Source organism: Amycolatopsis tolypomycina, assembly GCF_900105945.1.
Taxonomy (GTDB): Bacteria; Actinomycetota; Actinomycetes; order Mycobacteriales; family Pseudonocardiaceae; genus Amycolatopsis; species Amycolatopsis tolypomycina.
Window position 1 is genome coordinate 1 of record NZ_FNSO01000002.1, and the last position, 56,685, is coordinate 56,685.

General features: G+C 72.3%; 50 protein-coding genes and 2 pseudogenes (1 of these 52 only partly in view). 25 read left to right on the forward strand and 27 right to left on the reverse strand.

The genetic code is table 11. The annotated features are described in order from the left end of the window. Positions 1-275 precede the first annotated feature (275 nt). Both BLW76_RS01550 and BLW76_RS50745 read left to right on the forward strand, forming a co-directional pair. Positions 276-641 (forward strand): hypothetical protein, encoded by a 366-nt coding sequence (locus BLW76_RS01550; RefSeq protein ID WP_091304069.1) that lies wholly within the window; start codon positions 276-278, stop codon positions 639-641. 139 nt (positions 642-780) lie between these two features. After that, on the forward strand, positions 781-1,080 hold the full coding sequence (locus tag BLW76_RS50745; protein WP_425265998.1) for an HIT domain-containing protein: 300 nt from the start codon (positions 781-783) through the stop codon (positions 1,078-1,080). Between the two features lie 202 nt (positions 1,081-1,282). On the opposite strand, the pseudogene BLW76_RS01560 reads toward BLW76_RS50745, so the two are convergent. Both BLW76_RS01560 and BLW76_RS01565 read right to left on the reverse strand, forming a co-directional pair. Then, a pseudogene (locus BLW76_RS01560) lies at positions 1,283-2,808 on the reverse strand (amidase). A gap of 172 nt (positions 2,809-2,980) precedes the next feature. Then, complete coding sequence (locus BLW76_RS01565; protein ID WP_091304071.1) at positions 2,981-3,355, reverse strand: STAS domain-containing protein; 375 nt, start codon at positions 3,353-3,355, stop codon at positions 2,981-2,983. Positions 3,356-3,606: 251 nt separating this feature from the next. Between BLW76_RS01565 and BLW76_RS01570 the strand changes: the two genes are divergently transcribed. Continuing rightward, positions 3,607-4,500, forward strand: coding sequence for a TIGR03619 family F420-dependent LLM class oxidoreductase (locus BLW76_RS01570; protein ID WP_091304072.1), 894 nt, complete (start codon positions 3,607-3,609; stop codon positions 4,498-4,500). A 57-nt stretch (positions 4,501-4,557) separates the two neighbouring features. Here the strand turns inward: BLW76_RS01570 and BLW76_RS01575 are convergent, their stop codons facing one another. Then, positions 4,558-5,130, reverse strand: coding sequence for a hypothetical protein (locus tag BLW76_RS01575; RefSeq protein WP_091304073.1), 573 nt, complete (start codon positions 5,128-5,130; stop codon positions 4,558-4,560). 239 nt (positions 5,131-5,369) lie between these two features. Between BLW76_RS01575 and BLW76_RS01580 the strand changes: the two genes are divergently transcribed. The 9 genes from BLW76_RS01580 to BLW76_RS01620 all read left to right on the forward strand — a co-directional run bounded on the left by BLW76_RS01580 (position 5,370) and on the right by BLW76_RS01620 (position 16,746). Beyond that, positions 5,370-7,547 carry a choice-of-anchor P family protein gene (locus BLW76_RS01580; RefSeq protein WP_143060524.1) on the forward strand — a complete coding sequence of 726 codons (2,178 nt, stop codon included), beginning with the start codon at positions 5,370-5,372 and terminating at the stop codon, positions 7,545-7,547. Between the two features lie 167 nt (positions 7,548-7,714). Further along, positions 7,715-9,007, forward strand: coding sequence for a hypothetical protein (locus BLW76_RS01585; protein WP_091304075.1), 1,293 nt, complete (start codon positions 7,715-7,717; stop codon positions 9,005-9,007). Positions 9,008-9,017: 10 nt separating this feature from the next. Then, positions 9,018-9,644 (forward strand): vWA domain-containing protein, encoded by a 627-nt coding sequence (locus BLW76_RS01590; protein WP_091304076.1) that lies wholly within the window; start codon positions 9,018-9,020, stop codon positions 9,642-9,644. After that, the gene (locus tag BLW76_RS01595) at positions 9,641-10,621 is read left to right on the forward strand and encodes a phosphotransferase (RefSeq protein WP_091304077.1); all 981 of its coding nucleotides are present in this window, start codon (positions 9,641-9,643) and stop codon (positions 10,619-10,621) included. The genes BLW76_RS01590 and BLW76_RS01595 overlap by 4 nt, the downstream gene beginning before the upstream one ends. Next, entirely contained in the window at positions 10,618-11,259 is a 642-nt protein-coding gene (locus BLW76_RS01600) for a hypothetical protein (protein WP_091304078.1), read from the forward strand. Before BLW76_RS01595 ends, BLW76_RS01600 begins: the two co-directional genes overlap by 4 nt. Before the next feature lie 187 nt (positions 11,260-11,446). Continuing rightward, a complete protein-coding gene (locus tag BLW76_RS01605; RefSeq protein WP_091304079.1) occupies positions 11,447-12,106 on the forward strand; it encodes a lytic polysaccharide monooxygenase auxiliary activity family 9 protein in 660 nt (219 codons plus the stop codon). Positions 12,107-12,282: 176 nt separating this feature from the next. Next, positions 12,283-13,737, forward strand: coding sequence for an RICIN domain-containing protein (locus tag BLW76_RS01610; protein ID WP_091304080.1), 1,455 nt, complete (start codon positions 12,283-12,285; stop codon positions 13,735-13,737). A 154-nt stretch (positions 13,738-13,891) separates the two neighbouring features. Then, entirely contained in the window at positions 13,892-14,938 is a 1,047-nt protein-coding gene (locus BLW76_RS01615; protein WP_091304081.1) for a glucose 1-dehydrogenase, read from the forward strand. A gap of 5 nt (positions 14,939-14,943) precedes the next feature. After that, on the forward strand, positions 14,944-16,746 hold the full coding sequence (locus BLW76_RS01620; RefSeq protein ID WP_091304709.1) for a glycoside hydrolase family 15 protein: 1,803 nt from the start codon (positions 14,944-14,946) through the stop codon (positions 16,744-16,746). Here BLW76_RS01620 and BLW76_RS01625 read toward each other — a convergent pair. Next, positions 16,743-17,318, reverse strand: coding sequence for a TetR/AcrR family transcriptional regulator (locus tag BLW76_RS01625; RefSeq protein WP_091304082.1), 576 nt, complete (start codon positions 17,316-17,318; stop codon positions 16,743-16,745). The genes BLW76_RS01620 and BLW76_RS01625 overlap by 4 nt on opposite strands. An 84-nt stretch (positions 17,319-17,402) precedes the next feature. On the opposite strand from BLW76_RS01625, the gene BLW76_RS01630 reads away from it, so the two are divergent. Beyond that, positions 17,403-18,854, forward strand: coding sequence for an aldehyde dehydrogenase (locus BLW76_RS01630; RefSeq protein WP_244170011.1), 1,452 nt, complete (start codon positions 17,403-17,405; stop codon positions 18,852-18,854). 12 nt (positions 18,855-18,866) lie between these two features. Here the strand turns inward: BLW76_RS01630 and BLW76_RS01635 are convergent, their stop codons facing one another. Together BLW76_RS01635 and BLW76_RS01640 are read right to left on the reverse strand one after the other, a co-directional pair. Further along, positions 18,867-19,358: a carboxymuconolactone decarboxylase family protein gene (locus tag BLW76_RS01635; protein ID WP_091304084.1), complete on the reverse strand. Its 492-nt coding sequence runs from the start codon at positions 19,356-19,358 to the stop codon at positions 18,867-18,869. A gap of 68 nt (positions 19,359-19,426) precedes the next feature. Beyond that, complete coding sequence (locus tag BLW76_RS01640) at positions 19,427-20,032, reverse strand: hypothetical protein (RefSeq protein ID WP_244170012.1); 606 nt, start codon at positions 20,030-20,032, stop codon at positions 19,427-19,429. Positions 20,033-20,090: 58 nt separating this feature from the next. Between BLW76_RS01640 and BLW76_RS01645 the strand changes: the two genes are divergently transcribed. Continuing rightward, positions 20,091-20,693 carry a GNAT family N-acetyltransferase gene (locus BLW76_RS01645; protein ID WP_167384430.1) on the forward strand — a complete coding sequence of 201 codons (603 nt, stop codon included), beginning with the start codon at positions 20,091-20,093 and terminating at the stop codon, positions 20,691-20,693. Between the two features lie 164 nt (positions 20,694-20,857). Here the strand turns inward: BLW76_RS01645 and BLW76_RS01650 are convergent, their stop codons facing one another. Together BLW76_RS01650 and BLW76_RS01660 are read right to left on the reverse strand one after the other, a co-directional pair. Further along, entirely contained in the window at positions 20,858-21,550 is a 693-nt protein-coding gene (locus BLW76_RS01650) for a hypothetical protein (RefSeq protein ID WP_091304086.1), read from the reverse strand. Positions 21,551-21,737: 187 nt separating this feature from the next. Further along, positions 21,738-23,042 (reverse strand): right-handed parallel beta-helix repeat-containing protein, encoded by a 1,305-nt coding sequence (locus BLW76_RS01660; RefSeq protein ID WP_208613185.1) that lies wholly within the window; start codon positions 23,040-23,042, stop codon positions 21,738-21,740. A 108-nt stretch (positions 23,043-23,150) separates the two neighbouring features. Here BLW76_RS01660 and BLW76_RS01665 point away from each other — a divergent pair, with 108 nt between their 5' ends. Then, complete coding sequence (locus BLW76_RS01665) at positions 23,151-24,230, forward strand: Dyp-type peroxidase (protein ID WP_244170013.1); 1,080 nt, start codon at positions 23,151-23,153, stop codon at positions 24,228-24,230. Positions 24,231-24,390: 160 nt separating this feature from the next. On the opposite strand, the gene BLW76_RS01670 is transcribed toward BLW76_RS01665, so the two are convergent. After that, entirely contained in the window at positions 24,391-29,250 is a 4,860-nt protein-coding gene (locus BLW76_RS01670; protein WP_143060526.1) for an SdrD B-like domain-containing protein, read from the reverse strand. Positions 29,251-29,618: 368 nt separating this feature from the next. On the opposite strand from BLW76_RS01670, the gene BLW76_RS01675 reads away from it, so the two are divergent. Next, complete coding sequence (locus tag BLW76_RS01675; RefSeq protein WP_091304090.1) at positions 29,619-29,831, forward strand: DUF5988 family protein; 213 nt, start codon at positions 29,619-29,621, stop codon at positions 29,829-29,831. Positions 29,832-30,151: 320 nt separating this feature from the next. Here BLW76_RS01675 and BLW76_RS01680 read toward each other — a convergent pair whose 3' ends face one another. The 5 genes from BLW76_RS01680 to BLW76_RS01700 all read right to left on the reverse strand — a co-directional run bounded on the left by BLW76_RS01680 (position 30,152) and on the right by BLW76_RS01700 (position 35,668). After that, complete coding sequence (locus BLW76_RS01680; protein ID WP_208613186.1) at positions 30,152-30,820, reverse strand: response regulator; 669 nt, start codon at positions 30,818-30,820, stop codon at positions 30,152-30,154. A 108-nt stretch (positions 30,821-30,928) separates the two neighbouring features. Beyond that, on the reverse strand, positions 30,929-31,591 hold the full coding sequence (locus tag BLW76_RS01685; protein ID WP_091304091.1) for a polysaccharide deacetylase family protein: 663 nt from the start codon (positions 31,589-31,591) through the stop codon (positions 30,929-30,931). Positions 31,592-31,593: 2 nt separating this feature from the next. Next, positions 31,594-32,259 (reverse strand): glycoside hydrolase family 11 protein, encoded by a 666-nt coding sequence (locus BLW76_RS01690; protein WP_091304092.1) that lies wholly within the window; start codon positions 32,257-32,259, stop codon positions 31,594-31,596. Positions 32,260-32,399: 140 nt separating this feature from the next. Then, positions 32,400-34,940 carry an ABC transporter permease gene (locus BLW76_RS01695; protein WP_091304093.1) on the reverse strand — a complete coding sequence of 847 codons (2,541 nt, stop codon included), beginning with the start codon at positions 34,938-34,940 and terminating at the stop codon, positions 32,400-32,402. Next, on the reverse strand, positions 34,934-35,668 hold the full coding sequence (locus BLW76_RS01700) for an ABC transporter ATP-binding protein (protein ID WP_091304094.1): 735 nt from the start codon (positions 35,666-35,668) through the stop codon (positions 34,934-34,936). The genes BLW76_RS01695 and BLW76_RS01700 overlap by 7 nt, the downstream gene beginning before the upstream one ends. A gap of 124 nt (positions 35,669-35,792) precedes the next feature. Here BLW76_RS01700 and BLW76_RS01705 point away from each other — a divergent pair, with 124 nt between their 5' ends. The 3 genes from BLW76_RS01705 (at position 35,793) to BLW76_RS01715 (ending at position 37,899) form a co-directional block, all read left to right on the forward strand. Continuing rightward, positions 35,793-36,992 (forward strand): sensor histidine kinase, encoded by a 1,200-nt coding sequence (locus tag BLW76_RS01705; protein ID WP_091304713.1) that lies wholly within the window; start codon positions 35,793-35,795, stop codon positions 36,990-36,992. Further along, the gene (locus tag BLW76_RS01710; protein ID WP_091304095.1) at positions 36,980-37,636 is read left to right on the forward strand and encodes a response regulator; all 657 of its coding nucleotides are present in this window, start codon (positions 36,980-36,982) and stop codon (positions 37,634-37,636) included. The genes BLW76_RS01705 and BLW76_RS01710 overlap by 13 nt, the downstream gene beginning before the upstream one ends. Before the next feature lie 71 nt (positions 37,637-37,707). Beyond that, on the forward strand, positions 37,708-37,899 hold the full coding sequence (locus BLW76_RS01715; RefSeq protein ID WP_091304096.1) for a hypothetical protein: 192 nt from the start codon (positions 37,708-37,710) through the stop codon (positions 37,897-37,899). On the opposite strand, the gene BLW76_RS01720 is transcribed toward BLW76_RS01715, so the two are convergent. After that, positions 37,875-38,909 carry an MFS transporter gene (locus BLW76_RS01720; protein ID WP_091304714.1) on the reverse strand — a complete coding sequence of 345 codons (1,035 nt, stop codon included), beginning with the start codon at positions 38,907-38,909 and terminating at the stop codon, positions 37,875-37,877. The two genes, BLW76_RS01715 and BLW76_RS01720, sit on opposite strands and share 25 nt — an antisense overlap. A gap of 193 nt (positions 38,910-39,102) precedes the next feature. Here BLW76_RS01720 and BLW76_RS01725 point away from each other — a divergent pair, with 193 nt between their 5' ends. Further along, positions 39,103-39,594: a hypothetical protein gene (locus BLW76_RS01725; protein WP_091304097.1), complete on the forward strand. Its 492-nt coding sequence runs from the start codon at positions 39,103-39,105 to the stop codon at positions 39,592-39,594. 68 nt (positions 39,595-39,662) lie between these two features. On the opposite strand, the gene BLW76_RS01730 is transcribed toward BLW76_RS01725, so the two are convergent. The 9 genes and pseudogenes from BLW76_RS01730 to BLW76_RS50650 form a co-directional block, all read right to left on the reverse strand. Beyond that, complete coding sequence (locus tag BLW76_RS01730) at positions 39,663-40,229, reverse strand: TetR/AcrR family transcriptional regulator (RefSeq protein WP_091304098.1); 567 nt, start codon at positions 40,227-40,229, stop codon at positions 39,663-39,665. 59 nt (positions 40,230-40,288) lie between these two features. Continuing rightward, on the reverse strand, positions 40,289-41,605 hold the full coding sequence (locus BLW76_RS01735) for an ABC transporter substrate-binding protein (protein WP_091304099.1): 1,317 nt from the start codon (positions 41,603-41,605) through the stop codon (positions 40,289-40,291). Then, positions 41,592-42,668: a branched-chain amino acid ABC transporter permease gene (locus BLW76_RS01740; RefSeq protein WP_091304100.1), complete on the reverse strand. Its 1,077-nt coding sequence runs from the start codon at positions 42,666-42,668 to the stop codon at positions 41,592-41,594. Before BLW76_RS01740 ends, BLW76_RS01735 begins: the two co-directional genes overlap by 14 nt. Next, a complete protein-coding gene (locus BLW76_RS01745) occupies positions 42,665-43,516 on the reverse strand; it encodes a branched-chain amino acid ABC transporter permease (protein ID WP_091304101.1) in 852 nt (283 codons plus the stop codon). Before BLW76_RS01745 ends, BLW76_RS01740 begins: the two co-directional genes overlap by 4 nt. A gap of 47 nt (positions 43,517-43,563) precedes the next feature. Continuing rightward, positions 43,564-44,271 (reverse strand): ABC transporter ATP-binding protein, encoded by a 708-nt coding sequence (locus tag BLW76_RS01750; RefSeq protein WP_091304102.1) that lies wholly within the window; start codon positions 44,269-44,271, stop codon positions 43,564-43,566. Further along, positions 44,264-45,055 (reverse strand): ABC transporter ATP-binding protein, encoded by a 792-nt coding sequence (locus tag BLW76_RS01755; protein ID WP_091304103.1) that lies wholly within the window; start codon positions 45,053-45,055, stop codon positions 44,264-44,266. Before BLW76_RS01755 ends, BLW76_RS01750 begins: the two co-directional genes overlap by 8 nt. Before the next feature lie 215 nt (positions 45,056-45,270). After that, a complete protein-coding gene (locus tag BLW76_RS01760; RefSeq protein ID WP_091304104.1) occupies positions 45,271-46,257 on the reverse strand; it encodes an ABC transporter substrate-binding protein in 987 nt (328 codons plus the stop codon). 323 nt (positions 46,258-46,580) lie between these two features. After that, entirely contained in the window at positions 46,581-47,540 is a 960-nt protein-coding gene (locus BLW76_RS01765) for a serine hydrolase domain-containing protein (RefSeq protein WP_341866461.1), read from the reverse strand. 71 nt (positions 47,541-47,611) lie between these two features. Then, positions 47,612-47,956 (reverse strand): annotated as a pseudogene (locus BLW76_RS50650) (serine hydrolase domain-containing protein); the annotation flags it as partial. A gap of 120 nt (positions 47,957-48,076) precedes the next feature. Here BLW76_RS50650 and BLW76_RS01770 point away from each other — a divergent pair. Further along, positions 48,077-48,796 (forward strand): TetR/AcrR family transcriptional regulator, encoded by a 720-nt coding sequence (locus BLW76_RS01770; RefSeq protein ID WP_091304105.1) that lies wholly within the window; start codon positions 48,077-48,079, stop codon positions 48,794-48,796. 164 nt (positions 48,797-48,960) lie between these two features. On the opposite strand, the gene BLW76_RS01775 is transcribed toward BLW76_RS01770, so the two are convergent. From BLW76_RS01775 to BLW76_RS01785, 3 genes are all read right to left on the reverse strand, one after another. After that, entirely contained in the window at positions 48,961-50,217 is a 1,257-nt protein-coding gene (locus BLW76_RS01775; protein WP_091304106.1) for an MFS transporter, read from the reverse strand. 130 nt (positions 50,218-50,347) lie between these two features. Beyond that, a complete protein-coding gene (locus tag BLW76_RS49100; protein WP_208613187.1) occupies positions 50,348-50,524 on the reverse strand; it encodes a hypothetical protein in 177 nt (58 codons plus the stop codon). A gap of 199 nt (positions 50,525-50,723) precedes the next feature. Then, the gene (locus BLW76_RS01785) at positions 50,724-51,341 is read right to left on the reverse strand and encodes a thioesterase II family protein (RefSeq protein WP_091304107.1); all 618 of its coding nucleotides are present in this window, start codon (positions 51,339-51,341) and stop codon (positions 50,724-50,726) included. A gap of 84 nt (positions 51,342-51,425) precedes the next feature. Here BLW76_RS01785 and BLW76_RS01790 point away from each other — a divergent pair, with 84 nt between their 5' ends. The 4 genes from BLW76_RS01790 to BLW76_RS01805 form a co-directional block, all read left to right on the forward strand. Then, on the forward strand, positions 51,426-54,500 hold the full coding sequence (locus BLW76_RS01790; RefSeq protein WP_091304108.1) for an AfsR/SARP family transcriptional regulator: 3,075 nt from the start codon (positions 51,426-51,428) through the stop codon (positions 54,498-54,500). 136 nt (positions 54,501-54,636) lie between these two features. Then, the gene (locus BLW76_RS01795) at positions 54,637-55,083 is read left to right on the forward strand and encodes a hypothetical protein (RefSeq protein WP_143060527.1); all 447 of its coding nucleotides are present in this window, start codon (positions 54,637-54,639) and stop codon (positions 55,081-55,083) included. A gap of 250 nt (positions 55,084-55,333) precedes the next feature. Then, entirely contained in the window at positions 55,334-56,104 is a 771-nt protein-coding gene (locus BLW76_RS01800; protein ID WP_091304110.1) for a GntR family transcriptional regulator, read from the forward strand. A 62-nt stretch (positions 56,105-56,166) separates the two neighbouring features. Next, on the forward strand, positions 56,167-56,685 hold the 5' portion of the coding sequence (locus BLW76_RS01805) for a hypothetical protein (RefSeq protein WP_091304111.1). The gene runs 252 nt beyond the window's last position; 519 of the gene's 771 nt are visible here — the first part of the coding sequence; it begins with the start codon at positions 56,167-56,169; the stop codon falls past the right edge of the window.

A 56,685-nucleotide genomic window follows, 5' to 3' on the forward strand; every position in this document is an offset into this window, starting at 1 on the left:
ACCGACGGCAGCGCGGGCGCGGGAGCAGTGGCGGCGCGACGCGTACGCGCACTGGTGGGCGGGCATCGATCACCCCATCGGGGCGATCACGTACTTCCTGCTGACGGCACTCGCCATCTACATGATCCTCGCCCAGACGCACGTCGGGGTGAGCATCGCGCGCATCGCGGCCGCGCTGCCCCGCCTGGTGCAGCTCGACGCCAACTGGATCAACCCGGACGGCCACTACGGCTGGGATCCGGTCCCGGCAGATCTTCCGCAGTGTGTGGCTCTCCATGGCCCTGTACGGGATCATGGTCTCCGGGCTGGCCGTCGTCCTCGGCCTCGGCGGCGGCGGGTGGATCCCGGCCGCGTTCTGGTTCATCCTGCTGTGGATCTACGTCGGCCTGCCGTGGCTCGGCATCCGCAGGATCGAAACCGCCGCCCGGGAGCGCCACATCGCGATCGCCGAGGCCGAGGCGGAAGGCGCCTCGACGAGAGAACTGGACGAGCTCGAAGCGCGCGTGCAGCGCTACCGCAAGGCACGGATCCGGCCGATGCGGCTGGGGAGCTTCGCGCGCATCCCGGTGCTGTTCTCCGTCGCGCTGCCGGTGTTGCTGAATCTGTTCCAGCCGTACGTGGAGAAGTGGCTCGGCAATTGAATTGCCGTGGTCCTGGTGCGCTGGGACCATGGCACGTATGGCACAGAACGCGGCAGCGCGGGAGTGCGTTTTCTGTGCCATCGTGGCGCGCCGGGCCGAGGCCAGCGTGGTGCACGAGGACGAGACCGTCGTCGTCTTCATGGACTTGCACCCCGTGACGCCCCGGCCACCTCCTCGTCGTGCCCCGCGGGCACGCCGTCGGCCTCGAGGACCTCGACGACGCCACGGCAGGCACGTCTGGTCGGTCGGGCACGACATGGCGCGGGCGTTGCGCCGTTCACGCCTGCGCTGCGCGGGAATCAACGTCCTCGTCTGCGACGGCGAGGTCGCGTTCCAGACCGTCTTCCACTTCCACCTGCACGTCATCCCCGCCACGCCGGGGACGGCTGGACCCTCAAGGCCGAGCCGCCGGCCGCGAGCGGTCGCTTCTCGACCGTGACGCGGGAGCGATCAGGGACGCCATCGCGTCGTGATCGCGGGCCTGGGGCACTCGCTCCGGCGTCTCGACCGCGTAGTAGAACCAGGCCGTTCCGTAGTCGTTGGTGGTCTTGACGTACGTGTACGGATCGCGGTCCTCGAGCGGCCCGCCGGGGCCAGCCCGGGGAGCAGCCGGAGGGCGTGTTCCCCGGCGATCGGGACGTTCACGAACCAGTCGCGGCACACGCGGATCCAGAACTCGCAGGACCGGCGGAGAGCGCGAAAGACGTCGTCATCGCGCCACCCGGTGCCTGAAAGCCGCCGATCTCCTGCTCCAGCAGTTCGGCCAGCCGCAGCGGGGTGCGGTCCTCGTACATCGGGCCGATGAGCTGCACCCCGACCGGCAGGCCCTCGGAGAGCGGCCCGCCGGGATCGCCGTGGACGGCAAGCCGGGCATCGTCGCCAGACCCGCCCACACGAGCTGGTCGAAGTACGGGTGCGAGGCGCCGTCGATGTCGATGCGCCGCTCCATCGGGTTCGGGGTGTGGTCGTGGGGGAACGCCGGGGTCGGCGTGATCGGGCACACCACCGCGTCGAACTCGGTGAACAGCCGGCGCCAGCCTTGGCGGTGGCGTTCGCGGCCGTGGTCTGCCGCCAGCCAGTCGCGGTGGCTGAACTGCAGGGCGCGCAGCCGGACCGCGTCCAGGCTTCGATCTTCCGCGCTCAGTTCCGCCGCCTGGGTGCGCAGCTGCTCGTCCGAATCGATGGGGAACCGGGCCACCGAACCCGAAATCAGCAGCTGCATGTACAGCGTCGCCGCTTCGGTCAGGTCGGGCAGCAGCGGGCTGTGCCGCGCGACGCGGGCGCCGCCGTCGGCGAGTGCGGTGGCCACTCGGTGCACTCCCGCCCGCACCGCCGACGACGTCGGGATGAGCGGGTGCTCCTCGACGACCAGGACGCGGAAATCGCCGAGCCGCTCGCGGCGGGCGGGTGGCAGTTGCAACCGGTGCGCCACGCCGTACGTCAACGGGTCCGGCCCGGCCATGACGTCGAGCAGGAGCGTCAGGTCGCGGGCGCTGCGGGCCATCGGGCCGACGACGGCCAGGTCCGGCTCGACCGGCCACGCCGGGTCGGCCGGCGGGACCATGCCGCGGCCGGCCGCCAGCCCCAGCGTCGGCTTGTGCGCGTGGACGCCGCAGAAATGCGCGGGAGTGCGCAACGAACCGGCGATGTCGGAGGCGATGGACAGCGCGCCGAACCCGGCTGCCAGTGCCGCCGCCGATCCGCCGGACGACCCGCCCGGCGTGCGACCGTGCGCCCACGGGTTCTCGGTGGTGCCGTAGATCTCGTTGAACGTCTGGATGTCCTGCAGCCCCAGCGGCACGTTGGTCTTGCCGAGCACCACCGCGCCCGCGGCCTTGAGCCGCGTCACCTGGACCGCGTCCCCGGCCGGCACGTGGTCCCGGTGCGGCGGCATGCCCCACGTCGTGGGGAGCCCGGCCATGTCGTAGGACTCCTTGACCGTCACCGGAACCCCGAGCAGCGGCCGGTCCGCACCCCGCGCGCGGGCCTCGTCGGCGCGGCGCGCGGCGGCCCGCGCCCGGTCGAAGTCCGGTACGCAGATGGCGTTGATCGACGGGTCGTCACGCTCGATGCGGGCGATCGCCTCGTCGGTCAGTTCCGCCGATGTCACCGCGCCGGCCCGCATCGCGGAAAGCAGCTCTCCTGCGGTTTTGAAACTCCATTCCATGAATCCGACGCTATCCGCACGCCGATGGGGGCACAAAATTTCTTTTCGGGCAAATCAATCCCGCGCGGGGCACACGAATTCGCGGATGTCCAGCACCGGTTTCGATCCAGGGCCACCAACGGGCCCCGGAGGCAGCCGCCGGGCCGCCACTGTCCGAAAAGGACGGCGCCGGTCAGGCCGGTTCGAGCGCTTCGGCGAACCGCAGCGGCAGCAGGCGGATGACGCGCAGCGCGCGGCCGGTGGCGTCGACGCGGACGGTGCAGGCGATCCCCCGCTCGGTGGCGAGCAGGTAGCCGTGTTCGACGGCCGCGAAGCCCGTGGCGCTGAGGAAGCGCACGCCGCACAGGTCGATCACGAGGTGGGTGAGCGTGCTGGTCGCTCTGGCGGTGATCAGCTCGCGCAATCGCGGGGCCGTGGCGAGGTCGAGGTCGCCGGCGACCTCGACGACCGCGGTGCCCGGTGCGGGCCGGTGGGTGGTGAGCCGGAGGGCGTCGGGCAGTTCGACGGGCGAGAGGCTCGTGGACAGCGTGTGCCGGCTGGTGGTCATGGTGGCCTGCTTCCCTGGGCCACACCCTAGGTACAGCGCTGAAGTGAGATCGCGGCGAGGGCCGCGCGACAACGGATGCCCCGAGCGCGGGGGTATCTCGTGCCGGCCGTTGTCTCGACCGCTTCACCCAGCATAGGACATCCGCGCCCGAGGTGCGGGCTGATCCCACGACATGCTTGAACAAGCAACTAGATGGGGGTAGTAGTGGCATCAGGACCAGTAGGGTCCGTTCACACTTCAGGGGAGAAGCAATGTCACTTGGTTTCAGCCTTCCGGTGTTCGGCAAGGCGGCGGCCACCCCGGGCGGGATCGCGCGGTACGCGCGCGAGGCGGAGCGGGCGGGCGCGGGCGGCCTCTGGGTCGGTGACCGGCTGTTGTCGCCGGTCGCCCCGGTGGTGTCCTACCCGGGTTACGACACGATGCCCGAGGAGTTCCACACCGCGTACGACCCGTTCACCGCGCTGGCGATCGCCGCGGCCGTCACCGAGACCGCGGTCCTCGGCTCCAGCACCATCAACGCGACGCAGTACCAGCCCGCGAACTTCGCCCGGCTGCTGACCAGCATCGACGTCGCGAGCAACGGCAGGCTGCTGCCCGGCCTCGGCATCGGCTGGTCGCCCGACGAGTACGCGGCGGTCGGCGTGCCGATGTCCGAGCGCGGCAAGCGGCTCGATGACCTGCTCGACCTCCTCGAGTCGTGGTGGACGAAGGACACCGTGGCGCACGAAGGCGTCGGCTACGCGATCGCCGAGTCGCACGTCGCCCTGAAGCCGGTGCGCAAGCCTCCGATCCACCTGGCCGGCTTCGGCGAGAAGTCGCTGCGCCGGGTCGCCGAGCGGGCGGACGGCTGGCTCCCGGTCTGGTCGGTGCCCGAGCAGTTCCCCGCGGACGTCATCACCTCGACGCTGGCGAAGCTCCGCGCCGACGCCGAGCAGGCCGGCCGCGACCCGCAGGCGCTCGGCGTCGCCCTGCGGGTGAACGCCGCCCCGGGCACGGACGCGGAGACCATCGCCGCGTCGGTCACGAAGATCGTGGAACTCGTCGCCCCGGACCACACGTTCGTCGACCTCACCTACCTGACGAGCAGCGTGGACGAGCACCTCGACCTCACCGGACGGCTGCTGGAGCTGACCGCCAAGGGCTGACGCGCGGCGCGGGAGCCCTTCCCGGACCACGGAGGGCTCCCGGTTCGCCGGAGAACGCTAGGAAAGCTCGACCAGGTCCAGCAACGTCCGCGCGTAACCGGTGATCGCGGCCTCCGCCTGGTCCGTTCCTTCGCCCGGCGCGGACGTGCGGTCCAGCACCAGGACTACATTGGACTTCCGGGCGACGAGCACGACCAGGCTGCCGTGCGCGCTGATCCTCGCCTCGTCGCCGACCCCGCTCACCGGCGTGTCCGCGCCGAGCCGGTACCCGGCGGACGGCCCGTCGTACCGGGTGACGCGGGACGCCGCCTCCTGCTCGGCTTTCCCGGTGCCGCTTTGGTTTCCCGTTCGCCGGTACAGCGAATACCGCGCCTCGACCTCGGGCGGTCCGGCCCAGGCGCAGTCGGCGCCCTGGACGTCGCCGGGGCCGGTGAGGCGCGCCGGGCTTCCCGGGGGCAGGCCGGGCAGCCGCGGGCAGGTGCCCGGCAGCGTCGCCGCCTCGTGCCGGCCCGGCCACCACGCTTCGAGCCAGGGCCGGGAGACCACCGCGAGCGCGGTCACGAGGACCACGGCGGCCAGCGCCGCGCCCCGCACGAACCACCGCCGCCGGCTCGGCCCGGCTGCTGTCATCGGCCCCTCCCGATGTCCTCGTCACCGGCAGCCTAGCCGAACGGGGCAGCGACGCTGGTCCATCCGGGTTGAACGGACGAAACGGAGTTGACCGCCGGCACACTCGCGCGTTGCCTGGTGTGGCCGGACGAGGGGCCCGGCAGGGGGCGCATGGGGGATCGAGCACGCATTCTGTCGTGCGCTAACTGAATAGCAGCCACTAGGGGGTAGTGGAATTGTTCCATCGGAAACGCTTTTCCGTGGCCATCGTCATGGCCGCATTACTGGCATTGTCCGGACTCACGGTGCAACCGGCCGCGGCCGCCGACTTCGGCACCAAAGCGATCGGGGACGCGGTGGTCGCCACCATCGTGAACCGCGAAAACCACAACTGCCTCGACAGCGACTACAACGGCAACGTCTACCTCAACCCGTGCGGCGCGCGGAACTACTTCCAGCACTGGCAGGCGGTGGGCCACACGCTGGTGAACGTGCAGACCGGCCGCTGCCTCGACAGCAACAACGCCGGTGACGTCTACACCCTGATCTGCAACAACGGCGAGTACCAGCAGTGGGGCGGCGGCGGCGAGCACGTCGTCGGCAACCGGAAGACGCTGCTGGCCGTGACCGCCCTCGACGAGCACGGGGTGCACGCCTACGCCCCGATCGGACTGGAATCGCAGCTCTGGGACACGCACCTGACCGAAGGCCTCTGCGACCCCGACCCGCTGACGATGGTGGTCGACGAGATCCTCGAAGACGACTGGACGAAGATCCAGGACACGCAGCAGAGCACCGAAGGCATCGCCGGGCCGTGGGACTGGAAGGTGACGACGGGCGTCGGCACGCACATCACGGCGACGACGTCCGCCTCGGTCGGCGCGGAATTCGCCGTCGGGCAGTTCAAGGCGACGGCGTCGGGCACCGTCACCGAAGGCGTCACGCACGACATGACCTACACCGTCGAACGGCCCTTCCACGCCATCATTCCGCAGGGCCAGGTCATGTACGCCAACTACGGCGCGCACCGGCACAACATCCTGTTCCACTGGCACCGCAGCGCGAAGGACTGCACGGACCTGGAAAGCGGCCAGTACAAACTCACCGTGCCGTTCGCGCAGGGTTTCTACTGGCGTTGTGAAACGCGCCTGGATCCCGACTGCAGGCGGAAGATCGAAGCGGCGAACAGCGGGACGCCCAACGCGGCACGGCTCGCGGAGTCGTTCTACCCGTATTACGCCCTGCTCGAACTGGGCCCGCCGACCGAGCCCCCGCCGCCGGTCCGGAAAGCGACCAGCGTCGCCTACACCGGCCCGACGACCGCGGCCTACCACGACTCCGTCGTCGCGTCGGCGAAGGTCACCAGCGAAGGCAGGCCGGTGGGCGCCGGCCTGGTCACCTTCACCCTCGGCCGCGGCAGCTGCGTCGCCGGGGTGGGCCCGTCCGGCACCGCGTCCTGCTCGATCGACATCACGGACACGCCGGGCGCGGCGACGATGCGCGTCAGCTACGGGGGCACGGCCGACTTCTTCCCCAGCAGCACGAGCGCGGCCTTCACCATCACCAAGGCACCGACGAAGCTGGCTTACACGGGCACCAAGCACATCGCCAACGGCGAGCCCGCCCGCCTGGCCGCCGTGCTGACCGAGAACGGGCGCCTCACCGGTCCGCTCGCGGGCCGCACGGTGCACCTCACCATGGGCCAGGGCGCGACGCAGCAAGCCTGCGACGCGACGACGGACGCCGCCGGGGCCGCGCAGTGCGAGATCGCGTCGCCGGACCAGCCGCTGAACGACACCGCGACCGTGCCGGTCGGGGCGAGTTTCGCGGGCGACGAGTTCTACCTGCCGTCCAGCGACGCGGCGCAGGCCCGGCTGCAGTACTACACCGGGCGGGCCGTCGGGCTCGAGGCCGCGGTGAACCTGCCGCTCCTGCCGCTGAAACTGGGTCCGGCGCCGGACACCGGGCCGGTCCGCACGGCCACGGCGTCGCGGACCAGCACGCCGTGCACCGCGTCGCTCGGCGTCCTGGTGCTCAACGCCCGCGCGCTGTGCCCGCAGGTCACGACCAGCCTGAAGCCGGGCACGATCACGTCCACCGTGCACGTCGACGACGTCCACGTCGGACTGCCGGGCCTGCCGGTGATCGACATCGCCGGGCTGACCGCGACGTCCACCAGCACCTGCACCGGGACGAGCGGCTCGGCGACGATGACGCTGAAGATCGCCGGCGTCCAGGTGACGGTACCGACCCAGCCGAACAGCACGATCCCCCTCGCCGGCGGCGGCCGGATCGTCGTCAACGAGCAGAAACCGGTGCCGGGCAGCGACTTCGGGCTGGCCGAAACCGCCGTGCACATCGTGCAGCCGGGGTTGACGGGCAACCTGGTCGACATCACCGTCGGCACCGCGGTGAGCGCGTCGCACCACTGCACGTAGCCGGATCGCCCCTCGGACCTGTCCGGTCCGAGGGGCGCCACCCGGCCCGTCCCTGGTGGGCGTAGGACGACGCTTCGGTGAGCACCAGGCCGGGACCCGTGGGGGTGTAACGCGGGCTGACCCGTTCGACGACTCCCCGCGGTGACGGGTCCTCGAAGGGTTGTGGCTTGCTGACCGAAGACGCACACCGGCGGATGACCGAGACGCTGCGCCGGGTGGAAGGCGAACCCGCGCCGGACTCGTTCCCCGTGCAGGTGCGGTGGGACCCGGCCGCACGCCGGCTGCGTTGGGTGTGCCGGCGGCACTTCGCGGGGGAGCTGAGGTCGGCGCTCGCCGTGCGGCCCCTGTTCGCCGCCGGATCCCGCATCGGGGCCGCGCCCGGCGACGAACGCTCCGCCTTGCTCGGGCGGTACGCCCGGTGGTGCGGGCGCGGAGCCCGGCTGAAGTCGCACCTCGACCTTTTCGACGAGGCCGTACCCGCGGTGCTGGCGGCAGTCTTCGTGGTTTCAGCCGTCGTGGCGCCCCTGTGTCTGTGGGGTCCGGGGAATCTCGGCCGGGTCCTGCTCGCCGGCGAGCTGGTGATGGTCTTCGCCACCGTGATCATCTCGTCCGCCGGCGTCGAGGAAACCCGTGCCGACCGCGCCGCGACCCTCTTCACCCTGGCGCTCATCGCCGGTGGCGAGGCAGCCACCCTGACCCTCGGCGGGTCGTGGACCATTTCGGTGGGAGACACCTCCGTCGAGTGGTCGCGGCCCCTCGGCCTGCTGCTCCTGCTCGGCTCGTGTCTCCTGCCGATCTTCTTCTTCGCCCTCTTGGCCTTCGCCGGCTCGTGCGCCTCGAGTCTGTTCGGCAGGTACGCCGGCCGCGAGGGGCCGGCCGAGCTGGCTCTCTTTTCCCTCGCACTCGCGCTGGCGCAGCTGGTCGACCGCGCACCCGGCGAACGGCGGCTGCCGTCGGCCGCGCAGCTGCGGTCCGTGGCCACCTGCATCGAGGGCTTGGGCCGGGACGTCGACCTCCCGGACGCCCGGCACCGGCGCGTGTTCCGCGGCCGGATCCGGTCGGCGGCGGAGGCCGTGCGAGAGAAGGCTCTTTGGGTGGCGCTGCCGAAGGCCGACACGCAGGCCGCGTTGCGCAGCTTCGTCGTCGAGCTGATGACGACCGTCCTCGACGGCACCTACGACGAGCTACCGGATTCACCCGCCACGAAGTGGCACAGGGTGCGGGCGGTCGTCGTCTTCCTGCGCGCGCTGGTGATCGGGGCGCTCCCGATCGGCGTGCTCTGGCTCATCCACCGCTTCGGCGTGCAGCTCCCCAGTCCGGTGGGCGCCACGGCTACGCTCTTCGCTGTGCTGTGGGCGTTCGTCACGCTGCTCATGGTCGTGGACCCCGCCCTGCGTGAACGCGCCGACCTCGTCCGGAGCGTCACCGGATTGCTCTCCGGATCCAAGCCGGAGAAGTGAGGAGTGCGGAATGCACCGGATCATGCCGATGTACCTGGTGGTGAACACTTCGCGATCGATGGCCGGGCGTCTGGTCGAGGTCCGGAACGTGCTCACCGCGCTGGCCGACGAACTCCTGGAATCGCCGGTCCTGGGCGACCGGGTGCGGGTCAGCCTGGTGACCTTCGCCGAACACGCCCGATGCGTCCTCCCGCTTTCCGACCTGACCGAGCTGGCCGAGTTCCCTGCCCTGTCGCCCGGACGGGAAACCCGTTTCGGGCCCGCCTTCCAGTTGCTCGCCCGGCTGACCAGCGCCGACTCGGCCACCCACCTGGCCGCCGGGATGTTGTTCGATCGGCCGCTGGTGCTGCTGGTGACCGACGGGGTCCCCGCGGACCGCGGCTGGCGAGAAGCGTTCGACCACTTCTACCGGCAAGCCCATCCCCGCATCATCCTCATCACCGTGGGGGTGGAGCAGTCCCAGGCGCGGGAGATCCTCGATTCCGTGCGGATCTCCGGCATCCGGATGCTCGGCGATTCGCCGGACCAGCCACTGGCCAAGCAGATCCTGGCCGACCTGATGGCCTACACCGACGAACTCGTGACCTCCCGGGCGATCGGCAACAGGAACACAGGCGGTCGGCAGGACTTCGCGTGAACGACGAAGCCTGGCCGCCCGTACCGCCCCGCATCGCGGAAGCCGAAGTCGGCATCGGCGATCAACTGGCCCGCGGTGGCGCGTCGACCGTCTTCTCGATCGCCGGCCCGCGGAAGACGCTGCTGTACAAGAAGTACAGCCGGCCGCGCGACGCCGGGGAGCTGGACGAGCTGGTCGGCACCCACGCCGGCTGGGACGCGAAGACCCTCGAGCGGGTCCGGCACACGCTGGCCTGGCCGGTCGCGACGGTGGGCGAGGACGGCCAGGCCGTCGGGGCGCTGGTCGTGCGCGCCGCGGCCGACTTCCAGTTCACCCTGCCCTCGGGCCGGACACGGGTCCGCGACTTCAACTTCCTGCTGTACGAAAAGCGGTCCGAAAAGCTCGGCGTGCCGCGGGCCACCGATCGCGACAAGGTCGATCTCCTCCGCGCTCTGCTGGACGTGCTGTCGTGGCTGGACGACCACGGCTTCGTGCACGAGGACCTCGCCTCGCACAACCTCCTGTGGAAACTCGGCCCGGCCGAGGTGTTCGTGCTCGACTGCGACTCGCTGCGGCCGCTCGGCGGCGACAGCTCCTCGCCGCTCTACACCACGGTCGACTGGACGGACCCCCGCGTGCTCGCCGGCGAGGTCTCGCGGCCGGACCGGGCGTCGACGTCGTACGTCCTCGGTCTCCTGGTACCTCGCGTGCTGATCTCGCCCCACTGGTACCCGAACGATCCCCTGCCGCCCGAGCGGCTTCCCGCCGCGCTCACCGAGCTGGTCGTCCGGGCGTCCGGGCCCGCGGCGTCCCGGCCGTCGCTGACCGAGTGGGCGCGCGGCCTGGACAAGGCGTCGGCCCAGACCACCGGCACCGTGGTGGAACCGGCGCCGGTCGGCGACCCGGCCGCGGTGCGGACGGCGGACCGGTGGATCTTCGCCGGCGGGCTGCTGCTCGGCGCCCTCCTGGCGATCTTCGTCCTGGCGAGGTTCGTATGAGCACGTCGAAACTGGCCGGGATCTCGGAATGGGCGGCGCAGGCGGCGCAGATCACCACGGGTGTGGCCGGCCTGTCCTACGCCTTCGGCTGGATCTTGATGGCCCGCTTCTACGGTGCACTCGGTGTCGATCCCGAAGACGCCGGGATCACGTTCTCCTGGCTGGTCGCCCGGGCGTTCCTGGTCGGCCTGGTAGCGCTGGCCGCGTTCCTCGCGGTCCGGTGGCTGCAGAACCGGGCGGCGTCGGCGCAGCCGACCTGGGTCACCCTCTCCATCGGCACCGGCGTGCGGTCACTGGCGGAGGTGCACCTGTCGCTGCCCGGCCGCCACCTGCTCCGCGGCCTGGCCGGCGCGCTGACCGGATTCGTGGTGGTTTTCCTGCTGATCCTGCCTTTCCGGCTGGGCGACCGGTTTGCCGGCGACGCGCTGGCCGGCCGTCCGGTGGACTTCGGCCTGCTCGGCACGTCGGTGATCAGGGCGCCGGAAGTCCGGCTGTCGCCGGCCGACCCGGCGAAACCGGCGCCGGCGGCCGGCTGTGTGCTGCGGCTGGGCGGAAACGCGGGCACCTCGCTCTTCGTCGCGGGCGGCCGCGTGATCCGCGTGTCCGACCAGAACGTGACGGTTTCTTCGTCCTGCTGAACAGGCGGCCCGGTTCCGAAAGTTTCGGCGCGAATCCCGTTCTTTTCGAAACCGGCGGGAAATAACCACAATGCCTTTCCGGTGTTTGGTTGAAGTATGTCCGGATCGGGGTTAAGCTGCTGCCACCCTGGGAGCGCTCCCACATGAACCCACCCACGCTCGTTCTTCCGAGAATGGAGGATCATCCATGCGCAGGCGCAGTTTCTCCGGGTCCGGTACCGCACGACGCAGCCTGATCGCCCTCGTCATCGCCGGGCTGTCCTGCCTGTTCGTCGGGGTGCCTGCCGCCTCGGCGCACGGCACCATCGTCGGTCCCGCGACCCGCGCCTACCAGTGCTGGAAGGACTGGGGCAGCCAGCACACCAACCCGGCCATGCAGCAGCAGGATCCCATGTGCTGGCAGGCTTTCCAGGCCAACGCCGACACCATGTGGAACTGGATGAGCGCGCTGCGGGACGGGCTGAAGGGCAACTTCCAGGGGTCGACGCCCGACGGGCAGCTCTGCAGCAACGGCCTGGCGCGCAACAACTCCCTGAACACCCCCGGCCAGTGGCGGACCACCAGCATCGGCGCGAACTTCTCGATGCACCTGTACGACCAGGCGAGCCACGGTGCCGACTACTTCCGCGTCTACGTCAGCAAGAACGGGTTCAACCCCGCCACCCAGCGCCTCGGCTGGGGCAACCTGGACTTCATCACCCAGACCGGCCGCTACGCCCCGGCGAAGGACATCACGTTCAACGTCCAGACCTCCGGCTACCGCGGCCACCACGTCATCTTCACCATCTGGCAGGCTTCGCACCTCGACCAGACGTACATGTGGTGCAGTGACGTGAACTTCGGCTGACGCATTCACGGCCGGGTCGCATTGAACAGGACGTCGCTGTTCAATGCGGCCGGCCGTGTTCTTTCCTGACCGATCGCGATCGTTTTGCTTCGAAAGCCTGGCCGCTCCCCGGGGCCGGGTGTTACCCAGTGTCTCGACCATTCCGGCTGCGCAAGGGATCCGGGAGGACCGAGCCGATGAGACCCACCCATTCCGTGCTCCGCAGGGCGCTGTCCCGGGCGGCCAGGCTGCTGGCGCTGACGGCGCTCGCCGGCGGGCTGCTGACCGCCGGCCCGCAGCAGGCCCAGGCGTCCACGGCCGGCTTCAAGGGCGTCAACTGGGCCGACGCGCGCGACAACTTCGTCAACGGCGTGCTGTACGTGTCCGGGCTCGGCGCCTCCGACACCTACGCCTCCGCCGCCACCACGGCGAACCAGGTGGTCGGGCAGCTGTACTCGATCACCGGGGCCGACACCGTCCGGATGCCGGTCAACGAGCCGACGGTCGCCCAGTACTGGGGCACCTACACCGGGGCGATCGACACCGCGCTCACCAAGGGCAAGGTGATCCTCGCCTACTGGGCCTACACCGGCGGCAAGCCACCGGACACCGCGAAGTTCCAGCAGATGTGGGACACGATCGTCGCCAAGTACGGCAGCAACCCGAACGCCTACTTCGAGGTCATCAACGAGCCGCACGGCTTCGGCACCGCCGACCTGAACAACTTCTACAACGGCTGGCTGGCCCGGTACCCGGGCGTGCCGCGCGGCCGGGTGATCCTCGACGGCGCCGGCCTGGCCCAGAACGTGCCCGCGGTCGGCGGCGACCGGCGGCTCGACGGGACCCTGCTGGCGGCCCACGACTACTCGTTCTTCGCCGGCTACGAAAGCGAAAACGAGTGGGCCGACCACCTCGGTGGCTACATCGGCGCGTACGCCGACCGGACGGTCGTCACCGAGTGGGGCGGCCCGATGTCGCCCGGCAGCAAGAACGGCGTGCAGTACGACACCATCGACTACAACATCCCGAGCGGCTCGTTCTTCGCCGACTACGTCCGGGGCGTCAGCGCGAAGATGCGCAGCCTCGGCGTGGGCAGCGTCTACTGGCCGGGCCTGCGCGACGGCGACTGGTACAGCATGACGACCAAGACCGGCACGGGCGCGGGCATCAAGCTGTCGCTGTCGAACCCCAGCGGGCTGGCCCGGCTGCGGTACGCGTGGGGCTCCGGCAGCGGCGGCGGCACGTACGTCCGGATCGTCAACGCCGCCACCGGCCTGTACCTCGACGGACTGGGCCGGACGGCCAGTGGCGCCACGGCCGGCCAGGCGAGCGGCGACCCGGGCCGGTACGACCAGCAGTGGGTCGTCGAGAACTCCGGCAACCGCGTGCGCATCAAGAACCGCGCCACCGGCCTCTACCTCGACGGTGGGGGCCGCACCACCAACGGCGCCGCGGTGACGCAGTACGCGAGCAGCACCAGTGGCAACCAGCAGTGGTTGGTCGTGACCGACGCGAACAACGTCCGCATCCGCAACGGCGGCACCGGCCTGTACCTCGACGGCATGGGCCGCACGAGCAGCGGCGCCGACCTCGGCCAGTACGGCACCAGTGCCAGCGCCAACCAGCGGTGGCGCATCGTCGCGGCAGGCTGAACCGCGCCGGGCGGGGCTCCGGTCCGGGGCCCCGCCCGCGCTTTCTGCGCCACAACGTCGCATTTGCCCGCTCATTGCCCCGCGCACGCATGTTTTGCGGAGCGCACGGGCGTCAACCCGTGATCGAGCACGCCGTCGCGGGAAGGAGCGGAGCATGCGAGCACTGACCGTGGTGCCGGAACAGCGGGGGTCCCTGCGGGTCGGCACCGTGCCCGACCCGCACCCGGCGCACGGCGAGCTGCTCGTGCGGGGCCTCGCGCTGGGCGTGTGCGGCACGGACAAGGAGATCGCCCGCGGCGAGTACGGCTGGGCACCACCGGGCCGGGACCGGCTGGTGCTGGGCCACGAGTCACTCGGTCAGGTGATCGAGCCGGCCGGCGACTTCGCGGCGGGCGACCTCGTCGCCGGGATCGTCCGGCGGCCCGACCCGGTGCCGTGCGGCGCGTGCGCGGCCGGCGAGTTCGACATGTGCCGCAACGGCCGCTACACCGAGCGCGGCATCAAGGAGATCGACGGCTACGGCAGCGAGCTGTGGACCGTCGAAGCGGACTACGCGGTGCGCCTCGACCCGCGCCTGCGGGACGTCGGCATGCTGATGGAGCCCACGACGGTGGTCGCGAAGGCGTGGGAGCAGATCCAGCGCGTCGGCGAACGCGCGTGGTTCGAACCGAAGCGGGTGCTGGTGACCGGCGCGGGCCCGATCGGGCTGCTCGGGGCGCTGCTGGGCGTCCAGCGCGGCCTCGACGTCCACGTCCTCGACCGCGTCGCCGACGGGCCCAAGCCCCGGCTCGCCGAGGCGCTCGGGGCGACCTACCACGCCGAGCCGGTCGAGAAGGTGCTGCCGTCACTCGAACCCGACATCGTCCTGGAGGCCACCGGCGTCGGTTCGCTGGTGTTCGACGCGATGGCGGGGACCGGCGCGTACGGGATCGTCTGCCTCACCGGCGTCTCCCCCACCGGACGGCACCTCACCGTGGACGCGGGGAGCATCAACCGCGAGCTCGTCCTCGAAAACGACGTCGTCATCGGCTCGGTGAACGCCAACCACCGCCACTACCGCGCGGCCGCCGACGCACTCGGCCGCGCGGACCTGGACTGGCTGGGCGGGCTCGTCACCCGGCGGGTGCCCCTGAGCCGGGCCGCGGACGCCTTCGAGGCGGGCGACGCCGACGTCAAGGTCGTCCTCGACCTCGAGCGGTGATCACGGTGGCCCCGATCGAGGACTACGCCATCCTGGGCGACCTGCACACGGCCGCGCTGCTCTCGCGCGACGGCGCGATCGACTGGCTCTGCCTCCCGCGCTTCGACTCCCCGGCCTGCTTCGCCGCCCTCCTGCACGACGAGCACGCCGGCACCTGGCGGCTCGCCCCGGCGAGCGGCGGGCCCGCGGCCCGGCGGGCGTACCGCGGCGACTCGCTGATCATGACGACCGAGTGGGACACCCCCGACGGCACCGTCCGCGTCCTGGACTTCATGCCGCCCCGCGGGGAAGCCGCCGACGTCGTCCGGATCGTCGAAGGCGTTTCGGGCCGGGTGCCGATGCGCATGCTGCTGCGGCTGCGGTTCGGCTACGGTGCCGTCACGCCGTGGGTCCGCAGTGAGAACGGCGAGTTCGTCGCGGTCGCCGGGCCCGACGCGATCCGGGTCCGCACGCCGGTGCCGCTGCACGGCGAAGACATGGCGACGCACGCGGAGTTCACCGTCGCGGCCGGGGAACGCGTCCCGTTCGTCCTCACCCACAGCGCGTCCCACCACCCGCGCCCGCGGTCCGCCGACGCCGAAACCGCGCTGGCCGAGACCGAACGCTTCTGGGCGGACTGGATCGGCCGCTGCCGGTACGACGGCCAGTGGCCGGACGCGGTCCGCCGCGCGCTGATCACCCTCAAGGCCCTCACCTACGCCCCGACCGGCGGCATCCTCGCCGCCGCGACGACGTCGCTGCCCGAACGGCTCGGCGGGTCGCGCAACTGGGACTACCGCTACTGCTGGCTGCGCGACGCCACCTTCACCCTGCAGGCCCTGATCGGCACGGGCTACCACGAAGAAGCCCGCGCGTGGCGCGAATGGCTCGTCCGCGCGGTCGCGGGCGACCCCGCCGACCTGCAGATCATGTACGGCCTCGACGGCACCCGCCTGCTGCCGGAGTCGACGCTGGACTGGCTGTCCGGCTACGAGGATTCGGCGCCGGTCCGGATCGGCAACGCGGCGGCCGGCCAGTTCCAGCTCGACGTCTGGGGCGAGGTCCTCGACGGCCTCCACCTGGTCCGCGAAGCCGGGCTGCCGACGTTCCACCCGGCATGGGACCTGCAGCGCGCGCTGCTCGAGTTCCTCGAGGGCAACTGGGACCGGCCGGACAACAGCCTGTGGGAGGTCCGCGGGCCGCGGCGGCACTTCGTCCACTCCAAGGTGCTGGCCTGGGCCGGCGTCGACCGCGCGGTGCACACGGTGCAGGCCCACGGCCTCGACGGCCCGGCCGGCGACTGGCGGGCGCTGCGGGACAAGATCCACCAGGACGTCTGCGCGCACGGGTACGACGCCGATCGCACCACGTTCACCCAGTTCTACGGCTCACGCGGGTTGGACGCGGCGCTGCTGCTCATCCCGCGCGTCGGCTTCCTGCCGGCCGCGGACCCCCGGGTCCGCGGGACGGTCGACGCGGTCCGCGCGGAGCTGGCCCACGACGGGTTCGTCCGGCGCTACGACGCCGACGCCGACGGCGGTGTCGACGGCTTGCCCGGCGGCGAGGGCAGCTTCCTGGCGTGCAGCTTCTGGCTCGCGGACGCGCTCCACGCGACCGGCCGCCGGCGCGAGGCCCGGTCGCTGTTCGAGCGGCTTCTCGGCCTGCGCAACGACGTGGGGCTGCTGTCGGAGGAGTACGACACCGAGCTGGGGCGGCAGGTGGGGAACACGCCGCAGGCGTTCAGCATGGTCGGGCTGGTCAACACGGCCCGGCAGCTCTCGGGTGCCGAGACCGGCACGAACGCGCCGGGGGCGGACCAGCGCTCCTAGCCGCGAGCCGGTCCCTGCAGCCGAGCGTGCTCGCCCTTGCCGAAGGCGCGGAGGAACGTGTCGATGATGACGTCCGCGGCTAGGCGGTCGTTCAGGACCGACAGGTCCTTTGTGGACAGACCCAGCAATGACCCCAGAACGCTGGTGGGCCAGCTGGGCGGCAGTCCCGCCCGCAGGAAGCCCTCGAGGATGGCCCGCATGACGAACCGGTCGACCTCCTCGATCGCGCGCTGCCGCCGCGCCCAGATCTCCGGGTCCGAGCGCATCCGGCTCACTTCGGTCGGCCAGGTGCGGTTGACCCGGACGATCCCCCGGACGTACGCGTCCAGGGCCTCCAGAACCGGCGCCTCGTGGAACCGGGCCGCCTCGATCGCCGCTTCGATCGCGTCCAGACGGGCCTGGTAGACCGCGGACAGCAGCTCCTCCCGGCTGGTGAACCGGCGGTAGACGGTCCGGCGGTCGACGCCGGCCTCCGCCGCGATCGCCGCGATGCTCGTGGCCGGGTCTTCGGCGAGCATACGGGCGCCCGTGGTCAGCAGCAGCTCGAGATTGCGCGCGGCGTCAGCTCTCACTCTCCCACCCTAGCAGTAATCTGCCACATCCATGAGGCAGTTAAGTGCTACACTGATGTGGCAGATAAGCCTAGGGAGGCAGTAGTGACCCACGAGGAACTCTTCATCGGCGGCGCGTGGACCGCCCCGAGCAGCACCGAACTGCTGGAAATCCGGTCCCCGCACGACAACTCGGTGATCGGCCGCGCCGCGCAGGCGCTGCCCGCCGACGTCGACCGCGCCGTCGCGGCCGCCCGGCGGGCCTTCGACGAAGGCCCGTGGCCGCACACCCCGCCCGCGGACCGGATCGCCGTCGTCCGCGAGCTGGCCACCCTGCGCGAGAAGCGCGCCGACGAGATCGCGGCCCTCATCTCCGCGGAAAACGGCTCGGCACTGTGGTTCACCAAGGCGGGACAGCCCGGCCTGACCCGGCAGGCCAACGCCTACCTGAAGGCGGCCGAGGAGTTCGACTGGGAGACGACCCTCGAACCGTCGGACCCGGCCGCGCCGTTCCGGTCGGTCGTGCGCCGGGAGGCAATCGGCGTCGTCGCCGCGATCATCCCGTGGAACTCGCCGTTCTCCTCGGCGCTGGCCAAGATCATCCCGGCGCTGCTCGCCGGCAACACCGTCGTCCTCAAGGTCTCGCCCGAGAACACGCTGAGCATGAACCTGCTCGCGGAACTGCTCGCCGAGGCCGGCCTGCCCGAGGGCGTCGTCAGCGTCCTGCCCGCCGACCGCGAGACCAGCGAGTACCTGGTCAAGCACCCGGACGTCGACAAGATCGCCTTCACCGGGTCGACCCGCGCCGGGCGCCGCATCGCGTCCCTGGCCGGGGCGCAGCTCAAGCGGGTCAGCCTCGAACTGGGCGGCAAGTCGGCCATGATCATCCTGCCCGACGCCGACCTCGACGCGGCGATCCAGGGCGTGAAGTTCGGTTCCCTGCTCAACAACGCCGAATCGTGCATCGCGCAGACGCGGATCCTCGCGCCGCGCAGCCGTTACGCCGAGGTCGTCGCCGGGTTGCGGGAGCTGGTCGAGTCCCTCGGCGTCGGCGACCCGGCCGACGACCGGACGTTCATCGGCCCGATGATCCGCCGCGACCAGCAGCAGCGCGTCCTCGACTACATCCGCCTCGGCGTCGAGGAAGGCGCCCGGCTCGTCACCGGCGGCCCGGAAGTCCCACCGGGACTGGAAAAGGGCAACTACGTGACTCCGACGCTGTTCGCCGACGTCGACAACGCGATGCGCATCGCGCAGGAGGAGATCTTCGGCCCGGTCCTCGTCGTCATCGCCTACGACGACGAAGACGACGCGGTCCGCATCGCCAACGATTCCGAGTACGGCCTGTCGGGCGGGGTGTGGTCGGCGGACCCGGCGCACGCGCTGGCCGTCGCGCGCCGGGTCCGGACCGGCACGGTGACGGTCAACGGCGCGCCGATCGGCTTCGACGGCCCGTTCGGCGGGTTCAAGGCCAGTGGCCTCGGCCGCGAGTACGGCGCCGTCGGGATCGGCACGTACACCGAGTACAAGACCATCACCGTTCCGGCCGCGCGATGACGCTCGACCCGCTCAGCCGCGTTCGGCGAAGGCTTCGAACATCCCGGGCTCGTAGGAGCCGCCCTTCTGGTGCGCGATCACGGCGAGCCGGTTGGCCGCGTTGATCAGGGCGACCAGCGCGACGAGGGCGGCGACCTGCTCGTCGTCGTAGTGCTCGCGAACCCGGGCCCAGGTCTCGTCGGACACGCCTTCGGCGGCGTCGGCGAGCCGGGTGCCCTCCTCGGCCAGTGCGAGCGCGGCGCGTTCGGCCTCGGAGAACACGGTCGACTCCCGCCAGGCGGCGACGAGCGCGAGCCGCACGGCCGACTCCCCGGCCGCCGCGGCTTCCTTGGCGTGCATGTCGAGGCACCAGCCGCACCCGTTGATCTGGCTGACCCGCAGGTTGACCAGCTCCTGAGTGCGCTTCGGCAGCGGCGACCGGTCGATGACCTGCCCGAGGCTCGCGAACCGCTTGGCCAGCCGGGAGCCGGTCTCGGTGGTGAACAGGTCGATGCGGGTGTCCATGGCTTCGTCCTCACGTGTCGTCGGGGTGGAACGACCTCAAGACACCGGTGGGGCGGAGGTTGTGACAGTCAGGGCTCCGGGTCGGCCACCTGGAGTTCGACGCGGTGCCGCAGGTAGTCGTCGGAGTGGGTGCGCGCGAGGTGCACGGCCTCGGCGACCAGCGGCCGCAGTCCGGCGGGGTACGCGGCCGGGTCGAGCGTCAGCTGGGGAAGAACGCACCGGCGGACGTCGAGGTCGTCGTTGCCGACGAACTCGCGCAGCGCGGCGCGGTTCCAGCGGTCCTGGAGGTCGTCGAGCGGCTCGAGCGTGGCCCAGTACCGGGCACGGGCCGCCCCGGCGCGTTCCGGGTTCGTGCCGGTCGTGAGGATTTCCAGGAGTGCTTCCTGCGTCCGGCGCGCGCCGAAGGCCGCCCGGAGCGGCTCGACGAACTGGCGGTCGAGGCTCGGGTCCGGGTCGTGGACCGCCGCGCGCACGAGGGCGCCGAAGAACGGCTCCGGGAGATCGGGGTACTCGTGGTCCAGGTAGCCCAGCGCTGCGCGCAGGACGATGCGCTGTTCCTCCTCGCCCTCGGGCGCCTCGGCCGTCCGGGCTGGCAGGTGGGCGCGGCACAGCTCGAGCAGCTCGGCCAGGCAGCGCGCGAACCCGTCGCTCGCGGCTCGGTCCGGCAGGGGCATCAGGTTCATCGTGTCCTGCCCTTCGCTCCCGGCGGTTCCGGCGTTACCATCACTGCCGATGAGCTGGGCGGGGTGGAAGGTGCGGTTGCGGGAGGTCCGCCCGGCGGATCGCCGCACCCTGAGCGGGTTCGACCGCGGCGCGGCCCCGCAAGCCGGCGGCTACCGCCACTGGGCCACGCACCGGGACACGACGGGCGACGACTTCCACTACGCGATCGAGACCCTGCACAACCGGACGCTGGTCGGATCGATCTGGGTCCAGGCCGACCCGGTTTCCGGCCGCTTCAGCTACGGCATCGGGATCGGGCCGCAGTACCGCCGCTGCGGGTACGCCGCCGACGCCGTCACCGTGCTGCTGGCCTTCATGTTCGACCAGCACTACCGCAAGTGCGAGGTCAGCATCAACGGCAGCAACTTCGCGTCCCTGGCGCTGCACGGTGAGCTGGGCTTCCGCGAGGAGGGCCGCCCGCGCGACACCGAACTGCTCCGGGGCGAGGTCCGGTACCCGGTGCTGATGAGCCTCACGGCGGCCGGGTTCGCCGAGCACCAGCCGGCGTTCCTCGCGGCCCGCGGCCCGGCCCGGCCGTGGCGGGGGCGGCACTGGCGGACGCCGAAGCGGGGCCGCCACTGGCGCCCCGAGCACTTGCGGCCCGCTCGCTGATCGTTTCGGCGCCGGCTTCTCGGTGAACGGGCGCGCCGGCTCACCTGCGGCCCGCCCACTCATCGCTCCGGCCCCGGCTGCTTTCGGCTTAACGGGCGCCCCGGCTCACCTGGCTCACGCCGCCACCGGCCCTGGCTGCTTTCCGCTGAGCGGTTGCCCCTGGCTCACCGCGCGAATGCCGCCACCGGCCCCGGCGATGGCGATGTCGCCGGCGTGAAGCTCACGATCACCGGGTCCGGCCGGTCGCCCACCCGGGCTTCGACCCGCCGCAGCAACCCCTCCGCGTCCAGCCAGTACCGCACCCGCGCCGCCTTCGTCGTGTTCGCCGCGTGGGCCGGCTGGGGGCCGTCGATCACGTCGACCGCGACCTCGCCGACCGTGTCCGCGCGGACCCAGCGAGCCGAGCTCTGGCGCAGCAGCTGCACGTTGTCCGGGCGGTCCGCGCCCAGCCCGAGCACCAGCCGCAGCGCCGTGTCGAGCTCGGGCCCTGGCTGGAGCGGGCGGTACTGCCAGCGGTCCGGGGGCGGCGGGTCCGTCGCGGCCTGGCCCGGCCCGCCCCGGAACGCCACCGCGGCCGGCGTCCACTGCAGCAGCCCGGCCGACGACTCGTCGCCCCGGCCTTCGGTGCTCATCTCGGCGTACCCCAGGCCCTGGACGAAGTCCACACGGCCGCGCAGGGAGATCACGCCGCCGCCGGTCGGGACCGTCGCCGTGAAGTGCTCGGCCCGGAGGCGGTAGTTGGCGAACCGGGCGAGCGCGAGCCGTTCGGCCTCCGCAGCCGACAGCGGCCGCGGCTGCGAATCCGCCCCACACGCGGCGACCAGCAGCACCGCCGCCAAGGCCGCCAGACGCTTCACGCCTTCACCCCCGCATGCCCGGCCGCCAACGCGATCCCCGGCACCCGGCAGCTGCCCAAAGCAACCCCGCGCGTGGGCCGCCCGAACACCGCCAAGCCCTTCACCCCCGCATGCCCGGCCGCCAACGCGATCCCCGGCACCCGGCCAGGCAAGCCACGCGCGGGCCACCCAAGCACCGCCGCGCCCATCACGGCTTCACCCCCGCACTCTCCGCCAGCAACGCAATCCCCGGCACCCGATAGCCGTCCAGATCGACCCGGCCAGGCAGGCCGCGCGCGGGCCGCGGTGGTGCCGTTGCCGCGTCCGGCTGGCCCGGCTGCTCCGGTGGTGGCGCCACGTCCGGGAACGGCACCCCGCGCGGCGCCGGTGGCAGGGCCAGGCGCACCCCCGCTGCCGGGCCCGGGCTCGCCGGGCAGGCCATCGAGCCGGCGAGCCCGGCCGGGGACGTGCTCGTCAAGACGTTGTCCTGCAAGCAGTTTCCGCTCCCCGGGGCCCGCTCCGAAGCCGCGTACGCGATGTCGACGCCGTTGCCCGACAGCACATTGCCGACCAGCCGGTTGTCCGACGGTGCCAGATCCTCGGCCGAGGCGAGGGCGATGCCCGCGCCCGGGTTGCCGGTGACCAGGTTGCGGGCCAGCAGGTTCCGGGTGCCGCCGGCGATGCCGATGCCTACGCCGAACCCGCCGTCGGCCTGGGCGGGGGTGGCCGGCTGGGCGTTGGCCGCCACCAGGTTGCCCACGATCGCCGCGTCGCGCTGGGGGACGAATGCCTCCTGGTAGTCGGAGTTCGTCGACAGGCCCACCCGGTTGCCGACGAACCGGTTGCCCACCACGGCCATCCCGCCCGACGCGTTCGTGCCCTCGTAGCCCACGGCGTTGCGCTCGGCGACGTTCCCGCGCACCACGATGTCGCACGGATGGCACTGGCCGACGTAGAACCCGGAATCCGCGCTGCCGGAGGCGTAGCTGTGCTCGATCACCCCGTGCTGGGAGTCGAACGCGTAGACGCCGTAGAGCCCGTTGTTGCTCGCCGTCACGTACGAGACGCGGAAGCCCTGCACCGGCGGGAAGCGCGCCGGGTCGAGGCGGGTGTAGCCGTCGCTGCCCCGGGCCAGGCCGCCGCTCTCGTCGGCCATGCCGGTGACGAGGACGCCGTTCAGGACGTGGTCGCGGACGGTCAGGTTCTCCACCGCCACCCCGGGCGCGGTGACCACGATCCCGTTGGCCCGGCGCACTTCGCCGTCGAACACGACCCGGTTGCGGTCCGTGCCGCGCAGCACGAGGTCGGGCACGGTGATCCGGACCGACTCGCGGTACACGCCAGGGGAAACGAGCACGAGGTCGCCCGGCCGCGCGGCGTCGACGGCCTGCTGGACGGTCGGCGCGTCCTGCGGCACCCGGATGGTCGCGGCCCCGGCGACGTCCGGCCGCAGCGGCGACGAGCAGCCGGCGACGGCCAGGACGGAAACCAGGAGGAGGAAAAGCGCACGCACGGCGAAACCATAGGAGTGTTCCGGCCCGCGCAACCCGAGCGACGCGAAATGCCACCTGGTGGAGTGACAAGTTCCGATTCCGCGACGGCGAAGCGGCACAATCCGCGCGTGGCCACTCCTCCCCCGCTGTCCCGCCGCTCGGTGCTGCTCGGCGCCGGGGCCGGCCTGGTCTCCGCCTGTTCCGCGCCGGCTGCGGCTTCGGATCCGGACGTGGTCGCCGCCTTCGGGGCGCAGCAGGCCGGGATCGCGCGGCCGGCACCGCCCCAGCGGCACGTGGCCCTGTCCGTCTGGGACCTGCCACGTGGAGCCGACCGGAGCCGGCTCGGCGCGCTGCTGGCCGCGCTCGGACGGCGGGCGACGGCGCTGGCCGCGGGCGGCGACCCGGCGCTCGCCGACCTCCCGCCGTCGCGGCTGACCGTCACGGTGGGACTCGGGCCACGGATCGTCGCGGCCCTCGGCCCGGATCTGCCCGGGGCGCAGGACCTCCCGGTGTTCCCCGGCGACGAAGCCCACGACCGCGGCGGCGACCTCCTGCTCCAGGTCTGCGCGGACGAGCCGCTCGTCGCCGCGCTGGCGACGACCGAACTGACCGCCGGTGCGGAGATGTCCCTGCGCTGGCGCCGGAGCGGCTTCCGCGGACCGTCCGCTTCGGACGGATCGACGCGCAACGTGCTGGGGTTCGCCGACGGCATCGTGGTGCCGAAGACCGACGCCGAACTGGCCGCCGACGTGTGGCTCGACGGCCCGCCCGCGGTCCGCGGCGGCACGATCGCGGTGGTGCGCGCGATCCGGCTGGACACCGCGGCCTTCCACGCGTTGCCGGTGGCCGCGCAGGAGCGGGTGATCGGCCGCCGCAAGGCGACGGCGGAACCGCTCTCCGGCCCGGAACTCGACCTGGGCGCGAAAACCCCGGACGGCGAGTACCGCATCCCCGCCGACGCGCACGTGCGGCGCGCTCACCCCCTCATGGTCGGGGCGGGCGTGATGCTGCGCCGCGGGTACAGCTCCGAAGAGGGGCTGCTGTTCATTTCGTTCCAGCGCGAACTGCGGACGTTCGTGGCCACCCAGCACCGGATGAGCGAAGGCGACGCTCTCCTGCGCTACGCGACGGCCACGGCGTCGGCGACCTTCCTGGTGCTGCCCGGGTTCGGCGCCGACGCCCCGCTGGGGCACGCGCTGCTCGCCTGAGAACGCAACGCACCCAATGTGGCGTTCGGTGCATCCAACGCACCCAATGTGGCGTTCGGTGCATCCAACGCACCCAATGCGGCGTTCGGTGCATCCAACGCACCCAATGCGGCGTTCGGTGCATCCAACGCACCGAACGCCACATTGGGGCGCTTGGGACTCAGCCCCTCGTTCCGCGGGCCCGGCGGGCCGCCAGCAGGGCCGCGATGCCCGCGACCACCGCGAGACCGCCCAGTGCCGCCAGCCAGTCACCCGGGAACCCGGTGCTCGACAGCGGCCGGGCCTTCGCCGGGGTCGTCGAGGCGAGCACCCCGGCGTCCAGGCTCAGGTCTTCCCGCTTCGCCGGGCCCAGCTTCACCACCGGCGTGCACCCGCTCGCCGGATCCGCGTCGGAGTCCTTCGTGTCGTCGGGTCCGGCGTCCGGCTTGGTCAGCTTGCGGCCACCCGTGCCGAAGCAGACCTGGTACGAGCCGTCCGGCAGGTCGTCGAACAGGTACTTCCCGTTCGCGTCCGTCTTCTTGGTCGCGATCTGCTTCCCGTTGCCGTCCTTGAGGACCACGGGCACGTCCGGCACGCCCGGCTCACCCGGGTCCTGCAGGCCGTTGCCGTTCTTGTCGGTCCACACGAAGTCGCCGACGCGGTTGCGCGGCTCGACGAGACCCGCGTCGAGGGTCAGGTTCTCCCGCTTGCCCACGCCGAGCTGGACCACCGGGGTGCAGCCGGACGCCGGATCGGCGTCGGAGTCCTTGCCGTCGTCGCCCGCGTCCGGCTTGACCCACTGCCAGCCCGCGTACTGCGGCGGCACCCGGGTCCGGTCGAAGCAGACCCGGTACGAGCCGTCGGGCAGGTTGTCGAACAGGTACTTGCCGTCCGGGCCCGTCTTGGTCGAAGCCACCTGCTTCCCGTTGCCGTCCTTCAGGACCACCGGCACGTCCGGCACGCCCGGCTCACCCGGGTCCTGCAGGCCGTTGCGGTTCGTGTCGGCCCAGACGAGGTCGCCGAGGCGGTTCGGCGGTGCGACCAGACCCGCGTCCAGGGTCAGGTCCTCCCGCGCGCCCGTGCCCAGCTTGACGACCGGCGTGCACCCGGTCGCCGGTTCGGCGTCCGAGTCCTTGCCGTCGTCGCCGGCGTTCGGCTTGGTCAGCCCGTAGTCGGCCACCGGGGCCGGGAGCTGCTTGATGCCGAAGCACACCTGGTACGACCCGTCCGGCAGATTGTCGAACAGGTACTTCCCGTCCGGGCCCGTCTTCGTGGTCGCCACCTGCTTGCCGTCGCCGTCCTTGAGGACCACTTGCACGTCCGGCACGCCGGGCTCGCCCGGGTCCTGCAGGCCGTCGCTGTTCTTGTCCAGCCACACGAAGTCGCCGACGCGGTTGCGCGGCTCGACCAGACCCGCGTCGAGGGCCAGGTTCTCCCGCCCACCCGGGCCCAGCTTCACCACGGGCGTGCACCCGCTCGCCGGATCCGCGTCGGAGTCCTTCGCGTCGTCGCCCGCGTCCGGCTTGGTCCACTGCCAGTCGGCGTAGTCCGCCGGCAGCTTCGCCCGGTCGAAGCAGACCTGGTACGACCCGTCCGGCAGATTGTCGAACAGGTACTTCCCGTCCGGACCCGTGCTCGTGGCGGCGAGCTGCTTGCCGTCGCCGTCCTTCAGGACCACCGGCACGTCCGGCACGCCCGGCTCACCCGGGTCCTGCAGGCCGTTGCCGTTCTTGTCGGCCCAGACGAAGTCGCCGAGCCGGTTCGGCGGCGTGACCAGACCGGCGTCCAGGGTCAGGTTCTCCCGCTTGCCCACGCCGAGCTGCACCACCGGGGTGCACCCGGACGCCGGGTCCGCGTCGGAATCCTTCGTGTCGTCGCCCGCGTTCGCCTTGGTCAGCTTGTAGTCGGCGACCGGGGCCGGGAGGTGCGCGATGTCGAAGCACACCTGGTACGAGCCGTCCGGCAGGCTGTCGAACAGGTACTTCCCGTCCGGGCCCGTCTTCGTGGTCGCCACCTGCTTGCCGTCGCCGTCCTTCAGGACCACCGGCACGTCCGGCACGCCCGGCTCACCCGGGTCCTGCAGGCCGTCGCCGTTCTTGTCCAGCCACACGAAGTCGCCGACACGGTTGCGCGGCTCGACCAGACCCGCGTCCAGGGTCAGGTCCTCCCGGCGGTCGACGCCCAGCGTGGTGACCGGCGTGCACCCGCTTTCGGTGTCGGCGTCGGAGTCCTTGGTGTCGTCGCCCGCGTTCTGCTTCGTCCACAGCCAGTCGGCGTAGTCCTTCGGCAGCTTCGACCGGTCGAAGCACACCTGGTACGACCCGTCGGGCAGCTTGTCGAAGAGGTACTTCCCGTCCGGGCCCGTCTTCGTGGTCGCCAGCTGCTTCCCGGTGCCGTCCTTCAGGACCACCGGCACGTCCGGCACCCCGGGCTCACCCGGGTCCTGCAGGCCGTTGCCGTTCTTGTCGGCCCAGACGAAGTCCCCGAGCCGGTTCGGCGGCCGGATACCGGCGTCGAGCGTGAGGTCCTCGCGCTTGGCCGGGCCGAGCGTCGTCACCGGGGTGCACCCGGTCGCCGGATCGGCGTCGGAGTCCTTGGTGTCGTCACCCGCGTTCTGCTTGGTCCACAGCCAGTCGGCGTACTCCTTCGGCAGCTTCTTCACGTCGAAGCACACCTGGTACGCGCCGTCCGGCAGGCTGTCGAACAGGTACTTCCCGTCCGGGCCCGTCTTCGTGGTCGCGACCTGCTTCCCGGTGCCGTCCTTGAGGGTCACGGGCACGTCCGGCACGCCCGGCTCGCCCGCGTCCTGCAGGCCGTTGCCGTTCGTGTCCGCCCACACGAGGTCCCCGAGCCGGTTGCGCGCGGCGACCAGGCCGGCGTCGACGGTGTGGTCCACCGAACCCGCCGGGCCCATGGTCACCTTGACGGTGCCGGTGGCCGGGTCGGCGTCGGAGTCGATGGCCGGGTTCCCGCCCGCCTTGGCGACCGTCCACTTGATACTCGACACCGGGGGTGCGCCCGGCAGCCCCGCGGTGTCGATGCCCGAGTAGTCGAACTTCACCGTGTAACAGGTGTCGGCCTTGAGACCGTCCGCGGCGCCGAAGTAGTACTCGCCGTTCGCGCCGGTCGTCTTGGTGGCGAGCGCGGCTCCCTTGCCGTCGCAGGGAAGCAGCGTCACCTTCGCTCCGGCCACCGCGGGTTCGGCCGGGCCCTGGACGCCGTCGCCGTCGGTGTCGAACCACACCCGGTTGCCCAGCTGGACCGGCGCGTTGTCGCAGAGCGCCTCCAGGTCGGCCAGGCCGTTGGCCTTGCCCCAGCCTTCGGTCGACTTGTCGCTGATGAGGTAGCTGTTCGGGAAGCCGTCGGCCATCATCGTGCCCTTGGCCCGGTCGAACCAGCCGATGCCGCCGGTGTTGATCGCCGTCGGGTCCATCACCGTCGCGGGCATCCGCGCGGCCGGGTACACCACCGCGAGGGCGCCCTGCGCGGTCTCGTTGTGCGGCTTGCCGTGCTCGGTGTCGGCGAAGTGCTCACCGGGGTAGTACTCGACGACGTCGGTCGGCTCGCCGCCGCCGTTGGCCGCCTCGCTGTTGTTGTTCGGGCAGCCGGACGTGCCTTCCCAGACGTAGCCGCCGGCCTGCTTGCAGACCCGGTTGAGGTCGCCGCCGCTGACGGTGTCGAGCAGGGCGGTGCCCCCCGCGTTCGGCATGTTGAACCCGCCCTGGTCGCCGAAGCGGTCCCGGAAACCGAGCACCAGGTCCCCGCCGGCTTCGGCGCGGATGTCGGTCAGCAGCGGTTCCGCGTGGGTGATCAGGTTCCCGCCCTGGGGCGCGGGCGCCTGGTAGGTGGCCTGCCACGGGTTCCAGAAGTGGGTGTTGCTGTAGTTCCACAGCGCGTCACCGCGCTTGAAGTCCAGCTTCTGGTCGACGATCACCGGGCCGAACGTGCCCGCGGCGGCGTCGAACGTGCGGATGACGACCCGCATGTCGGCCACCTTCTGCGTCGATTCGCCGGAGCACACCCCACCGACGAAGACGACGCCGTCGTGCACGCCGAGACCGCTCGGCCGCCAGTCACCGGCCGCGGGACAGTTCGGGTTCGGGATCGCGTAGCTCGCCTTCGGCGCGGCCGCGGTCGCCGCGGTCGCGTTGTAGAGGTAGAGCTTGCGATCGGCGAGGTTCACCACGAACAGCGTGCTGCCGTCCTCGCTGATGCGCAGCGCGCCGAGGCTTTCCTTGCCCACCACGTCGGCGAACTTCTGGTCGAAGTCCGTTTGCATGGCGTGCGCGGTGCCGCCGGTGGCGGGCACCTTGGTGAACAGGCTGGTGGCCTTGGTCGCCGGGTTCGTCACGTAGATCGCGCCGGGGCCATCGGGCCCGTACGCCGCGGCCCGCTTGGCGTACGCGCTGGAGAAGATGCGCTTGTCCGCCTTGCGGTAGGCGATGCCGTAGACGGTCCCGGTGTCACCCTGGGTGGCCAGTGCGGTGGGCGGGGTCCCGGTCCCCCGCGCGGTGAACGGGAAGCTCACCAGCGAACGGGCCTTCGGGTCGATGCCCGGCGCGATGCCGTTGCGCTGGCAGGCGGTGACCAGCGTGGGGTTGTCCTGGCAGTAGTCCGCCGGGTTCCACAGCCCCATCGTCAGGTCGGCCTTCTTGCCGCCGGAGACGTCGACGAAGGAGGTGAGGCTGCTCAGCCCGCCACCCGCCGGCGCCGGCTTCAGGTACGGCATCGACGCGGGGACGCTCGCCTCGACGCGGTACTTCCCGCCGGCGAGGCCCGTGGTGGCCAGCTTGACGGTGCCGTCCGCGCCGGTGGTCCCACTGGCCGTGGCGCCCGCGGAATCGGTCGCCTTCACCGGGATCCCGGCGACGCCGGTCTCCAGCGCGGGCTCGTAGTTGCCGTTGCCGTTGAGGTCGCGGATCACCCGGACGGTCAGAGTGCCGTCGGAGGCGTCCGCGACAGCCGGTGCGGCCGGCGCCGCGAGCGGGAACACTGTCGAGGCGAGCAGGAGCACCGCCCCGAAAGCTGTCAGTCTCTTCAAGTCTCACTCCACAAGCCGGGCCTCTGCGGCCACTGTCCAATGCAGACGGTTGTGGCGAGTTTAGGAGCTGGACGGAGTGAGTCACCCGGTGAAGACGGGTGAATGTAAAACCGGTTTCAGTGATCTTAAACCACACGATCGGGTGAGATACCGCCCGTCGACCGGGTGAGGAGCAACGGACAAAGCCACCGAACGGGAGGCGGCCGACACGCCCGGCTCGCGACGACGCGCACCTCGGCCGGAATCGCTGTCAACCCCTATTCGACGGCAATTCCGAATAGGAGCTCACAATCTTGACACGTCAATCGTTCGTCAGGCACCTTCGAGAGACGAAGACCACATTCCACCGAACCCACGGAGCAGAAATCATGACGCACATCAAGGTGACGCTTTCCGGTGGTCCGGCCGAACTGGTCGAACGGCACCGCGAATGGACGGTCGGCAACATCGGCGAAGTCGCGAAGGTGAGCTTCGGCGCGGGTTACGAGCACTTCTCCCACGACGGCGAGTACACCACCACGGGCAGCGGCGACCTGGTGCCGGTGTTCGCCTGGTGCGGGCGCACGCGCGTCGCGGAGTGATCCACCCGGAACTCCACCGCCGGGTGGTCCCGCTCCACCCGGCTCCCGCACTAGCTTTCTTTCCGTCGGAAACACCCGGAAAGGAAAGCCATGAACGAAGTGCTCGGTTTCATGTTCCTCCGCTTCGCCGTCATCGGCGGCGGAATCCTGCTGCTCGTCCTGCTGCTGGGCGTGGTCGCGATCGTGCTGAAGAAACTGGGCCGCTAGTACCGCAGGCTCGCCGGAACACCCGTCGCGGAACGGTCGAACGCAGGGATCCCCGTCCGGGGACCCGCGCCGCGCGCCGCAGCGGTCGTTGCGCGCTCGTTGCCGTCCCGGCGCTAAGCCGTGAAGCCGCGCCCCAGCCCGTGCTCCACGGCGTAACGCAGCGCTTCGATGCGGTTGCGCACGCCGATCTTGGCGAAGGCGTTGTTGATGTGCGTCTTCACCGTCGTCTCGCCGATGACCAGCTCGGCCGCGATCTGCCCGTTGCTCAGCCCGGCGGCGATCAGGCCGAGCACCTCGGCCTCGCGTGCGGTCAGCCTGTCCGGGAGGGGGTCCTTCTTCGCGCTGCGGCCGGACAGCGCGGAAGCCACCTGGCCGGACACGCCGGCCCCGAACGTCAGCTGCCCGGCGACCACGGCCCGCAGCGCGGCCCCGATCTCGCCGCGGCCGGCGTCCTTCGTCAGGTAGCCGCGGGCGCCGGCGGCCAGTGCACCGGCGATCGAGCCGTCGTCCGCGTACGTCGTCAGGACCAGCACGGCGACGTCCGGGTGGTCGCGGACGACCCGGGCGGTCGCTTCGACGCCGTTCATGACGGGCATGGTGAGGTCCATCAGCACCGCGTCGACCCGGTCGAGCCGGCCGAGGAGCTCGAGCGCTTCGGCGCCGTCGGCCGCCGAGCCGGCCACCTCGACGTCGTCGAGCAGGCCCATGAGCGCGACCAGGCCTTCGCGCACCGCCTGCTGGTCGTCCACCACGACGACCCTGATCACCCGCGGTTCCCCCATGATCCCCTCCCGGTGCCGGCTGGCAGGCTACCACCGGACCACCGGTTCGTGGGTCCACTGTGGAGGATGGTGGCGCGGCGGGGTGCATCCGCCGCGCCACCGCACACCTCAGGCCGGGGCGACCGCCCGCCCCGTCTGCGGTGAGATCATCCCGGCGCAGAGCCCGCGGCTCGCGAGCGTCTGCGCGATCCGGGGGATGGCGGCACGGGTGTTGGCCGGCCAGTCGTGCATCAGGATGACCTGGCCGTTCGTGAGCCGGGCGTTGGCCGCGACGATCGCGTCGACGCTCGCGTTGTTCCAGTCGCCCGAATCGACGTCCCAGATGACCTGGCGCAGGCCGTAGCGGGACGCCACCGACTGGACCGTCGCGTTCGTTTCCCCGTACGGCGGGCGGAACAGCCGGGGCGTGCCGCCGCCCCCGGCCGCGATCGCCTGCTGGGTCCGGGAAATCTCCGAATCCACCTGGCCCTGGCTCAGCTGGGTCAGGTGCGGGTGGGTGTAGCTGTGGTTGCCCACCCACATCCCCGCGCTCGTCTGGGCGCGGACCTGCGCCGCATTCGCGGCCGCGTTCTGGCCGACGTTGAACATCGTGGCCCGCAGCCCGTTCTGCCGCAGCGCGGTCAGCAGGGCCGGGGTGCTGGAGTTCGACGGCCCGTCGTCGAAGGTCAGGCCGACGTACCCGCTGCACGCGGCCGCCTGGGCCGGGGTGACGGCGACCGTGCTCGCCACGGCGAGGGCCGCCGTCACCAGGAGGGTGCTCCACGCGCGCATGGTCAGCCCACCGTGATGTTGGAGTTGCCGCTGCTCTGGTAGCCCTCGGTCGCGAGGATCATGTAGTAGTTGAAGCTGCCGAGCCGCATGCCGGCGCGGCCCCACGCGTCGAAGTGGTTGCCGGTGGTGATGCTGCCGCCGGTCCGCCGCTGCTGGCGCACGCTCCAGTACTGGTTGAACGTCTTGTTGCCTTCGACGGACGGCGCGTTGTAGCGGGTCGTCTGGTAGATGTCGTACGTGCCGCCGTCGCTGGTCACGGTGCCCTTGTACGTCCCGGTCGGCCGCCAGCTGCCCCAGTTGTCGACGATGTAGTACTCGACGAGCGGGTTGGACGTCCAGCCGTAGAGGGCCAGGTAGCTGTTGCCGGAGGGGTTGAAGCTGCCCGAGTAATTTACAGTCCGGCGACTGCCGTTGCTCCAGCCTTTGCCGGCGACGAAGTTGTTGACGTTGCTCCAGTTGGTCCGGTAGTTGCCACCGGAGGAGAGCGTCATGGAGACCGAGCCGCCACCGGCGGTCCAGAACGAGTAGTAGTACCCGTTGTCGGTGCCCGTCCGGTTGGACGTGATGACCGTGTCGGCCCAGGCGGTTCCGGGCAGGAATGCGGCGATCAGCGCAAGGACGGCGCCGCCGGCGAACACCCTGCTGCGGCCGCGTTTCTTGGTGAACATGCTTCCTCCTCGTCGAGGCTGGCAGGCGAGCCAGGATGGCAAAAGCATGCGAGCCGCGCCGCTGGTGGGGCAATCACTTTCGGAAAGTTTCGATGGTCGCGCGAGTGCGGGGTGAGCCGCCCGGCCCACCCCGCTTTTCCTTACTCGCGCAAGCCGATCGCGTCGATCGGCCGGGCCCGCAGCGCCACCGACGTCGCCACCCCGATCGCCACCATGCCGAGCAGGACCGCGCCGGCGATGATTCCCCAGTAGACGGTCGGCGACCCGGCCGGCACCGGGTTGCCGCGCAGCCCGAAGTTCAGCAGTGCCAACGGAACCAGGGCCACCAGCGTCCCCATGACGACCGCGATCCCCACCGTGGCCAGTGCTTCGAGCCGCATCATGCGGGTCACCTGGCGACGGCTCGTGCCGACCAGCCGCAGCAGCGCGAACTCGCGGCCGCGCTGCGCGGTCGTCAGCACCAGCGTGTTGGCCACCGAAATCGCGAGGTAGCCGACGATGACGCCGGCCGCGACCAGGTTCAGGTAGAACTGCGCCTGCCGTTCGCCGCCTTCCGGGGCGAGGGTGGCGGCCGCCGGGGCCACCACCAACCCGGGGTACGGCACCGCGCTCAGCGCCGCGGCCACCGCGCCGGCGTCGGCGCCGGGCTGCCGCCGGACCAGCACCGAGTCGTCCAGGCGGCCGCCGATGTGCTCGCGGGCCAGCTCGACCGGCAGCACGAAGTCGCCGAAGGCCAGGTCGTGCGTGTAGGTGGCGACCAGCCGCAGCTTCGCCGGGACGCCGTCGCCGAACCAGAACTCGACGTCGTCGCCGAGCTTCTTGTCCAGCCAGTCCGCTTCCGAGCGGCTCAGCGCCACCGTGTCGCCGGTGAGGTCGGTGAGCCGCCCGGCGTCGACGCCCAGCTCGAGCGTGGCTCCGGCCCGGTCGCCCGCCAGGCCCTGCGCGGGCGTCCGCTGGACCTCGACGCTGTCGCCCACCGGCGTCGCGGTGATCACGGACGTGCGGACCACCGGGGTCGCCGCCGCCACTCCGGGCACCCGGCCGGCCGCCGCGGCCACCTCGGGTGAAATCCCGCCCGGGGCGCTCAGGACGTAGTCGGCGGTCGTCGACCGCGCGGTCTCCTGCCGGACGGCCGCGGCCATGGCGTTCGGCCCGTAGAAGGTGGCGAGCGCGAACGCCACCCCCAGCATCAGCGGGGTCACCGCGGCCGCGACGCGCCGGGCGTTGGCGTGGGCGTTCGCCCCCGCGAGGTAGCCGCTGATCCGCCACACCCGCGCCAGCACCGGGACGAGGAACCGCACGGCCAGGCCGGTGACCTGCGGGCCGACGACGGCCAGCCCGATGACGACGACGAGGGTCGACATCGTCGAGATCGCGGCGGCGATGTCGCCGCGCAGGAACAGCGGGACGAGCGCGCCGCCGACACCGGCCAGCACGAGACCCCAGCCGGTGAGCAGCCGGCCGCGGCCGAGCTCACGGCGTTCGACCGCGGCCTCGCCCAGCGCCTCGACCGGCCGGATCGACGACGGCCGCCGCGCCGCCGCCCAGGCCGCCAGCCGGGCCGCGCCCAGGCCGAGCAGCACCGCCGCCGCCGGCGGGAGCGGGCTGATCGCCAGCCCGAAGTCGGCCGGGATCACGCCGATCGCGGCGAAGGCGTCCCGCAGCCCACCGGCGACCGCCAGGCCGAGCACGCTGCCCAGTACCCCGGCGACGAGCGCGATCAGCGTCGTCTCGGTGCCGATGAGCTTGCGGATCTGCCGCGGGGTCGCCGCGACCGCACGCAGCAGCGCGAACTCCCGGCGCCGCTGGTTGATGGTCAGGGCGAGGGTGCTCGCCACCACGAACACCGCGACGAGCAGCGCGAACCCGCCGAACGAGCCGGCGATCGCCAGCAGCAGGACCCGCGTCTGGCCGACGTCGAGGAACTCGATGCTGCTGCGCTCGACGCCGGTGGCCACCTCGGCGCCGCCGACGACACCGCGCACCCGCTCGGCGAGGGTCTCGGGCGCGACACCGGGGTCGGCGAGGACGCCGATCGCGTGCGCCTGACCTGGCCTTCCGGCCAGCTCCGCGGCCCGTTCCGGGGTGAAGAACAGCGCCGCCTGGCGTGCGGTGCCGTCGACGACGCCGCTCACCGTGAACGGCACCGGCCCGGACCGGGTCGTGATCCGCACCTGCCCGCCGATGCCGACGTCGGCCTGGCGCGCCAGGTCGGCGTCCAGCACGACCTCGCCGCCGGTCGCGGGTGCCTCCCCACCACGCAGGGCGAACGGCGCCAGCACGGCCGCGTCCCAGTTGTGCCCCAGCGACTCCCGCCCGGCGAGCACCCGCCCGTCGCGGGTGACGACCTGCGCCGGGAAGCTCAGTTCCGCGACCGCCGCCCGCACGCCGGGCACGGTGGCGATCCGCCCGGCCAGCGCCGCCGGGACCGTCGGCTGCTCGCCGACCTGCTCGGCGGAGAGGGCGTCGGCGCCGGGCGGCCGCACGCTCCGCTCCCCGCCGACGACGACGGCCGCGGCGGCGTAGCGCTGGGTGGGGACGCCGGCGCGCAGGCCGGACTCCATGAGGACACCGCACGCGGCCACCAGCGCGGTGCCGCACAGGATCGCGATGAACGCGCCGGCGAACCCGCCGAGCCTGCTGCGGATCGTCTGCCAAGCCAGTGTCAGCACGCTCACCACTCCCCGAGGTGCGTCATCCGCTCCGCCACGCGCTCGGGCGTGGGGTGCGGGAGGTGCCCGGCCAGCTTGCCGTCGGCCAGGAAGAGGACGCCGTGCGCGGCCGACGCCGCGACCGGGTCGTGCGTCACCATCAGCACGGTCTGGCCCATCTGCTCGACGATCGCGCGGAGCAGGTCCAGCACCTGCCGCCCGGTGCGGGTGTCGAGGGCGCCGGTCGGCTCGTCGGCCAGCACCACCTCGGGCCGGGTGACGAGCGCCCGCGCGATCGCGACGCGCTGCTGCTGCCCGCCGGACAGCTCCGCGGGGCGGTGTTCCAGCCGCTTCGCGATGCCCACGCCCTCGACGATCTCCCGCAGCCACTGGGGGTCCGGCTTCCGCCCGGCCAGCCGCAGCGGCAGCGTGATGTTCTGCAGCACGTTCAGCGACGGCAGCAGGTTGTAGGCCTGGAAGACGAACCCGATCCGGGTGCGCCGCAGCTCCGTCAGCTCGCGTTCCTTCAGCTTGCCGATCTCGGTGCCGCCGAGCAGCACCCGCCCCGACGTCGGCCGGTCGAGGCCGGCCGCGCAGTGCAGGAAGGTGCTCTTGCCCGACCCGGACGGGCCCATCACGGCGGTGAACGTCCCCCGCGCCACCCCCGCCGACACCCCGTCGAGGGCGGTGACGGCACCGTCACCGGCGCCGTACACCTTGCGCACCCCGGCCAGTTCCACCGCGTACGTTGTCGTCATTGCGATCCCCTTCGTTCTCTCCCAAGGAAAACTAGGTCCGCGAAGCCGGGACATCGATCCCGTGGGGAGGTGGATCCGGGGTAGCGCCAGCACTACCCCGGTGGTGGGGTGGGACACTGGCGGCGTGACGACCCGCTTGCGCGAGTGCTGGTCGGCGGTGCGTTACCTGGTGATCGGCGCCGGCACGTCGCTGCTTTCGATGCTCGCCCTCACCGGGCTGTTCGCCGTGCTGCTGCTGTGCCCGTTCGGCGTCGGGATCCCGTCGCTGGCGCCCGCGATCCGGCTGGCGCGGCGGCCGGTCGGGGTCGACCGCCGCCAGGCCGCGCGGCACCTCGGCGAGCCGATCCCCGAGCCCTACCGCGACGGCTCCCCGCTGAAGGACCCGGCGACCCGCCGCGACCTCGCGTGGCTGGCGCTCCACGCCGCGACCGGGACGATCCTGGGTGCGCTGGCGTTCGGCCTGCCGCTGGGCGCGCTCCAGCAGGTCGTCTTCGCCTTCGTCTGGCCGACGGTCCCCGGCGGGATCGAAGGCTCCTTCGGCCTGGTGGTGAACTCGTGGCCGATGGCCGCGTTGAGCGTGCTCACCGGGGTCGCGATGGCCGCCCTGTCGCTTCTGCTGCCGCGCGTCGCCCGGTGGAAGGCGCGGCTCGCGCGGCGGCTGCTCTCCCCCGCCCCGGGTGTCGTGCTGGCGGACCGCGTCGCCGAGCTGACCGCGACCCGGGCGGCGGCGCTGGAGGCGCACGGGGCCGAGCTGCGCCGCATCGAGCGTGACCTGCACGACGGCACGCAGGCGCGGATCGCGGCGGTCGTGCTCCAGCTGGGCATCGCCGGCCAGCTGTACGACCGCGACCCCGCCACCGCGCGCGACCTGCTGGTCAAGGCCCAGGACACGGCGACCGACGCGCTGGCCGAGCTGCGCACGGTCGTCCGCAGCATCCACCCGCCGCTGCTGAGCGAGCGTGGCCTGGCCGGGGCGGTGCGCGCGCTCGCCGAGCGCAGCCCGGTGCCGGCCGCGGTCGACGTCGAGCACGAGACCCACCGCCCGGCCGCGGTCGAGGCCGCCGCGTACTTCGTCGTCGCCGAGGCGCTGGCCAACGTCACCAAGCACGCCGACGCGTCCCGAGTGGACATCAAGCTCGGGGGCACGGCTTCGGTGCTGGCCCTGGAAATCCGCGACGACGGCCGCGGCGGCGCGACCGAGTCCGCCGGCAGCGGGCTGGCCGGCATCCGCCGCCGCGCCGAGGCTTTCGACGGAACCCTGACCCTGACCAGCCCACCCGGTGGGCCGACCGTGCTGCGAGTGGAGCTGCCATGCGGGTCGTGATCGCCGAGGACGACGCGTTGCTGCGCGAAGGACTCTCCCTGTTGCTGAAGACGGCGGGCATCGAGGTGGCCGCCGCCGTGGACAACGCCGAGGACTTCCTGGCGTTCGTCGAGCACGAGCGGCCGGACGCGGTGGTGATGGACGTCCGCATGCCGCCGACCCACCGCGACGAGGGCCTGCGCGCGGCCGTCCGCGCCCGCGAGATCCACCCGGCGCTGCCGGTGCTGGTGCTGTCGGCGCACGTGGAGACGAGCTACGCGGTCGAGCTGCTCGCCGACGGCGTCGGCGGCGTGGGGTACCTGCTCAAGGAGCGCGTCGGCAAGGTCGAGCGGTTCCTGGACGCCCTGCAGCGCGTCGCCAAGGGCGGCACGGCGATGGACCCCGAGGTGATCGGGCAGCTGATGGCCCGCCGCCGCGCCGCGGACCCCCTGGCGGCGCTGACCGCCCGGGAGCGCGAGGTGCTGGGCCTGATGGCGGAGGGCTACAACAACAGCACGATCGCGGAGCTCCTGGTCGTCAGCGACGGCGCGGTGCTCAAGCACATCCGGAACATCTTCGCGAAGCTCGGCCTGCCGTCCGACGAGGGCGCGGGGCACCGCCGGGTGCTGGCGGTGCTGGCCTACCTCGGCCGGGACGCGGGGTAGCGCTGGCGCTACCCCGGATCCGGGTGCGCACGGCATCGATCCGGGCGCGGGGCGTTCGTAGTGTTGCCGGCATGACGAACAACGACATCGCTTCCCCCCGTGCCGCGGCTGTTCTCTGGCCGGTCCTCATCATCAGCGCCGCGGTCAACGTGGCCGGCAACTTCACGGGTCTGGCCAACCCGATCCGCATCGCCGTCGGCGTGATCGCGACGGTTTCCCTCGTGCTGCTGGTCGTCCACTACGTCCGGCGCCGGAGGGCGTGAACGGCCAGCGCCGCCGCCACGAGTGCCGCGGCGACCCGGAACGGGTCGGCCAACCCCGCGAGCACCGGGCCCGCCGTCGCGCCGACGTTGAGCGCCGCGGTCGCGTAGGAGCCCGCCATGGTCGGGGCGCCGGTGGCTTCCCGGAGGATCCGCGTGATCACCGTGCCGCCGACTGCGAAGGACAACGCGCCCTGCGTGAAAGCGAGGACCACGAGCGCGTCCGTGGTGAGGGCCAGCGCGACCCAGCCGGCGAGCAGCAGCGCACCGCCGAGGGAGATGACCCGGCCGGGCCACCGGTCGGCGAGCCGCCCCGCCACCGTCACGCCGGCGAAGCACCCGATCCCGAAGGCGGCGAGCACCACCGGCACCGGTGCGACGCCGTCGGCGATCGGGGCCAGGAAGGTGAAGACGCCGAAGGTGGCGGCGTTGACGAGCGCGCCGAGCACGAGGACAGCGGGCAGGCGGCGGAGTTCCCGGAGTTCGCTTCGCAGATCGGCCGTGCCGCCCGCCGGGGTGTCGGCGACGCGGGACACGCCTGCCAACGCGGGCAGGCACAGCGCGGCGACGACCCAGAGGGCGGAGCGCCAGCCGAACGCGGCGTCGAGCAGCGCGCCGCCGGGAATCCCCGCGACGCAGGCGAGGGTGGTGCCCCCGAGCAGCACGGCGAGGGCGCGCCCGGTCTTCTCCGGCGGCACGAGCCCGGCGGCCGCGGTCAGGGCGACGGCGAGGAAGCCGGCGTTGGCGAGCGCGGCGGCCACCCGCGTCCCGAGCAGGACGCCGAAGGAGGTCGTCAGGCCCCCGGCGACGTGCGCGGCGACGAAGAGGGCGAGGAAGGCGCGCAGTGCGGTCCGGCGTCGCCAGCGCCGGGCGAGGGCGGCCATGAGCGGCGCCCCGGCGACCATCCCGGCGGCGAAGGCGGAGGTGAGGTACCCGGCCTGCGCGACGGAGACGTCGAGCGCGGCGGCGACGCCGGGAACGAGCCCGGCGAGCATGAATTCGGACGTGCCCATGGCGAACACGCCGAGGGCGAGGAAGTACAGGGACACGGTGAAACTCCAGGGATCACGAAGGCAAGGGACGCTTTCGTGGTCACCCGGGAGCCCGGGAAGGCGGGGAGTTACCGGGCTGCCGGAGTGACCGGCAGCCCTGCCCTGGACGCTTCGGGGCTCGACATGGGTCCGACCTTACCGGTTAGGGTGAGCCGTGGCGGAACTCGAGGACCTGGCGGAGACGGTCGCGGTGCTGGACCTGTACCTGAAGCCGATCGCCGAGCGCCCGGTCGACCTCTCCGATCCGGGCTGGCAGGACAAGATGCGCGCCGCCGAGCCACTGGACGAAGCCGGCATCCGCGCCGAAGCCGAGGAAGCGCTGCGAGCGCTGCTCGGGCACTACGAGCACGGCGACACCGGGACGCGAGCCGCCGTCCGCGCGGTGTTCGACCGCTGCCCGTCGTTCTCCTGGGCCGCCCACTTGCGGGGAGCGAGCTTCCGCACCCGGCTCCTCCACCTGTCGGCCCGCGACCACGGCCGGGACACCCGCGACGAAATCATGGCACTGGGGGACATCCGCGCCGAGGCGACGGCGGCCGGGGTGGACATCCGGCCGTTGCTGCGCGAAGTCGCCGAGCTCTCCAGCACGGTGAACAAGTACGGCATGGGCTCGATGCGCGACCTCCTGCTCCGCGCGGCGGACTGATCACCCCGCCCGGAAGCCCCCGAGCAGATCGACGCGATCCGCGTTCCCCGCGCCGCATAGTTCGTCCACTAAGGACGGAGGCTGCGCAGCATCAGGTCCGCGAAGTGCTTCCCCACCTGCTCCCCCGACAGCTCGCCGTCGGCGTGGTACCACATGCCGAGCCGGTGGATCGCGCCGAAGTGGTAGTTGATCACCAGGTCGGCGGGGACGTCGGCGCGGAAGACCCCCGAAAGCTGGCCCTCGGCGACCAGGTCGCGCACCCGCTCGTGGTAGGTCCGCCGCTCCGCGCGCACCTGGACCTGCTTCGACTTCTCCAGCAGCGGGAACGACTGGAAGAACACCGTCGCCGCGTCGAGGTCGGCGATGCTCGTGACCACGACGTCGGCGATGATCGCGTGCAGGCGCTCCGGCAGCGGCAGGTCCGACTCGGCGATCGTCACCATCCGCCGCGTCTGCATCCGCAGCATCGCCGCGTAGATCTCGAAGAGCAGGTCGTCCTTGGACTCGAAGTAGTGGTACAGCCCGCCCTTGGTGACGCCGGCCTCCTCGACGATCTCCCGGACCGTCGTCGCCTCGAAGCCCTTCTCGGCGAACAGGCGCACGGCCGCCCGGACAACCTTCTCCCTGACACTCATCTCGCCACCCTATGTGAGCGGACGGGCCGGCCCGCGGCGCCCACGAGCCGGCCCGGTCGTCACTTGCTCACCAGGTTGACCTGCTCCGGAGTGGCCCGCTCACCGGCGTACGGCGTGATCGCGCCCGTCCCGCGGTCGGTCACGGCGGGTGGCTGGACCACCGTCGTCGTCACGTCCGGGTTGATCTTGAACACGTACGCGCCCGTGTAGCCGGCGTGCGAGTCCTTCGAGAACCCGAACGGCGTCAGGCCAGGCCCCTTCAACGAGCCCGAGCTCATCGCGTCGACGACCTTCTGCCGCGTCGGATCCGGGCCGGCCGCCTTGAGCGCCTGTCCGAACGTGTAGGCCTGCACCATGCCGAACAGGACGGTGTTGGTGAACGGCTCCTTCGGGATGTACTTGTCGTGGACGCCCTTGAAGTAGGCCACCCACGGGTCCGACGTCTGGGCCACGTCCGGCAGGTACCCGGTGCCGATCAGCCCGGCCAGCAGCTGCCCGCTGGAGACGCTGGCGCCGCCGCGCTTGGCGAAGTCCTGCAGCAGCCCGGACAGCGTCGCCGGGTCCGCGCCGATGCTGCTGACCACGAACTGCGGCTTGTACCCGATCTTCGCCGCGGCCAGGATCGCCAGCGCGGTGAACGCCGGGATGCACGCGCAGACGACGACCTCGGCGCCGGCCGCCTTGAGCGCCGACAGCTGCGGCGTCACGTCGGTGTTGGCGCTGTCGTAGCCCTGCTTGACGACGACCTGGTCCTTGACGAACTGGTCGAGCCCGGCCTGGGTGTCGCGGCCGACGTCGTCGTTCTGCGTGAAGTAGCCGACCTTCTTGCCCGCGAAGGTGTCCTTGACGTACTTGCCCTGGATCTTGCCTTCCCGGGTGTAGTCCACCTGGTACCCGAAGGTCATCGGCGCCTTCTGCGGGTTGTCCCAGGCGAGCGCGCCCGACGACACCAGCAGGTCGGGCACGCCTTCGGAGTTCAGGTAGTCGACGACCTTCGAGTGCGTCGGCGTCCCCAGGCCGCCGACGATCGCGAAGACCTTGTCCTGCAGGACGAGCTTCTTGACGACCTCGACGGTCTTCGTCGGGTTGTAGCCGTCGTCCTCCACCTTGTAGTCGATCTTGCGGCCGTTGATCCCGCCGCCGTCGTTGATCGCCTGGTACACCGCGCGGGCCCCGGCGGAGATCTTGCTGTACCCGGGCGCGGCCGGGCCGGTGAGCGGCTGGTGGGTGCCGATGACGACAGTGTCTTTGGTGACGCCGACGGCCGAGTCGGTGGCGGCCTGCTGCCCGCCGCCGTCGCTCTCCCCCGCGCCGCCGCACGCGGTCAGCGCCAAGGCGAGGGCGAGGAACCCCGCGCCGTACCTAGTGGTTCTCATGGTTCTCCTTCTTTTCGGCGGGTCGGCGGAGAAGTCCGCGCAGCTTTTCGAAACCGCCCTGGATGCCCCGCGGGAAGGCGAGCACGACGACGATGAGGATCACGCCGTACACCGCGAGCGGCAGGTTGTTGGCCACGTCGGTGTTCAGGTGCAGGACGTCGGCGAGGTCCTCGGACCAGGCCTGGAAGTACACGAGGGCGACCGCGCCCCACAGCGCGCCCCAGAGCGAGCCGAGCCCGCCCAGCACCACCGCGGCCAGCAGGCTCAGCGACAGCGCCGGGGTGAACGAGCCGGGCGCGGCGGTGCCGAGCAGGAACGCCTGCAGGCCACCGGCGAGCCCGCCGCAGACCGCGCTGACCAGGAACGCGAGGATCTTCGTGCGCCCGACGGCGATCCCGCTCAGCGCGGCGGCGACCTCGTCGTCGCGGACCGCGCGGAAGTCCCGCCCGAGCCGGCCGCGGACGATGTTCACCACCAGCACCAGCGCGAGCAGCACGCTGAGCCAGACGATCCAGGTCTGCCAGCGCAGTTCCGGGACGACGCCGACCACCGCGGACGGTCTGCTGTGGACGGTGAAGTTCAGCCCGTTGCTGCCGCCGAGGAAGTCGGGGAACTTCCGGGTCAGTGCGGGCAGGCCGACGGCCAGGGCGAGGGTCGCCCCGGCGAGGTACGGGCCGTGCAGCCGGGCCGCCGCGGCCCCCGCCAGCAGCCCGGCGAGCCCGCCCGCGGCCGACGCCAGCAGCAGGTCGGCCCACAGCGGGAACGTCGGCACGTGCTTCACCAGCAGCGCCACCGTGTAGGCGCCGATGAACATGAACGCGCCGTGGCCCAGGGAAACCTGGCCGGTGAGGCCGGTCAGGAGGGTCAGCCCGGCGACCGCGATGAGGTAGTAGCCGATGGTCGCGATCCGCAGGTTGGTGAACTCGTCGGTGACCAGGGTCAGCAGCACGACCACGACGAGCGCGCCCAGCGCGGCGAGCACGTGGAGGAGCAGCGGCGGCAGCGTGCGGCGCTGCTTCACCGGCGTTGCCGTGGTTTTCACCGGTTCCGTGCGCACGCTCATACCCGCCTCACCTTGGCCCGGCCGAACAGCCCGCTGGGCCGCAGCGTCAGCACGACCACCAGGATGGCCAGCGCGGCGATCGTCACCATCTCCGGTCCGAAGTAGCCGGACACATAGGACAGTCCGACACCGAGGACGAACCCGCCGGCGATGGTGCCCAGCGGGTTGTCGAGGCCGCCGAGCACCGCCGCGGTGAGCGCGTAGACGAAGACGCCGTCCAGCACGTTCGGGAAGAGGAACGGCGGGGTGGCCAGCAGGCCGGCCAGCGAGCCGACGGCGGCGGCCAGGCCCCAGCCCGCGGTGAGCATCAGCCCGACCCGCACCCCGAGCGTCCTCGCCACTTCCGGGGCGAACGCGGCCGCCCGCATCCGCAGGCCCAGCGGCGTGTACTTGAACACCACCAGCACCAGCGCGGCGATCGCGAGCACGACGAGGACGACGAACAGGTCGTTGGCGGAGAACCGGCCGCGGAAGTCGAAGGCGTACGGGAACGCCAGCGGCTCGTTGGACCAGATCATCCCCGCGATCGCCTGCAGCACCAGCAGGAGCCCGAGGGTCACGATGATCGAGCTGAGCTCGGAGCGGTGCCGCAGCGGCCGGATGAGCAGCCGTTCGGTGGCGACCCCCAGCACGGTCCCGGCGACGATCGCGACGGCGAACCCCAGCCAGTAGCTGCCGGTCGCCTTCGTCACCGAGTACGCGAGGTAGGTCGAGATCAGGGCGAGGGCGGGTTGCGCGAAGTTCACCACCCTGGTGGCCCGGTAGATGATGACCAGGGCGAGCCCGAGCGCCGCGTACACCGCGCCGGCCGAGATCCCGCCGAGGGTCAGGTCGAAGAAGTCCTGCATACCGGACCGGCACCTCCATTGTGGACGGTCAGAAACCCGCGGAAGACTCAGAAACCCAGGTAGGCGTGGCGGAGGCCGTCGTCGGCCAGCAGTTCCGCCGCGGTGTCGACGGCCACGACCCGGCCGAGCGCGAGGACGTACCCGCGGTCGGCGATGGACAGCGCGGAGTGCGCGTTCTGCTCGACGAGCACGACCGTGAGCCCGGTGGACGCCCGCAGGTCACGCAGGATGCCCATGATCCGGGCGGTGATGAGCGGCGCGAGCCCGAGCGAAGGCTCGTCGAGCAGCAGCAGCCCCGGCCTGCTCATCAGGGCCCGGCCGATGGCGAGCATCTGCCGCTCGCCGCCGGAGAGCGTCGAGGCGGGTTTCGCCGAACGTTCTTCCAGCGCGGGGAAGAGCTCGTACATCTCCTTGCGCGCGGCGGCCCGGTCGGCGCGGTCGCGCCGCCAGAGCGCGCCCAGCCGGAGGTTTTCGTCGACGGTGAGCTCGGTGATGACGCCGCCGCCTTCGGGCACGTGCGCGACGCCGCCGCGCGCGATCCGGTCCGGCGCCAGCCCGGTGAGTTCCGTGCCGTCCCAGGTGATCCGGCCCTCGCGGGCGGGGTGCAGGCCGCTGATCGTGCGCAGCAGGGTGGTCTTGCCGGCGCCGTTGGCCCCGAGCACGGCGGTGATCCCGCCGCGCTCGACGGTGATGCCGACGCCGTCGAGCGCGCGGACCGGGCCGTAGGCGACGGAGAGGTCTTCGATCTCAAGCACCGGACACCTCCTCGGCGGGGTCGCCGAGGTAGGCCTCGGCCACCCGGGGGTCGGCCTGGATCCGCGCCGGCGGGCCGGCCGCGATCACCTCGCCGAAGTTCAGCACCACGACCTGGTCGCAGACCTCCATGACCAGGTCCATGTGGTGTTCCACGAGCACGACCGCCATCTGCCGCCGCAGCGAGACGATCAACGTCGACAGCTCGACGAGCTCGGTGGCCGACAGCCCGCTCGCCGGTTCGTCGAGCAGCAGCAGGTCGGGTTCGGCCACCAGCGCCCGCGCGAGCGCCACGCGTTTCCGCACGCCGTAGGGCAGGACGCCGGGCAGCCGGCCGGCGAGGTCGGCGATCCCGAGTTCGCCGAGGGTTTCGCGGGCGCGGCCGGCGAGCTCGGCTTCGTCGCGCGCCGAGCGCCCGGCGCCGGCGAGGGCGGGGAGCAGGCCGGTCCGAGCGTGACGGCCCGCGCCGGCCATCACGTTCTCCAGCACCGTCAGCCCCGGGAACAGGCCGAGCCCCTGCAACGTCCGGACGATCCCGAGCCGGGCCAGGTGTTCCGGCCGGTGGCGGACCAGCGGCCGCCCGCGCCACACGACGCGGCCCGCCTGGGGCCGGACGAAGCCGCAGACGACGTTGAACAGCGTCGTCTTGCCCGCGCCGTTGGGCCCGATGACGCCGACGACGGTGCCGGCGGCGACGCTCAGGTGGACGTCGTGCAGGGCAGTGAGACCGCCGAAGCGCACGGTGAGGCCGTCGACCACGAGCAAGTCTTCGCCGGGAGGCGTCATCGATGACTCCGATCTCAGCATATGGACAAGGCCGTACCGCGCGGTCGGTATGAAGAGGGTGGGCCGCGACGGCGATCGTGTCAAGGTGCGAATCACCGAAACCGGACCCGGCCGGAACTTTCGCGGTACCGGGCCGGTGGGGAAAGTTCTTGGCGGCACAGGAAAAGGGCGGGTGCGCAGCGTTGCGCACCCGCCCTTTCGCGGCCGGCCCCGGCTCAGCCGGTGCCGGTCTGCGGCGCGATCATCGACGAAGCGTCGATCCTCGTCTGGACCACACCGAGCTGCTGCAGCAGGTCGGGCACCCGCTGGATGCGCCGGGCGTCCAAAGTAGACCCGAAGGCGGGCATCACCATCAGGCTGGCGACGTCCTGGTCCACCTTGGCGTTGCGGACGACGAGCGGCTCGATCCGGGCCCGGTCGACCGCGGCGCGCGTGGCGTTGAGCATCGCGCGCTGGAACGCCTTCAGCGTCTTCGGGTTCTCCTGGACCCACTTGGCGGTGGCGCCGTAGCCGGTGAGCGGGAAGTTCTGGGTGCTGCCGCTGGCGGCGTCGATCACCGGGTAGGCACCGGCCGTCCGGGCGGCCTGGGTGAGGAACGGTTCCGGCTGGTAGGCGGCGTCGATCCGGCCCTGGGCGAGCGCGCCGCTCATCTCCGGCAGCGGCATCGGGACCCACTGCACCTTGCCGGGGTCGACGCCGTGGTCGCGCATCACCGACCGGGTCAGCACGTCCGAAGCGGCGTTCTTCGAGCTGATGGCGATCCGCTTGCCTTCGAGGTCCTTGATCGTCTTCACCGGCGAGTTCGGCACGGTGACGACCTCGTTGCTGCGCGGGCTCGCCGACGTCCCGTCGGTCACCAGCTTGACGTCGGCGGCGCCGCTGCTCTTGGCCAGGAAGAACAGGGTGTAGGTGGACAGCGCGAGGTCGTCCTGGCCGCTCGTCATCCGGCTCAGCGTCTCCTGGCCGCTGGCGCCGACGTCGGTCTGCACCTCGAGGCCCTCCGCTTTGAAGAACCCGCCCTCCTGGGCCAGCCACAGCGGCGCGAGGTCGACGGTGGTGAGGATCGCGACCCGGATCGACGGCTTTTCGACGGCGCCGGCGGTCGACGAGCCCTTCAGCTGGCTGCAGCCGGTCAGCAGGACGGCGACCAGGGCGACCAGGGCGGGCACTGCGAGCCGACGGGTCGAGGCGCGTTGGGGCATGCCACTCCTCGGGGAAGATTCCGGGAATCACGGATTACGGCTCGTTCGGCCGTGATCAGCGGACTGTAGATGACGATTTCCGCGTCCGCAAATCGTTGCCGAAACCTGCCGCACCGATGATCACCGCGGGAAACAAACCCACGAAAACCCGGCACAGAGGGTGATCGAAGTCCGCCATCCGGCCCAGCACATCAGTCCGGATGATCTCAAGCGGAGCGTGACATCGACGTCACCCTCCGCTTGAACCGACCCTCTTCGGGAAAAGAAACGCGCACACACCTTCGAATACCGGAAAAGGAATTGCGGCCTGCCGGAAAAGGCGATCAGGCGATCTTCGGCGTCGCCCGCATGCCGACGTAGACGCAGCCGGTGCCGTCGGTCAGCTCCGAGAACACGACCGGCAGCCAGTCGTCGCTGAAGGCGCCGTCGGCCCGCCCGGCGAACACCGTCTCGGACACGGCGACGAGGTCGGTCTCGATCGCCGGCGCCAGGCCGGCCATGCCGTCGACGAACGCGTACCGCAGGTGCGGGACGCCGTCGCGCTCCGCCACGGTGATCTCGACGCCCTCCCGCCGGTAGGTGCCGGCCCGCTCGCCGAGGCGGGCCCCGACCGGCTCCGCGGGCGGGCCGAACGGCGCGGGCACGCGGACACCGGCCAGCTCGCCGAGCAGCTCCCGGAAGAGGTCCGAGTACAGCCGCCGCGCGCCGCCGCCGTTGGTCAGCAGCACGACCGCCACCCCGGCTTCCGGGACCACGCGCAGGAAGCCGTACTGGCCGATCGTGGCGCCGTCGTGGCCGAAGCCGGGGGTGCCGTCCCAGTCGTAGAGCGTCCAGCCGAGGCCCCAGCCGTCGGAGTCGACCGTCCACTTGTCGGGACAGCCGGTCTCGCGCCGCCGCATCGCGGCGACGGTTTCCGGGCGCAGCACCCGGGTTCCGTCGGGCGCGGTGCCGCCGTCGAGGTGCATCCGGGCCAGGCGCAGGACGTCGGCCGCGGTGGCGCACAGGACGCCGCCGTACGGCCCGGCCGACCGCGGCAGCGGGTTCCACACCGGCGCCGGGTCGGGGTCGGTGCCCGGCGCGCCGAGGTGGCCCATGGCGACGCGGAAGCGGAGCGCCTCTTCGGGGAGCGTCACCGTGTGCGCCAGGCCGAGCGGCGTGCAGAGCCGGTCGCGCAGGGCGGCGTCCCAGGTCTGCCCGGTGACCACTTCGACGATCCGGCCGAGGACGTTGTAGCCGACGCTGCTGTAGGAGATGGCCGTCCCGGGTGGACAGTCGAGCGGCACGTCGGCGCCGCCTCGACGTACGCGGCGAGGCAGTCGTCGCCGCGGCCGGTGTCGTGGGTGAAGTCGCAGGTGAGACCGCTTGTGTGGGACAGCAGCTGCCGGGCGGTGATGGTGGCCGACGCCGCCGCGTCGGCGACCGTGAAGTCCGGCAGCACGGCCCGGACCGGGGCGTCGAGGTCCAGCAGGCCCGCCTCGGCGAGCTGCATGACGAGGGTCGCGGTGTGGATCTTGGTGATCGAGCCGACCTGGAACAGCGAATCGGGCGTCGCGGCCACGCCCGTGCCGCGGTGCAGCACGCCGGTGGCGAGTTCGTGGACGTCGCCGCCGGCGAGGACGGCGAGCGTGGCGCCCGGGACGTGGTGCGCGGCGCGGAGTTCGTCGAGCCGGTGCTGCCAGCGGGCGGAGTCGAAAGTCATGAGGTGTTCCCTTCCTGCGTACAGTGTTCCGTCGTTGCGCACACTGTACGCAGACACGGACGCCGTACGCAATCGGCGTACAACGTGCGCTAGAGTGTCGGGTGGACGAGAGGAGGCCGGATGCCGGTCGAGGAGCAGCAGCCGGTGGCGTCGGTGTGGACGCGGCCGCAGCGGCGGCGGGAGCAGCCGGCGCTGAGCCGGGCGCAGATCGTGGCGGTGGCGCTGGAGCTGCTGGACACGGAAGGCATCGAGGCGCTGAGCATGCGGAAGCTCGGGGCGCGGCTGGACGCCGGCGCGACGTCGCTGTACCGGCACGTGGCCAACAAGGACGAGCTGCTGGAGCTGGTGGTCGACGAGGTGTACGGCCAGATAGAGGTCCCGGACATCTGGGGCCGCGACTGGCGCACGGCGGTGACGGGCTGCGCCGGAAGCGCCCGCGCGGTGCTGCTGAGGCACCCGTGGGTGGCATCGGTCCTGGGCCAGGTCGGGCTGTCCTACCTGGGCCCGAACGTGATGCGGCTGAACGAGCGGATGCTGGCCCTGTTCGAGGCGGCCGGGTTCGACCTGCCGGAGGCGGACCGCGCCCTGGGCACGGTGATGGCGTACGTGATCGGCACGGCCACAACGGAGGCAGCATGGCTGACCACGCTGACCCGCAGCGGCCGAACCGAGCAGGAGTGGCTGAACACCCTCCGCCCGGCGGCGATCGAGGCGACGAAGCCGTACCCGCGCCTGCACGCGCTGGCCACGGCGGAGCAGCAGGCGGAGGAGGAGCGCGAGGACGCGTTCCACTACGGCCTGGCCCGAGTCCTGGACGGCTTGGCCGCCCGCCTCGCCTGACGGGTATCGCACCCGCGGGACCCGGCGCAGACGAGGCAGGGCCCGGCGAGCGACCACCGCAACGCACGGAGCCGCCCTCCCTCGCCGCCTTCGCGGGCACCCGCGAGCCAGCGCAGGTCAGAGGCAGCCCCCGGCAAGCGGCCACCGCAACGGCCCGTGCCCGGCTACTTCCCCGCCCCCGCCGTCTCCGCGGGCACCGCGAACCGGCGCAGGCCGGGCGTCGCCGCGCCGACCAGTGCCACCGCCAGCACCCCCAGCACCCCTCCGCTCACCAGCGCGAACGTCCCCGATGTCACCCCCGCCACCAGGCCGCCGCGCAGGTTGCCCACGTCCGGCCCCGCCTGGCCGACGATCTGCTCCGCCGCCGCCACCCGGCCCAGGAGGGCGTCCGGGGTGGCCAGCTGGACCAGCGCGCTGCGGGACACCACCGACACCGTGTCCGCCGCGCCCGCCACGACCAGGCAGGCCAGCCCCAGCCACGGGTTCGGGATCAGGCCGAACGCCGCCAGTGCCGCGCCCCAGGCCGCCGATCCCGCGAGCATCACCCGGCCCGGCCGGGGCAGCCGGGTGAACGTCCCCGACAACACCGATGCCCCGACGCCGCCGACCGCCACCGCCGACAGGAACAGGCCCAGCGTGTGCGGGTTGCCGGCGAACCGCTCGGCGTTGACCAGCGGGAACAAGCTGATCGGCATCGACAGCACCGTCATCGCGAGGTCGGTCAGCAGGGCGCCCCTGACGAGCGGCGTGCGCACAAGGAACGCGAGCCCGTCGAGGACGCCGCGCAGTCCCGGCCGTGACGGCTCGCCGCCCGGGCGCATCTCCGGGAGGCCGAACACGCCGAAGAACGCCAAGCCGAACGTCAGCGCGTCGACGACGTAGCAGCCGCCGACGCCGAACCTGCCCAGGACGAGCCCGGCGAGCGCCGGGCCGAGCAGCATCGCGCCCTGGAAGGCGATCCGGTTCAGCGCCAGCCCGGCCGGCAGCTGCTCCGGTGGCAGCAGGCGCGGGATGAACGTCCGCGCCGCCGGCCCGCCGCCCGCGACGAAACACGACTGCGCCGCCACCAGGCCCAGGACGACGACCACCGGCACGTCGCCGAGGAAGCCCTGCACGGCAAGCAACACCGAGCAGGCCGCCTGCCCGGCCGTGGCCACCAGGGCGAACTTCCGCCGGTCGACGCGGTCCACGAGCGTGCCGGCGAACAACCCGAACACGATCACCGGCAGCGCCTGCGCGAGCCCGACCGCCCCGGTCCACACCGTGCTGCGGGTCTGCTCCCAGACCTGGAACATCACGGCGACGAGGGTCATCTGGCTGCCGAAGCCGGAGCAGACCCGGCCCAGCCACAGCCGCCGGAACGGCGGGGAGACGCGCAGCGGGGTGACGTCGACGAGGGCGCGGATCACCCCGCGAACCATAACAGCGCTTATACAATGCCGCGTCAGTGCGGGAACATGCTGTCCCGCACGATGGTCCCGTCCGGCCCGAGCAGCGGGACTTCCGAGCCGCCGCCCAGCTCGATCGCCGCGTGGCCGTGCGCCTCCAGGGTCAGCCCGTCGAAGCCGAGCCCGGCCGCCGCCTCGACCAGTTCCGCCGGGTCAGGAGGACGTGTGCGCCGTCAGCCGCCCACAGGGCGCGGATCTCCGCGCGGCGGACCTGCTCGTCGGGTTCGACCCACAGGGCGATGTAGCGCTCGGCCAGGGTCCGGGCATCCAGGGTTTCCACGCCGGCGATCCTGCGCGCCCGGCCGCGGCGCGCCCATTCCCCGGGAGGAATGAATCCTCCACAAAGGACGACGGAAGCGATTCGGAAGCCGCGCCGGGCAGCATCGGCCGCGAGCACCCGAGCCAGAGGAGTCGAACATGAGCGCCGCCGCATCCCGGGCCGTCATCGGCACGGCCTTCACCCAGGACGCCGGCCCGGCCTACGCCCCGGTCAGCTTCGGCGCCGACGGCACGCCCAAGGCGGAGATCAGGTAGGCCGACCGCAGGACAGCGTCGCGCAGCAGGGCGGCGCTGTCCTGCGCCCGCGCCGGCGTGAGCACGAACCCCGCGCTGGTGTGCTCCCCCCAGCCGGTCATCACGTGCGGCTCGCCGAACCCGCGGATCGGGCACGGCAGCGGCGGCGCCACGGGCAGGTGCGAGTCGCTGGCCAGCAGGCTGACGTCGGCGCGTTCCGCCTGCTCCGGCACGGCCCTGGCCGCCCGCGACGGCGGCGCCTGGTGCGCCACGACGAGTGCCCGCGAGACCCCCAGTCCCGCGGCCACCCGCCGCTGAGCCAGCCGGTAGGCGACCAGGGCGCCGAGCCCGGCCCCGAAGAGCACGTGCGGGCTCTCGAGCACGTCGGCCAGCTCCGCGGCCAAGGCCTCGACCAGCAGCCACATGTCGCGGTACGGGTGCTCCTCCCGGCGATCGCCCCGCCCGGGCAGCTCCACGACCTGCACGGCGATCCGCGGATCGCGCCAGGCGCGGTAGCGGCCGGCGGCTTCCCCGGCGTCCGGGAAGCAGACGAACAACAGGCGCTGCGCGTCGTCTCTGTCCACCCGTGGCCTCCCTTCCTTCTTGCCCGGGGTTAGGGTCGAGCACAGCACTTCCGTTTCGCTTCGGTCCGTCTTCCGGGGGTACCTTTGCGCTACCGCCTGCTCGGACCGGTCACGGTCCTCGGCGACACGGGCGAGATCCGCCCCGGCGGCCAGAAGCAGACGTCCGTGCTCGCCGCGCTGCTGCTCAACCCCGGGCGCGTGGTCTCCGAAGACCGGCTCATCGACCTGACCTGGGGCGAAAACGCGCCGCCGAGCGTCCGCGGGCGGCTGCAGGTGCACATCTCGGAACTGCGGAAGCTGCTCGGCCGCGACGTCATCCTGCGGCGCGCGCCCGGTTACCTCATCGAGGTCGCGCCCGGCGACCGCGACCTCGACCTGTTCGACGCCGCGGTCGCCGAAGCCAGGGCCACTTCCGGGGCGGACGCCGTCGCGCACCTGCGTGCCGCGCTGGCGCTGTGGGAGGGCACCCCGCTCGGCGGCGTGAGCGAGGCGCTGGCCGAGCACGAGGGCCCGGCGCTGGCCGAACGCCGGCTCGTCGCGCTCGAAGAACTGTACGAGCAGGAGCTCGCCGCGGGCCGGCACGGCGAGGTGGTCGGCGAACTGCGGCGGCTCGTCGACGAGTACCCGTTCCGCGAGCGCCTGCGGGCCGCGCTGATGCTCGCGCTGCACCGCTGCGGCCGCACCCCGGAAGCACTGGAGACGTACACGCGGGCGCACGACCTGCTGGTCGAAGAGCTCGGCATCGAGCCCGGCCAGGCCCTCCAGGACCTGCGGATGCGGATCCTGCGCGGCGAAGGCGAACCGGCCCCGGCCGCCCCGGCCCCGCCGCGGCCGGCCGAGCTGCCGCTGGACGTCCGCGGCTTCGCCGGCCGGGCGCCGGAGCTGGCCGCGCTCGACGAACCCGGCGACGTCTGGGTGATCACCGGCACCGCCGGCGTCGGCAAGACCGCGCTGGCCGTGCACTGGGCCCACACCGCGCGGGCGCGCTACGCGGATGGCCAGCTGTACGTGAACCTGCGCGGCTTCGACGCCGACGACGAGCCCCTCACCCCCGCCGCCGCGCTCGCGCAGCTGCTGCGCACCCTCGGCGTCGACCTGCGGGACGTGCCGCCGGGCGTCGACGACCAGAGCAAGCTCTACCGCTCGCTGCTGGCCGACCGGCAGGCTCTGGTGGTGCTGGACAACGCCCGCGACACGGCGCAGGTGCTGCCGCTGCTGCCGTCGTCGGGCCGGGTGCTGGTGACCAGCAGGCACCGGCTCGACGAGCTGGTCGCCCGCGTCGGCGCGCGGTCGCTGGGCCTGGCGCAGCTGCGCGAGGCCGACTCCCGTGCCCTGCTGAGCACCCTGCTCGGCGACCGGACCGCGGCCGAGCCGGAAGCCGCCGCCGAGCTGGCCCGCCTCTGCGGCCACCACCCGCTGGCGCTGCGGATCGCCGCGGCGAACACCGGCGTCGCCAGCATCGGCGAGCTGGTCGACGAGCTGCGCGGCGACCCGCTCGCCCACCTCGGCTTCGACGGCGAAAGCGCCGTCGCCAAGGCGTTTTCGGTGTCCTACCAGGCCTTGGCGCCCGAGCTGCGGCAGGCGTTCCGGCTGCTCGCGCTGGTGCCGGGGCCAGACTTCACGGCGATCGCCGCGGCGGCCCTGCTGGCCGTGCCTGCCGAGGACGCGACCCGGCGGCTGCGCGGGCTGATCGCGGCGAACCTCCTCGAAGCGCACGCGCCCCGCCGCTACCGGTTCCACGACCTCGCCCGCCGGTACGCCGAGCAGTGCGTCCGCGCCGAGGAGGACGAACCCGCACGCGAGGCGGCGTGGGAGCGGCTGTTCACCGGCTACTGCGCGGCCGCGGACGCCGCCGTCGCGCTGCTGGGCGCGCGGATCGTCGCGCTGCCCCGCGAGGACGCGCCTTCGGCGCCGAGCCCGGTCACCTTCGCCGACGCGGCTTCGGCGGTGGCCTGGCTGGACGTCGAGGTGCCCAACCTGTCGGCGGCCCTGCGGCAGGCGGCGGCGCGCGGGCCGTACCCCGGCGCCTGGTACCTCGCCGACGCGTTGCGGCGGTTCTTCCACGACCACGGCCGCCGCGCGGAGTGGCTGGAGCTGGCCCCGATCGTGCTGCGCGCGGCGCAGGACCACGGCGCCCAGCCCGCCGAGGCGCTGGTCCAGCTGTCCGTCGGCGGCGCGTACTTCCGCGAGGGCCAGCACGAGGCGGGCATCCGGCACACGGAGAAGGCGGTGCTGGCCAGCCGGGCGTGCGGCTGGCGGCAGTGCGAGGCGACGGCGGTGGCGAACCTCGGCGCGATGCTGGAGTGGACCGGCCGGCTGTCGGAGGCCGTCGAGCACAGCCGCCGCGCGATCCAGCTGTTCCGCGAGCTGGGCAACCGGTCGGGTGAGGCGCTCGCGCTGAACTCGCTGAGCTGCCACTACCGGCAGCTGGGCCGGCTCGAGCAGGCCGAGGACTGCCTGGTCGAGGCGATCGCGCTGGCCCGCAAGGAGGACCTGGCGTTCTGGGAGGCGGCCAACCTGGCCGACCTCGGCTGGGTCCTGCTGGCCACCGGGCGGCTGACGGAGTCCGGGGAGGTCCTCGACCAGGCGCTGGCGGCGTTCCGCGACCTCGGCTCCAGCTTCGGCGAGGCGACGGCGCTGAACGTGGTGAGCGCACTCCGGCTGGCGAGCGGCGACCCCACAGCGGCGGCGGAGACGGCCGAGGCGGCCCTGGCGTGCGCCCGCCGCGACGGCGACCGCCAGGTCGAAGCGGCGGCGCTGATCGCACTGGGCCGGGCGGAGGAGAGCCGGGGTGACCTCGGCGCGGCGGAACGAGTCCTGCGCGAGGCCCGGGCACTGACGGCGGAGTCGGGCTTGCAGGGCCAGCTGACAGAGGCGGCGGCCACGCTGGCCAGGGTCTTGGCGGCGGGCGGCCGCGCGACCGAGGCGGGCGAGCACGCCCGAACGGCCCTGGACGCGGCCCGCACGGGCGGATTCCGCTTGATCGAAGCGGAGGCACTGCTGGGCTTGGCCGCGGTCGAGGCGGCGGCGGGCCGGTCGATGCTGGCGGCGGGAACGGCCCGGGAGTCGAAGACGCTGTACGGCGCGGTCGGGCACGTGACGGGTGAAGCATCGGCAGCGGAGTTCCTCGCCCGGCTCGGCGACCGCGCCACGGGGTAAGGGCCGCGGGCTGCTCGTCCGAACAGGTGAACCGGATGGTTCCGGCTCAACCTTCCCCGTGGGCGGGACGTGATCGTGCGACGCCTGGAAATCCCGGCGTACGAGCACTTGAGCGCTGCTTCTCCTGGAGGTTTTGGTGGGTCCACGCATCCGGCGGACGTCAAAGCGGGCAATTGCCGTCGCGGCCACGCTGATGGTCGCCGCGGGGTTGACCGTGGTCGGGGCACCGAGCGCGGTTGCCGCCGAACGGGCTTCGTTCGACCTTTCCTACGGCGCGACCTACTACCGCGGCACGATCGATTTCTACGACCGGTCGGTCACCATCACCGGTGAACTTCGAGGCCTGAGCACCGGGTGCCGCAAGGGACAGGCGTACGCCTTCCGCACTGTCACCGGCGGCACTCTGGACCGCGGGACCACGAGCACCGTGTGCAACGGGCCCGTTTCCCGGCAGATCCCGCTCACGGCCGACGTGGCAGGCGGAGCCGCGATGGTCCAGGTCAGCCTCTTGCCCGCCGGCGAGGAACGCCTCCTTGCCTACTGCTTCGTCAAACGCGGAGAGGAGTTCTGCCACCTCGACTAGCAGCTCACGAGCGGAACGGCGGCCGGCGTGGCGGCAGCGGACCGATCAGTGTTCGCGACCGGCGCACCGGCACCACCGGGCACCGAACGCGTCCGACCTGCGGATCCCGCGCGGCCGCCCCGCCGGCACCACCACCTTCGCAGCCGCGCAGCCACCACCGCCCGATCCCCGCCGATTCCCTCCCCCACCTCGGCCACCGCGTCCCCCGCCGGGTGTTACCTCCGTCCGTGCGGCGCGACATACTGAAGGCATGCCCCGTCCGAAACACGTCGCCGCGAGCGATCTGCGCCTTCCGGACGCGCTGCAGCCGGGGCGGCCGAAGGGTGACCAGCTGCGCGAAATCCTGGAAAGCGTCGCCACGGAGGCCGGGCCGGGGCGGCTCATGCCGTCCGAACGGTTCCTCGCCGAGCACTTCCAGGTGGCCCGCGGCACCGTGCGGCAGGAGATCAACCGCCTCGTCGCGGACGGCGTCCTCTACCGCCAGCACGGCACCGCCACCTTCACCGCCGAACGCCAGGCGGCGCACATCGACATGCTGACCTCGTTCACCGAGGACATGCAGGCCCGCGGCGTCGTGCCGAAGACGAAGGTGCTGCACGCCGAAGTCGAGAGCGCCGGCCCGCGCATCGCCGGGCGGCTGAACGTGCCGCCGGGCGCCCGGGTGTTCCGGCTGGAACGCCTCCGCTACGTCGACGACGAGCCGTTCGCGGTCGAGCGCACCAACCTGTCCGTCGACCGCTTCCCGGACATCGAGCTGTTCGACTGGGAAACCCAGTCCCTGCACCGCACGATCGAGGAACGCTGGGGCGTCCGCCCGGAGTGGAACGACACGGCGATCTCCGCGGTCCTGCCCAACAGCCACGACGCCGCCCTGCTCGGCATCGAAGCCACCCAGCCGTGCCTGATCATCGAGGGCACCCTGCACGACCAGAACGGCGGCGTCATCGAAGCGGGCCGGTCGCTGTACCGGGCCGACCGCTACACCGTCTTCACGCAGGCGCGGCGCAGCCCGGCGACCTGAGTCCGGCAGGCAACCCCCGGCGCCCGGCCCGCGTGCTGGCGGAAACGGCGCAAGGGGGCCCGATGGCGACTCGGCAGACGAAGACCCGAAGACGGCTGGCCCTCGCCGCCGTCCTCACGGCGTCGGCGGCGGTCACGGCGCTGTCCGCTCGCCGCCCGCGGAAGACGACGCCCCAGGCGCCGCAGCCGAGACCGAAGCCGGCTCCGGCACCGCGGCCCGCACCGGAGGTGCCGAAAGCGCGGTTGCTCACGCCGCGGGTGAAACTCCACCGGCGGCTGACCTTCGCCGCCTTCCTCACGGCGGCCGCGGTGCTCGCGGTCCTGTCCGCGCACGAGGAACGGGAAGACGGCGGATCCGGGCTCTCGGTCCTCGGCCTGACCGGGTTCGCGCTGGTGCTGATGGCGGCGTCCTGGCTGGGTGGGTGGACGACGAAAGAGGACTACTACTTCCCGATGCTGTTCGCCATGCTCGGCCTCTCCGGCCTGCTCTGGGGCGGCGCGGCCGTGGTGACCGAGGTGGTCCTGACCCATCGCGGCGTACCGGTGCCGGCCCAAGTCATGCGGGCGAGCCTCGCCGCGGAC

What these genes read in the sequence shown, in the direction of transcription:
- BLW76_RS01735 (WP_091304099.1), bottom strand. Translation starts at nt 41,605, where the DNA reads ATGAGAACCACTAGGTACGGCGCGGGGTTCCTCGCCCTCGCCTTGGCG.
- BLW76_RS01550 (WP_091304069.1), top strand. Translation starts at nt 276, where the DNA reads ATGGCCCTGTACGGGATCATGGTCTCCGGGCTGGCCGTCGTCCTCGGC.
- BLW76_RS01605 (WP_091304079.1), top strand. Translation starts at nt 11,447, where the DNA reads ATGCGCAGGCGCAGTTTCTCCGGGTCCGGTACCGCACGACGCAGCCTG.
- BLW76_RS01715 (WP_091304096.1), top strand. Translation starts at nt 37,708, where the DNA reads ATGACGAACAACGACATCGCTTCCCCCCGTGCCGCGGCTGTTCTCTGG.
- BLW76_RS01740 (WP_091304100.1), bottom strand. Translation starts at nt 42,668, where the DNA reads ATGAGCGTGCGCACGGAACCGGTGAAAACCACGGCAACGCCGGTGAAG.
- BLW76_RS01590 (WP_091304076.1), top strand. Translation starts at nt 9,018, where the DNA reads ATGCACCGGATCATGCCGATGTACCTGGTGGTGAACACTTCGCGATCG.
- BLW76_RS01635 (WP_091304084.1), bottom strand. Translation starts at nt 19,358, where the DNA reads ATGGACACCCGCATCGACCTGTTCACCACCGAGACCGGCTCCCGGCTG.
- BLW76_RS01645 (WP_167384430.1), top strand. Translation starts at nt 20,091, where the DNA reads ATGAGCTGGGCGGGGTGGAAGGTGCGGTTGCGGGAGGTCCGCCCGGCG.
- BLW76_RS01800 (WP_091304110.1), top strand. Translation starts at nt 55,334, where the DNA reads ATGCCCCGTCCGAAACACGTCGCCGCGAGCGATCTGCGCCTTCCGGAC.
- BLW76_RS01610 (WP_091304080.1), top strand. Translation starts at nt 12,283, where the DNA reads ATGAGACCCACCCATTCCGTGCTCCGCAGGGCGCTGTCCCGGGCGGCC.
- BLW76_RS01720 (WP_091304714.1), bottom strand. Translation starts at nt 38,909, where the DNA reads ATGGGCACGTCCGAATTCATGCTCGCCGGGCTCGTTCCCGGCGTCGCC.
- BLW76_RS01680 (WP_208613186.1), bottom strand. Translation starts at nt 30,820, where the DNA reads ATGGGGGAACCGCGGGTGATCAGGGTCGTCGTGGTGGACGACCAGCAG.
- BLW76_RS01575 (WP_091304073.1), bottom strand. Translation starts at nt 5,130, where the DNA reads ATGACAGCAGCCGGGCCGAGCCGGCGGCGGTGGTTCGTGCGGGGCGCG.
- BLW76_RS01745 (WP_091304101.1), bottom strand. Translation starts at nt 43,516, where the DNA reads ATGCAGGACTTCTTCGACCTGACCCTCGGCGGGATCTCGGCCGGCGCG.
- BLW76_RS50745 (WP_425265998.1), top strand. Translation starts at nt 781, where the DNA reads ATGGACTTGCACCCCGTGACGCCCCGGCCACCTCCTCGTCGTGCCCCG.
- BLW76_RS01710 (WP_091304095.1), top strand. Translation starts at nt 36,980, where the DNA reads ATGCGGGTCGTGATCGCCGAGGACGACGCGTTGCTGCGCGAAGGACTC.
- BLW76_RS01600 (WP_091304078.1), top strand. Translation starts at nt 10,618, where the DNA reads ATGAGCACGTCGAAACTGGCCGGGATCTCGGAATGGGCGGCGCAGGCG.
- BLW76_RS01615 (WP_091304081.1), top strand. Translation starts at nt 13,892, where the DNA reads ATGCGAGCACTGACCGTGGTGCCGGAACAGCGGGGGTCCCTGCGGGTC.
- BLW76_RS01690 (WP_091304092.1), bottom strand. Translation starts at nt 32,259, where the DNA reads ATGTTCACCAAGAAACGCGGCCGCAGCAGGGTGTTCGCCGGCGGCGCC.
- BLW76_RS01570 (WP_091304072.1), top strand. Translation starts at nt 3,607, where the DNA reads ATGTCACTTGGTTTCAGCCTTCCGGTGTTCGGCAAGGCGGCGGCCACC.
- BLW76_RS01700 (WP_091304094.1), bottom strand. Translation starts at nt 35,668, where the DNA reads ATGACGACAACGTACGCGGTGGAACTGGCCGGGGTGCGCAAGGTGTAC.
- BLW76_RS01685 (WP_091304091.1), bottom strand. Translation starts at nt 31,591, where the DNA reads ATGCGCGCGTGGAGCACCCTCCTGGTGACGGCGGCCCTCGCCGTGGCG.
- BLW76_RS01640 (WP_244170012.1), bottom strand. Translation starts at nt 20,032, where the DNA reads ATGCCCCTGCCGGACCGAGCCGCGAGCGACGGGTTCGCGCGCTGCCTG.
- BLW76_RS01775 (WP_091304106.1), bottom strand. Translation starts at nt 50,217, where the DNA reads ATGGTTCGCGGGGTGATCCGCGCCCTCGTCGACGTCACCCCGCTGCGC.
- BLW76_RS01770 (WP_091304105.1), top strand. Translation starts at nt 48,077, where the DNA reads ATGCCGGTCGAGGAGCAGCAGCCGGTGGCGTCGGTGTGGACGCGGCCG.
- BLW76_RS01755 (WP_091304103.1), bottom strand. Translation starts at nt 45,055, where the DNA reads ATGACGCCTCCCGGCGAAGACTTGCTCGTGGTCGACGGCCTCACCGTG.
- BLW76_RS01760 (WP_091304104.1), bottom strand. Translation starts at nt 46,257, where the DNA reads ATGCCCCAACGCGCCTCGACCCGTCGGCTCGCAGTGCCCGCCCTGGTC.
- BLW76_RS01730 (WP_091304098.1), bottom strand. Translation starts at nt 40,229, where the DNA reads ATGAGTGTCAGGGAGAAGGTTGTCCGGGCGGCCGTGCGCCTGTTCGCC.
- BLW76_RS01565 (WP_091304071.1), bottom strand. Translation starts at nt 3,355, where the DNA reads ATGACCACCAGCCGGCACACGCTGTCCACGAGCCTCTCGCCCGTCGAA.
- BLW76_RS01675 (WP_091304090.1), top strand. Translation starts at nt 29,619, where the DNA reads ATGACGCACATCAAGGTGACGCTTTCCGGTGGTCCGGCCGAACTGGTC.